At 72.6% G+C, this 43368-nt stretch carries 28 protein-coding genes and 1 pseudogene (1 of these 29 only partly in view); 12 read left to right on the forward strand and 17 right to left on the reverse strand.

The window, feature by feature from the left end; translation table 11 throughout:
* A protein-coding gene (locus RZ50_RS27400) for an MFS transporter (protein ID WP_217680910.1) crosses the window boundary here: on the reverse strand, positions 1 to 1058 show its 5' portion. It extends 175 nt beyond the left edge of the window; the window shows 1058 of its 1233 coding nt (coding positions 1–1058); its start codon is at positions 1056 to 1058; its stop codon lies beyond the left edge, outside the window.
* Between the two features lie 170 nt (positions 1059 to 1228).
* Between RZ50_RS27400 and RZ50_RS27405 the strand changes: the two genes are divergently transcribed.
* From RZ50_RS27405 to RZ50_RS27430, 6 genes are all read left to right on the forward strand, one after another.
* On the forward strand, positions 1229 to 1687 hold the full coding sequence (locus tag RZ50_RS27405) for a MarR family winged helix-turn-helix transcriptional regulator (RefSeq protein ID WP_217680911.1): 459 nt from the start codon (positions 1229 to 1231) through the stop codon (positions 1685 to 1687).
* A 170-nt stretch (positions 1688 to 1857) separates the two neighbouring features.
* Complete coding sequence (locus tag RZ50_RS27410) at positions 1858 to 2349, forward strand: hypothetical protein (RefSeq protein ID WP_217680912.1); 492 nt, start codon at positions 1858 to 1860, stop codon at positions 2347 to 2349.
* Between the two features lie 88 nt (positions 2350 to 2437).
* Entirely contained in the window at positions 2438 to 3280 is an 843-nt protein-coding gene (locus RZ50_RS30255; RefSeq protein ID WP_217680913.1) for a PaaX family transcriptional regulator C-terminal domain-containing protein, read from the forward strand.
* Positions 3281 to 3658: 378 nt separating this feature from the next.
* Complete coding sequence (locus RZ50_RS27420) at positions 3659 to 3895, forward strand: ferredoxin (RefSeq protein WP_217680914.1); 237 nt, start codon at positions 3659 to 3661, stop codon at positions 3893 to 3895.
* On the forward strand, positions 3885 to 5279 hold the full coding sequence (locus RZ50_RS27425; protein ID WP_217680915.1) for an FAD-dependent oxidoreductase: 1395 nt from the start codon (positions 3885 to 3887) through the stop codon (positions 5277 to 5279). Before RZ50_RS27420 ends, RZ50_RS27425 begins: the two co-directional genes overlap by 11 nt.
* Before the next feature lie 18 nt (positions 5280 to 5297).
* Positions 5298 to 6536 (forward strand): cytochrome P450, encoded by a 1239-nt coding sequence (locus RZ50_RS27430; RefSeq protein WP_217680916.1) that lies wholly within the window; start codon positions 5298 to 5300, stop codon positions 6534 to 6536.
* Between the two features lie 78 nt (positions 6537 to 6614).
* Here the strand turns inward: RZ50_RS27430 and RZ50_RS27435 are convergent, their stop codons facing one another.
* Positions 6615 to 8600 carry a glycoside hydrolase family 15 protein gene (locus RZ50_RS27435; RefSeq protein ID WP_374199990.1) on the reverse strand — a complete coding sequence of 662 codons (1986 nt, stop codon included), beginning with the start codon at positions 8598 to 8600 and terminating at the stop codon, positions 6615 to 6617.
* Between the two features lie 867 nt (positions 8601 to 9467).
* Here RZ50_RS27435 and RZ50_RS27440 point away from each other — a divergent pair.
* Complete coding sequence (locus RZ50_RS27440) at positions 9468 to 10064, forward strand: hypothetical protein (RefSeq protein ID WP_217680920.1); 597 nt, start codon at positions 9468 to 9470, stop codon at positions 10062 to 10064.
* Here RZ50_RS27440 and RZ50_RS27445 read toward each other — a convergent pair.
* The 3 genes from RZ50_RS27445 to RZ50_RS27455 are packed head-to-tail and all read right to left on the reverse strand — an operon-like array spanning position 10028 to position 13232.
* A complete protein-coding gene (locus RZ50_RS27445; RefSeq protein ID WP_217680922.1) occupies positions 10028 to 10591 on the reverse strand; it encodes a flavin reductase family protein in 564 nt (187 codons plus the stop codon). The genes RZ50_RS27440 and RZ50_RS27445 overlap by 37 nt on opposite strands.
* Positions 10592 to 10602: 11 nt before the next feature.
* Positions 10603 to 12090: an AMP-binding protein gene (locus tag RZ50_RS27450; protein WP_217680924.1), complete on the reverse strand. Its 1488-nt coding sequence runs from the start codon at positions 12088 to 12090 to the stop codon at positions 10603 to 10605.
* On the reverse strand, positions 12087 to 13232 hold the full coding sequence (locus RZ50_RS27455) for an acyl-CoA dehydrogenase family protein (protein ID WP_217680926.1): 1146 nt from the start codon (positions 13230 to 13232) through the stop codon (positions 12087 to 12089). Before RZ50_RS27455 ends, RZ50_RS27450 begins: the two co-directional genes overlap by 4 nt.
* Positions 13233 to 13558: 326 nt before the next feature.
* Here RZ50_RS27455 and RZ50_RS27460 point away from each other — a divergent pair, with 326 nt between their 5' ends.
* The gene (locus RZ50_RS27460) at positions 13559 to 14209 is read left to right on the forward strand and encodes a TetR family transcriptional regulator (protein WP_217680928.1); all 651 of its coding nucleotides are present in this window, start codon (positions 13559 to 13561) and stop codon (positions 14207 to 14209) included.
* A gap of 7 nt (positions 14210 to 14216) precedes the next feature.
* Here RZ50_RS27460 and RZ50_RS27465 read toward each other — a convergent pair whose 3' ends face one another.
* Complete coding sequence (locus RZ50_RS27465; protein WP_217680930.1) at positions 14217 to 20258, reverse strand: type I polyketide synthase; 6042 nt, start codon at positions 20256 to 20258, stop codon at positions 14217 to 14219.
* 227 nt (positions 20259 to 20485) lie between these two features.
* Between RZ50_RS27465 and RZ50_RS27470 the strand changes: the two genes are divergently transcribed.
* On the forward strand, positions 20486 to 21994 hold the full coding sequence (locus RZ50_RS27470; protein WP_217680932.1) for an alpha/beta fold hydrolase: 1509 nt from the start codon (positions 20486 to 20488) through the stop codon (positions 21992 to 21994).
* A 9-nt stretch (positions 21995 to 22003) separates the two neighbouring features.
* Here the strand turns inward: RZ50_RS27470 and RZ50_RS27475 are convergent, their stop codons facing one another.
* From RZ50_RS27475 to RZ50_RS27490, 4 genes are all read right to left on the reverse strand, one after another.
* Positions 22004 to 22618, reverse strand: a complete 615-nt coding sequence (locus tag RZ50_RS27475) for a TetR/AcrR family transcriptional regulator (RefSeq protein ID WP_217680933.1) — start codon at positions 22616 to 22618, stop codon at positions 22004 to 22006.
* Positions 22619 to 22760: 142 nt separating this feature from the next.
* The gene (locus tag RZ50_RS27480) at positions 22761 to 24104 is read right to left on the reverse strand and encodes an NAD(P)/FAD-dependent oxidoreductase (protein ID WP_217680934.1); all 1344 of its coding nucleotides are present in this window, start codon (positions 24102 to 24104) and stop codon (positions 22761 to 22763) included.
* A gap of 83 nt (positions 24105 to 24187) precedes the next feature.
* Positions 24188 to 24460: an acyl carrier protein gene (locus RZ50_RS27485; RefSeq protein ID WP_217680935.1), complete on the reverse strand. Its 273-nt coding sequence runs from the start codon at positions 24458 to 24460 to the stop codon at positions 24188 to 24190.
* A gap of 239 nt (positions 24461 to 24699) precedes the next feature.
* Positions 24700 to 25140, reverse strand: a complete 441-nt coding sequence (locus tag RZ50_RS27490; protein ID WP_217680936.1) for a MarR family winged helix-turn-helix transcriptional regulator — start codon at positions 25138 to 25140, stop codon at positions 24700 to 24702.
* 182 nt (positions 25141 to 25322) lie between these two features.
* On the opposite strand from RZ50_RS27490, the gene RZ50_RS27495 reads away from it, so the two are divergent.
* From RZ50_RS27495 to RZ50_RS27505, 3 genes are all read left to right on the forward strand, one after another.
* A complete protein-coding gene (locus RZ50_RS27495; protein ID WP_217680937.1) occupies positions 25323 to 26855 on the forward strand; it encodes an MFS transporter in 1533 nt (510 codons plus the stop codon).
* Positions 26856 to 27129: 274 nt separating this feature from the next.
* Positions 27130 to 28455 carry a cation:proton antiporter gene (locus RZ50_RS27500; protein ID WP_254803073.1) on the forward strand — a complete coding sequence of 442 codons (1326 nt, stop codon included), beginning with the start codon at positions 27130 to 27132 and terminating at the stop codon, positions 28453 to 28455.
* Between the two features lie 121 nt (positions 28456 to 28576).
* A complete protein-coding gene (locus RZ50_RS27505; protein ID WP_217680939.1) occupies positions 28577 to 29827 on the forward strand; it encodes a cytochrome P450 in 1251 nt (416 codons plus the stop codon).
* 72 nt (positions 29828 to 29899) lie between these two features.
* Here RZ50_RS27505 and RZ50_RS27510 read toward each other — a convergent pair whose 3' ends face one another.
* The 7 genes and pseudogenes from RZ50_RS27510 to kgd form a co-directional block, all read right to left on the reverse strand.
* Entirely contained in the window at positions 29900 to 31555 is a 1656-nt protein-coding gene (locus RZ50_RS27510; RefSeq protein ID WP_217680940.1) for an NAD(P)/FAD-dependent oxidoreductase, read from the reverse strand.
* Positions 31556 to 31601: 46 nt separating this feature from the next.
* Complete coding sequence (locus tag RZ50_RS27515; RefSeq protein WP_217680942.1) at positions 31602 to 33293, reverse strand: NAD(P)/FAD-dependent oxidoreductase; 1692 nt, start codon at positions 33291 to 33293, stop codon at positions 31602 to 31604.
* Between the two features lie 71 nt (positions 33294 to 33364).
* A complete protein-coding gene (locus RZ50_RS27520) occupies positions 33365 to 35074 on the reverse strand; it encodes an NAD(P)/FAD-dependent oxidoreductase (protein WP_217680944.1) in 1710 nt (569 codons plus the stop codon).
* Between the two features lie 5 nt (positions 35075 to 35079).
* Positions 35080 to 40545: a type I polyketide synthase gene (locus RZ50_RS27525; RefSeq protein WP_217680946.1), complete on the reverse strand. Its 5466-nt coding sequence runs from the start codon at positions 40543 to 40545 to the stop codon at positions 35080 to 35082.
* Positions 40546 to 40682: 137 nt separating this feature from the next.
* Positions 40683 to 41936, reverse strand: coding sequence for a cytochrome P450 (locus tag RZ50_RS27530; RefSeq protein ID WP_196949932.1), 1254 nt, complete (start codon positions 41934 to 41936; stop codon positions 40683 to 40685).
* 363 nt (positions 41937 to 42299) lie between these two features.
* Entirely contained in the window at positions 42300 to 42857 is a 558-nt protein-coding gene (locus RZ50_RS27535; protein ID WP_196949933.1) for a TIGR03086 family metal-binding protein, read from the reverse strand.
* 93 nt (positions 42858 to 42950) lie between these two features.
* Positions 42951 to 43368 (reverse strand): annotated as a pseudogene (kgd, locus tag RZ50_RS27540) (multifunctional oxoglutarate decarboxylase/oxoglutarate dehydrogenase thiamine pyrophosphate-binding subunit/dihydrolipoyllysine-residue succinyltransferase subunit); the annotation flags it as partial.

Below are 43368 nucleotides of genomic sequence, written 5' to 3' on the forward strand. Positions count from 1 at the left end.
GTCTCCCCGCCGAGCCACGCGCCCAGCCCGTTGCCCAGGTTGAACGCGGACACGTTGGCCGACAGCGCGAGGGCCGGCGCGGCGGCGGCCACCGCGAGGATGCGCGCCTGGAGCGCCGGAATGATCGAGAAGCCGGCGGCGCCGAACAGGAAGAGCGCGGCGACGGCGGGGGCCTGGTGCGGCGCGGCGAGCCAGAACAACAGGAGCGAGGCCAGCAGGGCGCTCTGGGCGCGCAGCACTCCGCGCATGACGTCGCGGTCCGCGGCCCTGCCGCCCAGGATGTTGCCCAGCACGGAGCCGATGCCGAAGACGATGAGCAGGACGCCCACCAGGGCGGGCGCGAAGCCGCCGACGTCGCGGAGCAGCGGCGCCAGGTAGGTCGAGGTGGTGAAGACCGCACCCTGGGCCAGCACCGTGATCAGCATGGAGAGTTGGAGGCCCCCCTGGCGGAACACCTTCAGCTGTTCGCGCAGCGGGGCGCCCTCCTCGACGGCCCCTTCGCGCCCGGTGGTCAGGCCGCCCGGAACGAAGCGGTGGATGAGCAGGGTGCACAGCACCGCGAAGGCCGTGATGTAGACGAAGGTGGAGCGCCAGCCGAAGTGCTGCCCGATGAGCGTGCCGATCGGGGAGCCGAGCACGTTGGCGAAGTTGAAGCCCAGCGCGATCTTGGCCATCGCAGTCGCCTGCCTGTCCGGCGGGGACATCAGCGCGGCGACGTGCCAGGCCACGGCGGCGAAGGTGCCGTGGCTGAGCGAGGTGAAGATCCGCGCGCCCATCAGCGTCCCGTAGTCGGGAGCCAGCACGGCGACGACGTTGCCGAGGACGAAGACGCCCATGAGGCCGAGCAGCAGCCCCTTGCGGGACCACTTGGCGGTCAGCAGGGTGATGACCGGGCCGCCGATGGTCACCCCCAGCGCGTAGCCGGTGACCAGCAGCCCGGCCGTCGGGATGGACACGTCCAGGTCGGTCGACATCTCGGGCAGGATCCCCGCGATGACGACCTCGGCGGTGCCCACGCAGAAGACCCCGAGCATCAGGGCCAGGAGAGGGAGTGGCATGGCAGGCCAAGCCTTTCGGAGGAAGCCAGGCGCATTGAAGATGCATTCGATTGCATATAGATGATGGACGAACACCGCGGGGTGGTCAACCGCCGCAAGAAGCTACCCTGGGCAGCGGTGACGGACGGGCAGGCGGAACGTCTCGAAGGACTCAGTGAGGGGCCGCGTCGATGGAGACATGGGGACCGGGCAGCGGTCGGGACGAGATCGCCGTCTGGCGGCAGCTCACCCGGCTGACGGAGCAGGTCAACGCGACCGCGGGCCGGCGGCTGGCCCGCAGCCACGGGGTCTCCCTGAACGAGCTGCTGCTCCTGCTCTCCCTGACCGGGCGGCGGGACGGCACGCTGCGGATGTCGGACCTGGTCAAGACGCTGGGCGCCAACCAACCGGCCGTCAGCCGAATGGTCGCCCGCCTTGAGGACGCCGAGTGGGTGACGCGCCGCAGCGCCCTGGACGACAAGCGGGGCGTGGACGTGCAGGTCACCGCGGCCGGCCGACAGTTGGCCGGGGCCGCGGAGCCGACCCTGCGCAAGGCCCTGGCCGAGGCGCTCGACGCGGCCGCGCTGGACGACTCCACCGCCTCACTGGTCGCCCGGCTGCGGTACGCGCCGGCCGTACCGATGGACTGAGCACCCGCACCGCCCCCACCGGCGGCGCACCCTCAGCTCCTCATGTAGATGAATTTGAATGCATCAAATACACCCTCAGCCGCATCACGGTGCATGCATGGCCCATGCCAGCCCCGGGCTCCCGCGCCACCCGATCGCCGATAACTATCGAACCTGCTACGGTCGTAGTCATGACGAAAGAATTCGGCGCTCAGTCCGCCGCGACCGAGCTCCGGATGAGCCTGAGCACCAGAGTGGTCGTCTGGGTCTTCTGCGGCGCGGCCGGCGCCGGTCTCGGCTTCGCCGTCCCGTGGCTCCTCCAGTTCGCCGCCAGGCACCCGATCCCGTACGCGGACACCGTGAAGTTCCTGGGCTCGTTCGACTCCCCGGCCATGGTGATCGGCCGGCCGGCCCTGCTCGCCGCCGTCGGCCTCGCGATCGGACTGTTCATCACCTACCACAGCGCCACGCTGCGCATCTCGGACGCGTCCATCACGATCACCGAGGGCGACGACACCCGGGTGATCGCCCGGGAGCAGGTCGGCGGCGTCTTCCGGCACGGCGGCAAGGTGCGGATCGAGTCGCCGGTCGGGCGCGTCCTCTTCGACGACGACGTCGAGGGCGGCAGGGCCGCCGTCTCCGCGGCCTTCCGCCGCCACGGCTACCCGTGGGAAGGCGCCTGAGCCGGCGGCCGGCACCACCCCCGCTCCCGTGTGGCACAGTGACCGGACGGCCCCCACCGGGGTCCGCCGCCGAGAACCGAGGTCTCCCGTGTCCGAGTACAGAGCCGCACCGCGGACGGTCGTCGAAGCCTGCTTCGACCCCCAGGGCACCGCCTCGCTCGACTACGTCTACGACGTCGCCGCGGCGGCCGGGCTGTCGGACCAGCCGGTCCGGCTGGCGATCCGCCGGCTGGCGGCGGCGGGCGTCCTGCGACAGGAGGGGCGGGGCCGGAAGGGCCGCCTCGTGCTGACCGACGCGGGCCGGCTCCGCGCCGACCAGGACGTCCGCCACGTCGAGCTCGCCTACGCGCAGGACGCCGGGCTCGCCGCCTGGGACGGACTCTGGCGGCTGTACACCTTCTCCGTCCCCGAGCAGCACCGGCCGGAACGCGACGCCCTGCGGACCGCGCTGACCCGACTCGGCGGCGCCCCGCTCGCACCCGGCGCGTACGTCAGCCCGCACGACCTCCTGGAGGAGCTCGCCGCCGAGACCTCGGAGGCGACCGTCGGCTCCTACCTGATCACGGCGGAGGCCACCCGCCTGATCGGCCCGGGGTTCACCGGCCCCGCCGCCATCGCGGAGCGCCTCTGGCCGGCGGCCGGGACCGTCGAGGCGTACCAGCCGCTCGCCGCGGCGCTCGACGAGGACTCCCGCCACGGCGAGCGCGGTTCCGTCGAGCTCGTGGTGGCCGCGCTACGGCTGGCCGAGGCGTTCGACCACGCCCTGGAACGGGATCCGCTCCTCCCCCTCGAACTGCGTCCCGCCCCCTGGCCGCCGACGCGGATCAGGCGGGACTTCCAGGAGGCCTGGACCGCGATCCGCGACCGGGCGCCGGACCTCTCGCTCTTTCGCGCCTTCGACACGCCCGGCCCCACGGAGCTGAACGGCTAAGACGCGCCCCGCAGCAGGGCGTCGATCCGTACGGCCACGGACAGCAGCTCCCGGTCGGCCGCCCGGCGTGTCCCCGGGCCGGAACCACCCGGGGCTCGGCCCACCCGCGGCGCAGCGGCCCCGGCGAAGCCGTACGGAACCCGTGGAGGCATCACCCGTACGGCCGTCTCCCCAGTCGGGGCGAGGCCCACCCACGGGTCGCGGCGGCCCGGGAGCACTCACCTCATTGGCCCGGTGGACATGCGCCGCCCCCGCCGGACCTCCCATGGTGGAGCGGGGGCGGCTCGTGTCCGAGGAGAGCCTCTCGGGTCCGGAGGGGGCCGGGGCAACCCGAACAGGCCCGACGACATCCGAAGAACCCGAGGAAGCGGAGACCTGATGAGGCTTGTCGTTGATCTCAACCGGTGCCAGGGGTACGCGCAGTGCGCCTTCCTGGCACCGGACGCGTTCACCATGCACGGTGACGAGGCGCTGATGTTCGATTCGCAGCCCGACGACCGGCAGTGGGAGGCCGTGCTGCGCGCGGCCGAGGCCTGCCCGGTCAAGGCCATCACCGTGGAGGGCCCGGGCGGCGTGCCGGCCGGGGAGAGGTCGGGTGCTTCCGGTGTCGCTTGACGGGTCCCTGGAGAGGCTCAGGCGTGAGGGCCGCATCGTCATCGTGGGCGCCTCCCTGGCCGGCCTGCGGGCCGCCGAGACGCTCCGCGAGGAGGGCTTCACCGGCACCCTGACGATGGTCGGCGACGAGCCCCACGAGCCGTACGACCGGCCGCCGCTGTCCAAGCAGGTCCTGCTCGACAGGGTGCCCGCCGACCACACGAAACTGCCCCGGCGCCGGCCCGTGGACGCCGAGTGGCGGCTCGGGGTGGCGGCCACCGGGCTGGACCTGGCGGCCAGGCGGGTGCGCCTGGCGGACGGCAGCGAGCTGGACTACGACCGGCTGCTGATCACCACCGGCGTCCGCGCCCGCCCCTGGCCGCAGGAGCTGGAAGCCGAACTGGACGGCGTCTTCGTGCTGCGCACCAGCGACGACGCGGCGCAGCTGCACCGCCGCCTGAGCGCCGGGCCCCGCCGGGTGCTGGTCATCGGGGCCGGGTTCGCCGGCTCCGAGATCGCCTCCGCCTGCCGCGAGCGGGGGCTGGACGTCACCGTCGCGGAGCGCGGGGCGGCGCCGCTGGTCGGTGCGCTCGGCGGGGTCGTCGGCGAGGTGGCCGCCGCCATGCAGCGGGAGGCCGGTGTGGACCTGCGCTGCGGCATCACCGTGACCGGCCTGGAGGGCGACGCCGCCGGGCGCCTGCGGTGCGCGCACCTGTCGGACGGCAGCAAGGTCGAGGTCGAGGTGGCGGTGGTCTGCCTGGGCGCGACCCGCAACACCGAGTGGCTCGCCGACTCCGGTCTCGGGGCCGGCCCGCGCGGGATCGCCTGTGACGCCGGGTGCCGGGCCTTCGACGTGCGGGGCATCGTCACCGACGACGTCTTCGTCGCCGGGGACGTCGCCCGCTCCCCGCACCCGCTCTTCGGCTACCAGTTCCTCTCCCTGGAGCACTGGGGCAACGCGGTCGCGGGCGCCGAGGTCGCCGCCCACAACATGATCAGCGCCAGTGCGGACCGCCGCCCGCACATCTGGACGCCGTCCTTCTGGTCGGCCCAGTTCGGGGTCAACATCAAGTCCGTCGGGGTGCCGCCGATGGGCGACGAGATCATCGTCACCCAGGGCTCCCTCTCCGAGCGCCGCTTCACCGCGGCCTACGGCCACCACGGCCGCGTCATCGCCGCCGTCACCTTCGACCAGGCGAAGTGGCTGGGCTTCTACCAGCACCTGATCGAGCGGGCCGCGCCGTTCCCGCCGGACTTCCCCACCGTCGACCGCCGGCCCGAGGGGAGGCACCCGGTACCGGCCGGGTTCCCCGACCCCTCGCTGCCCAGCCACGGCCCCACCGTCACGCTCAGCGGCCACTCGCCCAGCGACCGGCGCATCTCCTTCACCCCGCTCCGCGCCTGACCCGGAAGGACCCACACCATGACGTCGGTCGCGCTCCTGCGCCAGATCACCGACTACGCCAACCGCCACGACCCGTACCCGCTGTACGCCGAGCTCCGCAGGACCCCGGTGGTCCAGGACGAGACGGGGCCCTACCTGGTCAGCACGTACTGGGAGATCCACCACCTGCTCCACGACCCGCGGCTCAGCTCCGACCTGCGCAACCTGAACCCCGAGGTGGCCAGGTCCATCGGCCACGAGGAGGACCCGAACCTGCCGCCGGCCTTCATCAGGCTCGACCCGCCCGAGCACGACCGGCTGCGCCGGCTGGCGAACCGGCCCTTCGGACCGCCGCACTCCCCGCGCCGGGTGTACGAGATGCGCGGCGAGCTCGACGAGATCGTGGCCGGCCTGATCGACGGTTTCCGGGACCGGGGGCAGATCGACCTCGTCGACGACTTCTCCTACCCCTTCCCCGTCACGGTGATCTGCCGGCTGCTCGGGATCCCCCGTGAGGACGAGACCCGCTTCCACGCCTGGGCCGACACCATCGCCGCCAGCGTCGACCCCGTCCACGGCACGGACGAGGAGCGCGAGGCCCGGCTGCAGGGCGTCCGGCAGGCCCGGACCGACCTCGCCGCCTTCCTCTCCGACCTGATCGAGGAGCGCCGCCGCTCGCCCCGCGACGACATGCTCTCCGCGATGGCCACCAGCCACGGACCGGACGCCGAGATGTCGCTGGTGGAGATGGTCACCACCTCGATCCTGCTGCTGATCGCCGGCCACGAGACCACGGTCAACCTCATCACCAACGGGATGCTCACACTGCTGCGCAACCCGGACGTCCTGAAGCGGCTCCGGGACGACCACGACCTGGTCGTCCCGCTGGTGGAGGAGCTGCTGCGCTTCGAACCGCCGGTGCAACTGCTGCCCCAGAAGACCACGTTGACCGACATCGACATCGCGGGGACCACCATCCCCAAGGGTGCCCAGGTCTGGCTGGTGCTCGCCGCCGGCAACCGGGACCCGCAGCGCTTCCCGAACCCGGACCGGTTCATCCCCGACCGGGCCGACAACCAGCACCTGGGATTCAGCAGCGGCGTGCACAACTGCTTCGGCTCGCCCCTCGCCCGGCTGGAGGCGCAGATCGCCCTGACCGAGCTGGTCCGCCGGATCGACAACCCCCGGCTGGTCGAGGATCCGCCGCCGTACCGCCAGAACGCGGTCCTGCGCGGGCCGCGGCACCTGGGCATCGCCTTCGACGGGCTCAGGCAGTAGCCCCCGGCCCGTTCCCCTTCCCGGACGTGCCCCGGCCCGCCGCTCGTCCGCGGCGGGCCGGGGCACGTCCGGCAGCGGTCAGTCGTCCTGGTACCACGCACCGGCCTCGTCGAGCGCCCGGTCGAGGGTGGTGGCCGCCATGATCAGCGACAGGTGGGTGAACGCCTGTGGGAAATTGCCCAGTTGCTCGCCGCTGGGGCCGATCTCCTCGGCGAAGAGGCCGACGTGGTTGGCGTAGGTCTGCATCTTCTCGAAGGCGTAGCGCGCCGGGCGCAGCCGGCCGGCGCGGGCCAGGGCGTCCACGTAGAGGAAGGTGCAGAGGCTGAAGGTGCCCTCCGAGCCGCGCAGGCCGTCCGGCGAGGCCACCGGGTCGTAGCGGTAGACGAGGCTGTCGGACACCAGGGTGCAGTCGATCGCGTCGAGCGTCGACAGCCAGCTCTCGGTCCGGGGGGCCAGGAAGCCGAGCCTGGGGATCAGCAGCAGCGAAGCGTCGAGCACGTCGCTCCCGTAGGACTGGGCCAGGGCCCGCTCCCCGGCGTTCCAGGCGCGCTCCATCACCTGCTCCAGGATGGTGTCGCGGGCCGCCGTCCAGCGGGCGGTGTCGGCGGGGCGGCTGAAGTCGGCCGCCAGCCGCAGGCCGCGGTCGAAGGCCGTCCAGCACATCACCCGGCTGAAGGTGAAGTCGTCGCGCCCGCCGCGGGTCTCCCAGACGCCCTCGTCCGGGCGGTCCCAGGAGTCGGCGAGCCAGTCCAGTGTCCGGGCCAGGTTCTTCCAGCCGTGGTAGCCGGCCCGCATGCCGATCTCGCGGCCCTCGGCCAGGGCGTAGAGCGCCTCGCCGTAGATGTCCAGCTGCAGCTGGTCGGCGGCGGCGTTCCCGGCCCGCACGGGGTACGAGCCGCGGTAGCCCTCCAGGTGCGGGAGGACCTCCTCGGTCAGCTCGGGGTCGCCGTCGACCCGGTACATGATCTGCAGCGGTTCACCGGGGATCTCCTCCCGGCCCCGCAGCCGGTCGCCCAGCCGTTCTCCCAGCCAGCGGGTGAACTGCGCCGCCTCCTCGGTGAACCCGAGGTCGAGCAGCGCCCGTACCGACAGCGAGCCGTCCCGCACCCAGGTGTAGCGGTAGTCCCAGTTCCGTTCGCCGCCTATCTGTTCCGGCAGCCCCATGGTGGCCGCGGCCACCGGGGCGCCGGTGGGGGCGTAGGTGAGCAGCTTGAGCGTGATGGCGGAACGGTTCACGATGCCCGGCCACCGGCCCCGGTACCGGGAGCCGTGCACCCAGCGTTGCCAGAACTCCACCGTCCGCCACAGCATTTCGACGACGCCGTCCGGGGTCGGGGGCTCCGGCGGCTCCCCGTCCGGCCCGCAGACGGTGAACACGGCGGCCGCCACCTCCCCCGCGTTCAGGACGAACTCGCTCCGGACGTCCCGCAGGCCGTCGCCGCCGGTGCCCGTGGCCTCCGCCCGCAGCGGGAAGGTGCTCCGCAGGTACGCGGTGACACCCGGGGCCCGGAACACGGCCGCGCCGTCCCGCAGTTCCAGCTCGTGGCCGGCCCGGCCGTAGTCGAACCGCGGCCGGCACTCCAGCACGAAGCGCACCGTCCCGCGCACGGCCCTGACCCCGCGCACCAGCACGTGCCGGTCGGTGGGCGTCCCCGTCCGGTCCGGCGGCATGAAGTCGAAGATCTCGCCGACCCCGTCGGGTGACATGAACCGGGTGACCAGGACGGCGGTGTCCGGGTAGTACAGCTGCCGACAGGTGGCACCCCGGTCCTCGGGCGCCAACAGGAAGTAGCCGCCGCGGTCGTGGTCCAGCAGTGCGGCGAACACGCTGGGCGAGTCGAACCTGGGCGCCGCGAACCAGTCGACCACCCCCTGGGCCGAGACCATCGCGGCGGTCTGCAGGTCGCCCACCAGACCATGGTCGGCGATGGGCGGGTACCGATCCATGACCATCACGCCTCTCCGACAGCCGCCCGCCCCCTGCCTCCACTCTCCGCCCCACCCGCCACCGGCGCGAGAGGGAGCCGCGCCCGGCCGCTCGACGGCGCCGCCGGAATTCGCCAACTATCGTACGAACAGCCCTAGTTACCTCACCCCGCGCACCCCCTTCGCCCGGCGGCACGACCGGCTCCCCCTCCTCAACCGCCCCGCGGAGAAGCTCCTCCACGGCCGACGTTCGGGGTAGACTGCGAAGCAAGTGTCAGGGTCGGCACTCCCGCCGGGGTGCTGCCGCCGTCGCGGTGCCCCACGAGCCCGACCCGAACGACTCGGAACGATTTCCCAACCGCGCCACACTCCCGCCAGGGAAGTCGCACCATGCGGATCCCTACGAGGGGAAGTTTCCAGCCACGGCTTCGAGTGTCTGGTGTCGCAGGTGGGAATGACGGTTGAATGAGGTACGGCCTGCGGGTCGGACGACCGCCGCGAGGGCGGTGAAGGCCGACCGGCCCGGCAGGCGACGGGGAAACGACGGGGGGCAATACGACGTGAGCACTCACTGGAAACGCCTGGCGCCCGGAAATCCGACGACCGCCCCCACGGGCATCCCGACCGCCTTCGACGAGGCCGGACCCGGGTGTGCCGCGGAGCGGAGCGGCGGCGGCTCGCGCAGGATGCGGATGCGACCGACCCACGGAGCGGAACGGGTGTAACTCCCGCTCGGGCCAGGGCATTTCGTTCGCCGTTCACCCCACACCGCGAGCCGGTCGCGGGGCGCGGCCTTGTCCTGACTCCTTCGTGTTCGGCTGCGCGGCCGCCGCCGGTGGCCGCGCCGCACACCTCGGTCGCGACGGTCGGGCCCCTTGCGCCAGCAGCCCTTGAGACGCCCCGCAGGCGGGGCTTCCCGGCACAGCCCACTGCTGAGGACGCGGCTTCGCCCGTATTCCGGAACGACGTCTTCCATGACATCGCAGTGATCCACTTGGAGGTTTCGTGACCACCATCCGCCTTGGCTGCAGCCGCGCGGGAACGCTGTTCTACGAGCCGGACGGGCTGCTGCTGCGCAGTTGCCTGATCCCGCTCGGCAACAGCCACGACAGCCACCTGCTCACGTTCCAGCTCGGCTACCTGGGGCCCGGCGAGATCACCGTGCACGTGGCGCTGGACGAGGACTCGGCGACTCGCAGCAGTCCGAGCTTCACCACCGCGCTGCTGCGCGGCATCGACGCCGACGAGGAGGAGGAGATCGGCGCCCGCCACTCCAGACCCCCCGGCGTCTGGCTGACCTACGCGGTACTGCCGGACAGCCGGGTGAACTGCCGGTACACCGTGTGGGGGCAGCCGAGCGCGGTCGGCGACGACCTGCGGGGGGAACTGACCACCGAGGTGTCGGGAACGCTGCCGATGCTGACCGCCACCACCACGGCCGGCATCACCCGGCGACCGCTGCCCGACACGATCCGGTCCCTGCCCGTGATGGACTGGGACCAGGCCAACGGCAGTGGAGCCGGCACCGGTTGCACGGGCCGGCTCCCCGCCGTACTGGCCGGGTGTCACCAGCGGGCGGTGCGCCCCATCCGGAACATCTGAACGTAGCCGCCGCGCCAGTAGCCGAGCGGGAACCGGCTCTCCTCGACATCGCCACCGATCAGCCGGCCGAGCACGATCACGTGGTCCCCGGCGTCGACGAGCCGGTGGACCTCGCACTCGGCGTGGGCGAGGGTGCGCTCCAGCACCGGCATCCCGGTCGCCTTGCCAGGGTGCCAGTCGACCTGGTGGAACTTGTCCTGCCCCGGGCCCGCGAAGAGCTGGGAGACCTCGCGGGCCTGCGCGTCCAGGAAGTTGACCGCGAAGTGGCCGCCCGCGCGGATGGCGTCCAGCGTGCTGCTCGGCGTCCGGACGCAGGACAGCAGCAACGGCGGATCCGCGGAGACGCTGCAGACCGCCGAGCAGGTCAGTCCGTACGGCTCGCCATCCGCGGTGAGCGTCGTCACGACGCTGACGCCGCTCGCGAAGGACCCCATGATCTCGCGGAACGACTCGTAGGGCAGCCCTGGCACCGGGAGGGCCACCGGCTGCTGAACTCCCTTCTCCACGCTGTCGGTTGTGCTCTCCATCTGATCGGTCATCACAGTCCGCCTCGCTCGATCGCGGCCAGCAGCGCCGGCCTGTCGACTTTTCCGTTCGGGGTGAGGGGTAGGGCGTCGGTGAGGTGCAGCGCGTCCGGGATCATGTAGGTCGGCATCCGCTCGGCGCTGTACGCCTTGAGGTCGAGCAGTCGGGGCCGGCCGCCTTCCGCCGGGACGACGACGGCGTGCAGTTCGGCCTCCAGACCGGACCCGACCACCAGCACGGCCACGGCGGAGACCCCGGCGTGGGTGGCCAGCACGTTCTCGATCTCACCCAGTTCGACGCGTTGGCCGCGGACCTTCACCAGGTGGTCGATCCGGCCCACGTACTCCAGTTCGCCGTCGGCCCCCAGCCGGCCGAAGTCGCCCGTGCGGTACGGCCCGTGGTGTGCGGGGCCGCCCCAGTAGCCGAGCATCGTGGTGGGTCCGCTCACCACGATCTCCCCCTCGCCGGGCGGGTCGAGGGTGACGGTGTCACCGCTGGCGGCCGTGCCGATGGGCAGCGGCCCGGTCCGGGCCAGGTCGGCGTCGGTGACCTCGTAGGACGTGCAGACGTTGGTCTCGGTCGGGCCGTACCAGTTCAGCAGCCGCACCGTCGGCCAGTGCTTGCGCAGCGCCTGGACCCGGGCCAGGGCGAACGGCTCGCCGGCGAACACGCAGGCGCGCAGGTCGGGCGGCTGCGGACGGTCCAGCAGCCCTCCGTCACGCATCATCAGGACCAGCGCCGAGGGCACCGAGTACCAGACGGTGATGCGCGCGGCGACCAGGAACTCGGCCAGTTGCAGGGGCGTGTAGGCCAGCTCCGGCGGAACCAGCCGGACGGAGGCGCCGGCCAGGAACGCGCCGTACAGGTCGAAGACGGACAGGTCGAAGTTGAAGGGGGCGTGGTTCGACAGCCGGTCCTGCGGCCCCAGCTCCAGCAGCTCCGCGGCCCAGCGGACGAAGGCCAGGGCGTTGGCGTGGCTGATGGCGACGCCCTTGGGGGTGCCGGTGGAGCCCGAGGTGTAGAGGATGTAGGCCGGTTCGTCCGGCGACGCGGGGTACGGCGGCTGCCCGGCCCCTGCTCCGGCTTCGGCCTCGGCCTCGGCGAGCAGCTCCTCCAGGGTGACCAGCGGCGCGCCCGCCGACCGCGGTCCGCCCGCGACCTGCGGAAGGTACGCGGTCACGGACCCGTCCATGGCGATGAGCGCCGCCGCGCAGTCGCGGGCGATCGTGGCGACCCGGACGGCGGGATTGGTCGCGGCGACGGGTACGTAGATGGCTCCGGCGCGCAGCGCGCCCTGCATCAGGGCCACCGCGGCGGTGCTCTTGCCTCCCCAGATGAGCACCCGGTCGCCCGGCCGCACCCCGCGGGACCGCAGTGCGGCGGCGTACCGGTCGGCCTGGGCGTCGAGTTGTCCGTAGCTGAGCGCGTCCTCGCCGCTCACGACGGCGAGGGCGTCAGGGTCGCGGCGGGCGGCGTCGATGACGAGCTCGTGCAGGATCACAGTCCCAGCTCCTTCGCGATGAGCAGCCGCTGGATGTCGGAGGTGCCCGAGAAGATCGTGCCGGGCACGGTGTCGCGCAGGAACGCCTCGATGCCGTGCTCGCGCTGGTAGCCACGGCCGCCGAACACCTGGATCGCGTCCAGGGCGCTGGCCACCGCGCCCTCGGAGACGGCCAGTTTGGACAGCGCCACGCTCAGCACCGAGTCCGCGCCCTGGTCCATCTGCCAGCAGGCCCGGTGCAACAGCAGCCGGGCGCCGTCCAGGCGCAGTTTCATCTCGACGATGCGGTTGGCGACGGACTGGAACCCGCCGATGCCGCGCCCGAACTGACGGCGCGTCCTGGCGTGGTCGACGCAGCGCTCGATCAGCCGCTCCATCAGGCCGAGGTAGCCGGCGAACAGACAGGCCCGCTCCCAGCCCATGGAGTGCTGGAAGACCGCGCCGCCGGTGCCCTCGGCGCTCAACACCTGTTCGGCGGGCACCAGGCAGTTCTCGAAGGTGACCGTGCCCGCGGGGCAGGCCAGCAGGCCGAGCTTCTCGAAGGGCTCGCCGACGATCACACCGGGAGTGCCACGCTCGACCACGAATCCGGTGACGCCCAGGTGCCCGGCGGCCGGATCGGTGGTGGCGTAGGTGACGTACACGTCGGCGGCCGGCCCGTTGCTGACGAAGCTCTTCTCGCCGTTCAACAGGTAGCCGCCGGCCACCCGTTCCGCGGTGACGGCCAGCCGGGAGACGTCCGAGCCGGCCCCGGCCTCGGTCATGGCGTTGCCCGCGACCAGCTCACCCGAGCACAGGCCCGGCAGCAGCCGCTCCCTGACCTCGTCGGTGCCGAACTCCGCGATGGGCACCGCGCAGGCGAACAGATGGGCGCTCGCGGCGAAGACCAGGCCGGTGTCGGGGCAGCCCCGGCCGAACGCCTCGACCAGGCCGGCCGTCTCCAGCGCGCCGAGGCCCCGGCCGCCGTACCGGGTGGGCACGCAGAGGCCCAGCAGCCCCAGGTCGCCCAGAGTGCGCCAGTCCTTGCCGGTGAAGAATCCGGTCGGGCCCGGACCGGCGGATTCGCCGCCGAAGGCCGCTCGAACCGCCTCCAGCACGCTGTTCTGCGCGGTCCGCTGTTCAGGGCTCCACTCGAAGTCCACGCTTCCTCCTGTCCCGCGGACCCGGTCCGGTCCAGTCCGGTCCGGTCCGCCTTGGTTGTCGGCCGTACGGTCGTACGGCCAGGGGGCTGCGCCTGGCGAGTCGCATCCGGGCGGGGCCCGGGCGTTCACGCCGGGGCCGCCGACAGGTGTCATCGAGGCGGTCGGTGATGCACCATGTAGAGTTGGCGGGGCAGACGTGCGGCGGCGTCGTCGGATCCGGTGGACGCCCTTGCACGTTCCGGGCGATTGACCGTCATCAGTCGACGACGAGCGGCACCGAAGCGGAGTTCGTTCGTTCGCGCCCGAGTGGGCATAAGGCGGTCAACATGCAGACGGGTAAGGCTGCGGAACACAACGCCGAAGCGCAGACGGCGGCGGCGTCCAGCCGTCAGTGGCTCATCGAGGTGACCCAGCGGGAGATCGCCGAGCGCGGTTGCACCGGCGTGAGCATGCGCAGCATCGCCGCCCGCGCCCAGGTCGATCCCAGCCTCGTCAGACATTACTTCGGGTCGAAGCAGCAACTGCTGTCGCAGGCGATGAACGTCTCGCTGGACATCGACGAACTGGTGGCCGAGGCACTGCGCGGCACGCCGGCCGGAGTGGGCCGGCGCACCGTGAAGCTGCTGCTGGACCTGTGCGACTCCCCCGCCACCGCGGCCAGGACGCTGGTCGGCTTCGCCGCGCCGCTCAGCGCCGCCGAGCCCGCCGGCCCCACCGAGCCCGGCGAGCCCGGCGGCGGACACCTGCTCCCGCTCTTCCGCCGGATCAGCGAGCAGGTCAGCCCCGACCAGCACGAGTTGCGCGCCTCGCTGGTCTCCGCGCAGATGCTGGCCCTGGTCCTCGGCCGCTACCTGATCCACGACCCGGCACTGACCGGCAGCAGCCGGCAGGACCTGGCGCGGATCGTCGGCCGCACCGTCCAGGACTGCCTGACCGGGCCGCTGCCGTCCACCGAGTCCGGAGAGACCGCCGCCTAGGGCCACCTCACTCCCCTCCTCCCAACAGCTGTTCGGAGGCGACGAGACCCGCCATCAGCCGCGACATCAGCTCGTCGTCCGACAGTTCCTCCAGGTCGTCGTGCGGGTCCGCCCCGGGTCCGGCCGGTGCGGTCGGCCCGTCCGGGAGGGGGGCCTGGCCGACGTCGGCCGGGTCCGGGCCGCCCAGCCCGTCCAGTCCGTCCAGCAGGTGCCGGGCCAGCGCCCGGCTGGTCGGGAACTCGAACGTCAGGGTGGCGGGCAGCGTCACGCCCAGCACGGTATCCAGCCGGGCCTTGAGCGCGACCGCCATGACGGAGTCCATGCCGAGTTCGAAGAAGCCGCGGTCCGGGTCGACCTCACCGCCGCCGTCCTCGCCCAGCACCTCCGTCACCTGGACCAGCACCCGGTCCAGCAGCATGTCACCGCGCAACTGGGGGCTGAACGACAGGAGTTCGGCCACCAGCGGGGGCCGATCGGCCGCCTCCACCGGGGTCGGCACGACGGGCGGCGGCTCCACGGGCGCCGGCACCACGGGCGCGGGCACGACGGGCTTCGGCTCCACGGGTGCGGCAACGGCTCCGGTCGGCGCGTCGATCCAGTGGCGGCGGTGCTGCCAGGGGTAACCCGGCGCGGAGACGTGGCGGCCGCGTCCGGTCAGCAGCGCGGCCCAGTCCAGCCGGGCGCCGCCCACGTGCAGCGCGGCGGCGGTCCACACCGGCGCGGCCGCGTCGAGCCGGCCGCCCGGCGCCACCGCCGCCAGTTCCCCACTGTCGGCGGCCAGTTCACCGGCCGCACCGCCCAGAGCGACGTCCAGCACCAGCTCGATGCCCGCCTCCGCGAGCCGCCCGGCCAGTGTCGGCCCGTCCGCGACCGACGAGGCCAGGTGGAGCGGCACGGCCGGGACGCCACGGATCCCGCCGCGGTCGGCGCCGCCGGCCATCGCCATCGCGTCGTCCAGCCCGAGCACCCCGGCCACGTGCGCGGCCGCGATCTCGCCGGCACCGAAGCCCACCAGCGCGTCGGGCCGTACCCCGTGGTCGGCCCAGAGCGCGGCCAGCGCGATCTGCGCGGCGACCGTGGCCACCGGACCGCCGCGGCGCTCCCGCAGGGCGGTGCGCACGGAGGTGCCGAGGACGGTCGCGGCCGCCGCCTCCGCGGCGTCGAGCGCGGCGGCGAAGGCGGGCTCCCGGGCGTACCACTCCTCCCACGGCAGTACGGCCACCGTCGCGCCGAACACCGCGGCGAACCGGGCCCGTTCGCCGATCCGTGCGGTTCCGGTGGCCGTCGCCCCGGTGCGCAGCGCGGCGAGGATCCCGGCGCGGTCCGCGCCGACCGCGACCAGCCGGTGCTCCAGGTGGCTGCGGCGGACGCCGAGGGTGTGGCACAGGTCCGCCACCTCGTGGTCGTCCGCGGCCTCCAGCCGGGCCGCGATCCGCCGCACGGCCTGGGCCAGTGCGGCGGGGCTCGCCGCCGAGACCGCCAGCGCGAGGTCCCTGGTCGCGGCCGGCTGTTCGGGGCCGGCCGCGAGGAGCCCCGGGGCTTCGCCGAGCACCACGTGGGCGTTGGTGCCGGTGAACCCGAACGCGCTGACCCCCGCGAGCCGTGGGTGGCCGGTCGCGGGCCAGTCCGCCCCCTTGGCGGCCACCTCCAACCGCATCCGGTCCCAGGCCACCTGGGGGCTCGGGTCGTGGAAGTGCAGGTGCGGCGGGATCCGGCCGTGCCACAGCGAGAGCGCGGTCTTGATCAGGCCGGCCACCCCGGCGGCGGCCTCCAGGTGCGCGATGTTGGTCTTCACCGAGCCGACCAGCAGCGGGCGGCCGGTCGGCCGGTCCGCACCCAACACCCGGTCCAGCGCGGTCAGTTCGATCGGGTCGCCCAACGGGGTGCCGGTGCCGTGCGCCTCCACGTAGTCCACGGCGGCGGGCGCCACCCCGCCCTGGGCGAGCGCGGCGGTGATCACCTCGGCCTGGGCGTCGGCGCTCGGCACCGTCAGTCCGCCGGAGGAGCCGTTGTGGTTGACCGCGCTGCCGCGGATCACCGCGTACACCCGGTCCCCGTCGGCCTCGGCGCGCGACAGCGTCTTGAGCACCACCGCGCCCGCGCCCTCGCCGCGGCCGTAGCCGTCGGCGGCGGCGTCGAACGCCTTGCAGCGGCCGTCGGGCGAGAGCGCGCCACCCGCCGACATGGCCAGGTACACCGTCGGCGTGAGCAGCGCGTTGGCGCCCCCGACGACCGCCACCTCGCTCTCCCCGGAGCGCAGGCTCTGGCAGGCCAGGTGCACGGCGGTGAGCGAGGAGGCGCAGGCGGTGTCCACCGCGACGCTCGGCCCGCGAACGCCGAGGAAGTAGGACATCCGGCCGGCGCTGCCGGAGAAGGTGTTGCCGGTGCCGTAGTAGAGGTCGACCGGCTCCGGGCCGCGGGAGAGCAGCTGGCCGTAGTCGACGGTGTTCAGGCCCACGAAGAGTCCGGTCCGTCCGCCGCGGAGCCGCTCCGCGCTCAACCCGGCGTCCTCCAGGGCCTCCCATGCCACTTCCAGGAACATCCGCTGCTGCGGGTCCATGCTCCGGGCCTCGCGCGACGACACCCGGAAGAACGCGTTGTCGAACTGGTCCACACCGTCGACGAACGCGCCGCGCCCGGTCGAAACCGTCCCCGGCGGGGCCTGCGCCCCGCCCTCCGCCAGGAGCCCGGTCGCGTTCCACCGCCCCTGCGGCACCTCCCCGGTGGCGTCCACGCCGTCGACCAGCAGCGACCAGTACTCGTCGAGGCCGGTGGCCCCGGGAAGTCGGCAGCCCATCCCCACGATCGCGATCGGCTCGGCGACGGTCCTCACCGGCGCGGCCGTCGGAGCCTCCGGAGCTGTCGGAGCCTCCGGAGCCGTCAGGGCCACCGGAGCGGCCGGAGCGGGGGACGGCCGGGTGGCCGTCAGGGCGGCCAGGTGCTCGGCCAGCTCGTTGATGCTCGGGTGCTCCAGTCCCGCGCTCACCGGGAGGTCCACCCCGAACTCCTCGCCGAGCCGCGCCACCAGGTCTCCGATGGACAACGAGTCGAAGCCCAGCTCGTAGAAGCCGCGGACCCTGGACAGCCGCCGATCGGAGACACCGAGCACCTCGGCGGCGATCCGCCCGACGGTCCGCACGGTCCGCTCCCGCCCAGGCCCGTCCGACCCACCGGCCTCGGCGACGGCGGCCGGGGCGGCAGCGGCGGTCGGGGCCGGAGCGGCCTTGGCGGCCTCCTCGGCCGCGGCCACCGACCGGCCCTCGATGGTGGCCACCAACCGCTGCCCCGCGTCGAAGAGCCGCACCTCGGCCCGCAGGCCGGCCGCCGACCGGCCCGGTCCGCCCTGGTCGCCCCGCTCCAGGCCGGGCAGCCAGTAGCGGTCCCGCGCCAGTTCGACCGGCGGCAGTGCCACGTACCCGCCGTCGGCGGGGTGGACGGCCGACCAGTCCACCGCCGCCCCGATCGGGTGGAGCTCCGCCAGCGAGGCGGCCAGGGTCAGCGGCCCCGAGCTGCCGCGGGCCAGCGAGGGCACGACGATGCCGGATCGGTTGCGGTGGGCGAGCGCGGCCCGCAGCGGCCGGGTCAGCACCGGGTGCGGGCCGATCTCGATGAACAGCGCGTCCCGTTCCGCCAGCAGCCGATCGACGGCGGGCCAGAACTGGACGGCGTCGCGGACGTTGCGGCCCCAGTAGGCGGCGTCGGTCACCGGGGCCCCCGCGGTCGGGTCGACGCTGGACAGCAGCGGGATCCTCGCCGGCCGGGGCGTCAGGTCGGCCAGGCGGCGTTCGAGTTCGTCGCCGTACGGGTGGACGGCAGGGCTGTGGAAGGCGTAGTCCACCCCGAGCGGCAGGCAGGTGGCACCGATCCGCTTCAGGTGGCCCACGGCCCGCTCCATCGCGTCGGCCGGTCCGGCGACGACCACCGAGTGCGGCCCGTTGACCGCGGCCACGACCACGCTCCCGCCGAGCGGCCGCAGGGCCGCCCGCACCTCGTCGGGCGGCAGTTCGACCTGGGCCATCCGGCCGGAGCCGGTCGCCCCCTGCATCAGCCGGCCGCGCTCGACCACCAGCCGTACCGCGTCCCGCAGTCCGATGGTGCCGGCGGTGTGGGCGGCGGCGATCTCGCCGACGCTGTGTCCGACCACCGCGGCCGGCGGCAGACCCCAGGAGGTCCACAGCCGGCCGAGCCCGACCTGCACGGCGAAGACCGCCGGCTGGGCCGTCTCGGTGCGCGGCAGCCGGCTCCCGTCCCGGCGCCCGATCTCCTCCAGTACCGACCATCCGGCGAACTCCCGTACCAGCGCGTCGACTTCGTCCATCGCCTCGCGGACCACCGGCCAGCCGGCGTACAGGTCCATGGCCATGCCGGGCCACTGCGAGCCCTGGCCGGAGAACGCGTACACGGTCCGCGGCGCCCGTGCTCCGAGCACGTCGCCGGAGGCCGCGCCGCTCCCGCCGCGGAGATGGGCGTCGAGGGCGTCGGCGAGTTCGGCGCCGGTGGCTCCGGTCACCGCGAGCCGGAAGTCGTGGTGGGTGCGGCGCGCCGAGGCACTGTGCAGCAGTCCCGGCAGTCGGTCGGGGCCCGCCCCGGCGAAGACCTCCCGGTAGGCGGCGGCCTGCGCGGTCAACGCGGCCGGGCTCGGGCCCGACACGGTCAGCACCGGAACGGGCTCCCGCCGGGGCTCGTCCGCGACCGGTCGGCCGGGTCCGGCGACGGCGGGCGGGGACGCCACGACGACGTGGACGTTGGTGCCCGACAGTCCGAACGCGCTCACTCCGATGTGGTGGGGGCCGTCGCCCGGCAGCGGGGTGGTCTCGGTGGCCACCCGCACTGCGCCGTCGGTCAGCAGGTCGATGGGGGTGCGGACGTTGATCTGCCCGGGAACCACACCGTGACGGGCGATCAGGATGCCCTTGAGCAGGCCCAGCACACCGGCCGCGGAGTCGGTGTGGCCGAAGTTGGCCTTGTGCGAGCCCACCAGCAGCGGCCGCCGCGGGTCGCGCCCGGCGCCCAGCACCGACGTCAGGGCGCTGACCTCCAGCCGGTCGCCGAGCGGGGTGCCGGTGCAGTGCGTCTCGACGTAGTCGATGTCCGCGGCGGTCACGCCGGCGATGCCCAACGTCCGCTCCAGCAGCATCTCCTGGGCTTCGGCACTGGGCGCGATCAGCCCGGCGCTGCGTCCGTCGTGGACGGTGGCGCTGCCCTTGAGCACCGCGTGGATCCGGTCCCCGGCGGCAACCGCGTCGGCGTACCGCTTCAGCACGACCACTCCGCAGCCCTCGCCGCGGACGACGCCGTCGGCCGCCACGTCGAAGGGGCGGCTGGTCCCGGTCGGCGACAGCGCCTCGATGCGGCTCATGAAGATGCTCAGCTCCGGAGCGAGCATCAGGTTCACCCCGCCCGCCAGGGCCGCGTCGCACTCACCGGCCCGCAGGGCCTGCGAGGCCAGGTGTACGGCCAACAGGGAGGAGGAGCAGGCCGAGTTGAGCATCATGCACGGGCCGTGCAGGCCGAAGGTGTACGCGATGCGGCCGGCGCCGAAGCTGGCCTCCTTGCCGCTGGCGTAGTGGGGGCCGACGCCGGCCGGACCGGCGGTCCTGGCCTGGAGCAGTGTGTAGTCCATGCCGAGTATTCCGGTGTAGACGCCGGTCCGGCTGCCCTCCCAGCGCTCGCGGGGCGTGCCGCTGTCCTCCATCGCCGCCCACGCGGTCTGCAGCAGCAGCCGGTGCTGGGGGTCGATCTCGGCCGCCTCGCGGGGGGTGATGCCGAAGAAGCGGGCGTCGAAGGCGTCCACGTCCTCAAGGAATCCGCCCCGGCCGCAGTACATGGTCCCGTCGGCGCGGCCCTCGTCCACGAAGCGCGAGTCCCAACGATCTGCGGGGGTCTCGGAGATGACGTCCCGTCCGCCGATGAGCACGTCCCACAGGCTGTCCGGGTCGTGCACACCGCCCGCGTACCGACAGCCGATGCCGACGACGGCGATGTCGTTGCGGCCGGCGGCCTCGGCCTCGATGGATGCACGGTCCTCGCGGTTGTCCGGCACGGTCATGCCCTTCGCTCGACATGTCTGCGGGAACCTCGCCGATCGGCGGCCCGCATGGAGTCCTGAAAGACCGATGACTCACCATCTGATGATTTCATCAGATGGTGAGTCTAGGTATGCTGTCTCCGTCGGGTCAAGGTTGGTTTCTGTGTCAACGGGGAGATGCCGTGGTCCTGGCCGTGATATCCGTCTGGCTCGTGAACGTCGATGACGAGGCAGCTGTTCCCCAGGCGATGAGTTGTCTTCCGGCCTCCGAACAGGACCGGATCGGCGCCCGCGCCCAGCCCCATCGGCGGCGTGCGCTGTGCGCCCACGCCGCGCTGCGCATCCTGGCCTCGGCCGCGACCACCGGGACGCCGCCGTTGCCCGAACTCGCCCCGGACAGCCGGGGAAAGCCGACCCTGCGCGGCCGGGACGGCCGTCCGCGGCGGTTACGGGTGAGCCTGTCGCACGCCGGGGCCTACGCGGCCGTGTCCCTGTGCGCCGAGGGGCCGGTCGGGGTGGACATCGAGGCCGTCGACCGACTGCCCGACCGGGAGCGTTTCGCTCGCGGCATCATGTCGCGGGCCGAGCGGGACGCCTGGCAGGCCGTGCCCGAGCACGCCAGGGACACCGAGGTCATCCGGGCCTTCACCCGCAAGGAGGCGGTGCTCAAGGCCCTCGGCACCGGGCTGGCCGGCGACCTGCGCCAGGTGGCGACGGAGCCCGGCCCCACCTGGGGGGACCAGCCCGTCCGGCTGCGCCGTCTGCCGGCGGCGGCCGGCCCCCTCGACGACTGGACGGTCCTCGACCTGGCCGCCCCGCCCGGCCTGTGCGGCGCGGTCGCCGTCCACGCCCCGGCGGCCACCGTCCACCAACACCGCACCACGATCGCCGAGTTGCTGAGGGCGGCGCCGCCGACCCGCACCGGCCGGCCGCCGCGCCCGACAGCGCCGGAACCCGCACCCCGGGCAACCGTTCGAGACCGAGGAGATCGTCCCGTGCAGTCCATCGCCCCCACCCGCAGTGCCACCGCACTCGACGCCGAGCCCGCCACCGGGCCGCAGGTCTTCTGCCTGCCGCACGCGGGCGGCAGCAGCGCCCACTTCCACCGCTGGAACTGGCTCGCCCCCTACGCCCGAGTGGTCCCGGTGGACCTGCCCGGGCACGGCCGCCGACTGGGCGAGCCCCTGGTGACGGACTGGGACCGGCTCGCCGCCGACCTCACCGAGTCCATCGCGGCCCAGGTGGACGGCCCCTACGTGCTGTTCGGGCACAGCCTCGGCGCCCTGCTGGCCTTCGAGGTCGCCCATCGGATGCTGAACCGGGGCCCGGCGCCCGCGCTGCTGGTCGCGGCCGGCCGCAACGGGCCTTCGGCCGAACCCGGGTACCGCCCGATCCACGAGCTGCCGGACGCGCGGTTCCTGAGCGCGCTGCACGCTCTCGGCGGCATGCCGGAGGGCCTGCTGCGGCAAGCCGAGCTCCTCCGGATGTTCCTGCCGGTGCTCCGTGCCGATCTGCGGCTCGCCGAGCGCTACGAGCGCCCGGCCGTGCCCCCGCTACCGCTGCCGGTCATGGCGTTCGCCGGCCACGACGACCCGATGACCAACGACCTCGGACTGCTGGCCTGGAAGCGGGAGACCACCCGCAGCTGCGAGCTGGTCTTCCTCGACGGCACGCACTTCTTCCTCGACAGCCCGGAGTTCGCCGGCGCCCTGACCGAGCGCATCGCCCGACTGGTCCACCCCGTGACGGTCGGCTGAACGGCCCGGCTACAGCCGCTCGTACAGGTACGACTGGCAGGCCCCGGCGACGGTGCGCACCAGGTCCTGCGGAGCCATGGACGCGGTCGGCTCGATCCTGTTCACGTACCGCAGGGCCGCGATGCCCAGCAGGAACGAGCCGCACAGCGAGGCCCGCAGGTCGGCGCGCCCCCGCCCCGCCGCCGCCGCGACCGGCTGCAGCGTGTCCGCGAGGAACTCCCTGATGGTGTCGGTCGCCCCCTCGAAGGACGTCGCCGAGCGCAGCAGCGCGACCAGCCGCGGCCGGATCTCCGGGTCCTCCCAGTGCGACACGTAGGCCGCCGCCAGCCGGTCGCCCATGGTCTCCGGCCGCCCGTCCGTCACGACGGCCACCAGGTCGGGAACGGTGAGCACGTCCTGGATGGCCGCGGTGAACAGCCCGCCCTTGGAGAGGAAGAAGTGGTGGATGAGCGCCGCGTCCACCCCGGCGGACTGGGCGATCGCGCGCATCGTGGTCCCCTCGAAGCCGCTCGCGCAGAACTCCTCGCGGGCGGCCTCCAGGATCTGGCGCTGGCTGCTGACCGGGCCGGCCCTGCGGCCGCTGTGCTTCTTGTACGGGGCTCGCATCCCATCTTCGCTGACCACCGAATTGACACCCTTCAGATCACGCACCGGAACGTCGGCCCGCCTCATCGTAGGGCACCGTCGCGAACGGGCGAGGACGCCGTCGAGCGGGACGGACCACGCTGTCCGTCCCGCCCCGATGCGGCGTCCTGTCACCCGGTGGTCAGAAACCGGCCTTGGCGGTCGGCGCGCTCAACTCCCCCAGGAACGGCCGCCACAGGTGGGTCTCGTCGTTCTCCACCGCGGTGACCACCTCGCGCATCGCCGCCAGCGCCTTGGGCTCCTCGTCGTCGTAGACGTCGCCCTGCAGCATCTTCAGCACGTCCAGCCGGTAGCGCGGATCCTGCACGAAGGCGGTGAACAGGATGTTCAGCCGGTAGTAGACCGAGATGAACTCGTACCAGTTGTTCACCGCCCGGCGCAGCTTCCTCTCGTACGTCGCGAAGCGCGCCTTGCCGAAGTCGTCGGCCGCGTGCGCGGCGATGATGTCCGCCGCCGCGATCCGGGCGCTGTTGAGCGCCACGCTCACGCCGCTGGAGAAGATCGGGTCGACGAACCGGGCCGCGTCGCCGATCAGGACGAAGTTGTCGCCGGTGATCCGGGTCATTCCGTAGCTGTAGTCGCCCTCGGTCTTGAACGGCTTGACCTGGTCGGCCCGCTTGAGCGCGTCCAGCAGTTCCGGGCGGCTGGCGACGGTGTCCCAGAAGAAGTCCTCCCGGTTGCCGGCGACCTCCTGGAACCGCTTCTTCTGCGTCACCACGCCGACCGAGGTGATCGTGTCGGTGATCGGGATCTGCCACACCCAGGTGTCGGTGATCGGCAGGAAGTGGATGAAGATGAAGTCGCCCTGGCCCTTTTCGGGGTTCAGCGCCTGGCGGTCGAAGTTCTCGAACCAGGTGTGGATCGCGTACTGGTTGAAGACCGGGTCGTTCACCTTGACCTTCAGCTGGTTGCCGAGCACGGTTCGCCGGCCCGAGGCGTCCACCACCATCTTCGCGGTGACCTCGGTCCGCCCGCCGCCGATCCTGGCGTGCAGCACCGGGTACTCGCCGTCGAAGTCCACCTTGCCGACGCGGACGCCCTGGAAGACGGCGGCACCGAGGCTCTCGGCGTGCTTGAGCAGGATCAGGTCGAACTTGCCGCGGTCCACGTGGTACGTGAAGTCGCGGTCGACGCCGGGCTGGTCCCGCTCCTGGAAGCGGATCTCGGCGGTGCCGAAGTTGCGCGGCCCGAGGTTGTAGCCCATCGGGTTGATGTCACGGGTCTCGCCGGACGTCCACGCGGCTCCGTACTTCTTGGGGAAGCCGGCCGCCTCGATCGCCGGCATCGCGCCGATCTCCAGCAGCACCGGCGTCGTCGCCGTGACCAGGGACTCCCCCACGTGCTCGCGGGGGAAGTTCTCGGCTTCGAAGACCGCCACCGAAAGGCCGGCCTTCGCCAGGTAGGAAGCCACGGTCGAGCCGGCGGGGCCGCCGCCGATGACCGCAACGTCGAAGTCTGGTGTCATGACGTTCTCCTGCTCCGTGGGTGCGGTGGTGTGGGCCCCGGTCGCGCTCGGCCCCCGGTGGTGGACGGTGGACCGGCGGACGTTCACTCGGCCAGCAGCTGGACGACCAGGGCGGTGACGCTGCCCAGGTCGGCGAAGTGCTTGCCGGTGATCCGGGTCGGCGGCACCGGGACCCCGAACTCCTCGTCGATGTAGGCGAGCAACCGGCCGGTGTTCCGGGAGTTCAGGATCCCCAACTGCAACAGTGGCGTGCTCTCGGTCAACTGCGAGCTGCCGTCGGCCTCCTCCAGGAGGTTCCGGCCGACGTACTCGGTCAGCTTGAGGAGGATCTCCCCCTCGGTCACGGCGATCGTCACGATTCTCTCCTCGAATCGGCCCGTAACCCCGTGAGCCCGGGCCGGTGGGAGCCGCGGGCTGATCTCCCCGGCACATGGCGTTCAACTGTCGATGAATTCTACAGATGATGAGTAGCGGGTCAACCCCCAAGCGGGAAGCCCCAGTTCAAGCGGGAAGCCCCGGTCCGGGCGCAGCGAAAAGCCCCAGCCACACGAGGTGCGGCCGGGGCTCGGCGGAACGAGGGCGGGGGCGGCGCCGATCAGCAGTCGATCACCGGGTCGGCGAGCTGAGCCCTGGCGTTGTCGGCGACCCGGCCCAGGACGGCCATCAGGGCCTTGGCCTCGCTCTCGTCCAGACCGGCCGTCAGCTGCGCCTCGATGCTCTTCATCTCGTTCTCGATCGGACCGCGCAGGGCGCGTCCGGCGTCGGTGAGGTAGAGCCGGACCAGCCGGTTGTCACGGTCGTCCCGCCGGCGGACGACCAGGCCCGCCGCGCTCATCCGGTTGGCCATCTTCACGATCGTCGGGGTGGTGACCTCGGCCGTGGCGGCGATCGCACCGGGGGTCTGGCCGTCGGCCTCCCACAGCGCCGCGAGCACCAGGTTCTGCCCCAGGTGCAGGCCGTGCCTGCGCATCGCGGCGTCGGTGACCCCGCGGACCAGCTTCGAGGCGCGGGTGTAGACGTCCATGAACTCACTCACGGTCGACCTCCAGGCGATCAGGCGGCAGCAACCGCACCCTTGCTCCATCGTAACCAGCACGCCCGGCAACAGAGGTCGCTAGCCGGGAAATGACTTGACGGCTATCGATCGGGGCTCCTACAGTTCGGATGACACTAGCCGGCAATCGATGCTCCACCGCTATCCAGCCAGGAGGCAACACGATGAGCTCTCCCAGCGCCCCACCGGGCAGCCCGGCGGCGGGCGAACTCAATCCCAAGCGTTGGACCATGCTGATCGTGGCCCTTGTGGCCATGTTCATGGCGATCTTCGACTTCTACGTCATCAACATCGCCACCCCCTCGCTGCAGTCGCAGCTGCACATCGGCGACGCCACGCTTGAGCTCATCATCGGCGGCTACACCTTCACCTACGCCAGCCTGCTGGTGGCCGCCGGCCGCTGGGGCGACGTCTTCAGCTACAAGCGGCTGTTCATGCTCGGCATGGGCCTGTTCACGATCGCCTCGCTGTTCTGCGGCATCGCACAGGACGGCCCCCAGCTGGTCGGCGTCCGACTGGTCCAGGGTGTCGGCGCGGCACTGATGGTGCCCCAGGTGGTCGCCTTCATCACGGTGACGTTCCCGCCGCAGGAGCGCCCCAAGGCGCTGTCCTGGTTCGGCTCCACCATCGGCCTGGCCGTGGTCGCCGCCCAGATCCTCGGCGGGGCGCTGCTGTCCGCCAACATCGCCAGCCTGGGGTGGCGGGTCATCTTCCTGATCAACATCCCGATCGGCGTGGTCACCCTGCTGTTCGCCGCCAGGCTGCTGCCGAACACCAAGGCCGCCCGCAAGCCCAAGCAGGACGTCGTCGGCAACATCGGCATCGCGGCCTCCCTGGGCCTGGCGATCCTGCCGATCGTCGTCGGCCGCTCCGAGGGCTGGCCCGTCTGGGGCTGGATCATGCTGGGCCTGTCGGTGCCGATCGCCGTCGCCACCGTGCTGTACGAGAAGGGGCTGCCCGCACGCGGCGGTGAGCCGATGCTGGACCTGTCGCTGTTCAGGACCCGGTCCTACAGCGTCGGCATCCTGACCATCGTCGGCGTCATGACCTTCTACGCCGGCTTCATCTTCGGCCTGACGATGTTCCTCCAGTTCGGCCTCGGGCTGTCCCCGCTGATGGCCGGCCTGACCTTCGGCCCGATGGGGATCGCCTTCGCGGGCGCGTCGCTGATGGCCCGCCCGATGCTGATGAAGTACGGCGTCCGGGTGATCAACGTCGGCCAGGCGCTGCTGGTGCTGAGCACGGTGGTGCTGCTGATCGAGCTGAACACCGCGGGCAACGACACCAACGCCTGGGAGATGGCCGTCCCGATGATCCTGGGCGGCCTGGGCACCGGTGTCACGCTGCCGGCGCTCACCGGCGTGGTCATCTCCAAGGTGCCGCCGCAGCAGGCCGGTGTCGCCTCGGGCCTGCTGACCACCGCCCAGCAGTTCGCCAACACGATCGGTGTCGCCGTCTTCGGCGCGATCTTCTTCAGCGCCCTGGGCAGCCAGCCGTCGCGGAGCCACTACGTGCACGCCCTGGAGGTCGTGGGCGCGTCCGGGATCGCACTGAGCCTGATCACCCTGGCGGCCACCTTCCTGCTGCCGCGCGGTCCGATGGGCCCGCCCCGGCCGCCGGCCGGCGCCGGTGCGCCGCCCGCCGCGGGCCAGGTGCCGGCCGCGACCGCCACCGCGAAGGCCGACGGCCCGCAGTAGCGCCGCGGCCGCCGCGCAGCCGGCGCCCCACCCAAGACCCCTCGCCGCCCGTGCGCCCCCGTCCGGGCGGCGAGGCCGTTCTCCGAGGCCTTCCGGCCTCCGCACCACTGGTTCCCCTTCGGGCGATGAGCCACAGATCGCTCCACTCCAGCCTCAACTCCCTTGGAGATTTCGGAAGAAGGCCCTTGCCATCCCTTCGGTCAAATGAGAGTCTCCCGAAGGAGACTCATCACTTGATGATTTCTATGGGGGATGAACCGCAATGACATCAGACATGCTTCAAGCCACGGTCCTCCTGGACATCGGCGTGGTGGTCGTGACCGGCGTGCTGCTCGTACCGCTCTGCCGAAGAACCCGCCAGCCCCTGGTCATCGGCGAGATCCTCGCCGGCATCGCGCTCGGACCGAGCCTGCTGGGCCTCCTGCCCGGCAATCTGACGGCCCACCTGTTTCCCGACCAGGCCCGGCCCTTCCTGTCGGCCATCGCGCAACTGGGCCTGTCGCTCTTCATGTTCGTCCTCGGCTGGGAACTCGATCCCCGGGTCCTGGGCAAGGCCAGACGCTCGGTCGCCGCGGTGACCCTGGGCAGCATGGCCCTGCCCTTCGCCCTCGGCATCGGCGCGGCCGCCGTCGTCTACCGCCGGCACGACACCGTCGCCGGGCACCATGTGAGCTTCGGGGTCTTCTCGGTGTACATCGGCATCGCCATGGCCGTGACCGCCTTCCCGGTGCTGGCCAGGATCCTGGCCGACCACGGCATCGGCTCCACCCGCATCGGCACCCTGGCACTGTCCAGCGCCGCCGCCGGCGACGTCCTCGCCTGGTGCCTGCTGGCCGTCATCGTCGGCGTCAGCACCTCGAACGGGCTGGGCCGGTTCGGCACCACGGCCATCGGCACGCTGGTCTTCGTCGCGGTCCTGGTCCTCGTGGTGCGGCCGCTGCTGCGGGTCGCGGTCGCCGCGGTGTTCCGCCGGCGCGGCGGCTCCGCGGGCCCCGGCCTGTACCTCGCCGGACTGGTGGCCGCCGGCATCCTCCTCTCCTCGTACGCCACCACGCAGATCGGCATCCACGCCGTCTTCGGCGCGTTCGCCTTCGGCCTGGTCATGCCCCGCGAACCCCGCGCCGAGCTCCAGGAGCACGTGCTCGGCCCGCTGGAGGGCACCGGCCGGCTGCTGATGCCGGTGTACTTCGTGGTCACCGGCCTGTCCGTCAACATCAACGGCCTCCGGGGCGGCGACTGGGTCGACCTCGCGCTGCTGTTCACCTTCGCCTGCGTCGGCAAGATCGCCGGCGTCGGGCTGCCCGCGCTCCAACTCGGCCTGCCGAAGCGCGAAGCACTGGGCCTCGGCATGCTGATGAACGCCCGCGGACTGACCGAGCTGATCATCCTCAACATCGGCCTCAGCCTGCACGTGCTGGACGTCCGGCTGTTCACGGTGCTGGTCCTGGTGGCGCTGCTCACCACGGCACTCGCCGGTCCCCTGCTGCCCGTGCTGCTGCCCGCCCCGGTGCCCGTACGGCCCGGAGCCGGCCGGTCGTCCCGGGACGGCGCCGGGGCCGAGGCCGCCGTCGGCGCCGGGAGCGGTTCCAGGAGCCGGTAGAACGACCCCGCCACGCCCCGGGGTGCCGCCCGCCCCGGGGCCCGGAAGCCGCCTGAAGGACACCCCCGTCCTTCAGGCCGACCTGTTCACAGAGACAAACGGATCAGGAGAACAGAGAACGATGAGCGAATCCGCACCGATCGTCATTGATCCGCTCGGCCAGGACCTCCACGCGGAGACCGCGCGAATCCGCGCCCGGGGCCCGGTCACCCGCGTCGAACTGCCCGGCGGAGTGCCGGCCTGGTCCGTCACCGGCTACGCCGAGGGCCGGCAGCTGCTGTCCGACCCGCGGGTGTCGCGGGACGCGTACCGGCACTGGCCCGCCTTCATCAACGGGGAGATACCCGCCGACTGGCCGCTGATCACCTGGGTGGCCTCCCGGAGCATCACCAACGCGTACGGCGACGAGCACGCCCGGATGCGGACGCTGCTGGCGGCCGGATTCACCGGCCGCCGGGTGGAGTTGATGCGCCCCTCCGTGGAGAGGGTCACCGCCGACCTGCTCGACCACCTCGCCGAGGTGCCGCCCGGCAAGGTGGTCGACCTGCGGGCCGGGTTCGCCCACCCGCTGCCGTCCCGGGTGGTCTGCGATCTGCTCGGGGTCCCCGAGGAGCTGCGCGGCGGCATCGACGACATCATCCGCATGATCGCCTACGCCGCCTCGGGCCCGCGGGACGGCGAGGTGGCGGCGCCGCCCAAGGCGAGCGCGCAGGACTTCCGCCGCACCGCCACCGAACTGATCGCCCACAAGCGGAACTCGCCCGGGGACGACCTGCTCACCGCGCTCATCTCGGTGCGCGCCGACGGCGACGACCGGCTCTCGGAGGACGAGCTGGAGAGCACCGTGCTCACCCTGCTGCGCGCCGGCCACGTGACCGTGCTGGAGCTGATCTGCAACGCCGTCATCGCCCTGCTCACCCACCCCGACCAGCTGAAGCTGGTGGTCTCCGGGCAGGTCGGCTGGGACGAGGTGATCGAGGAGACGCTGCGCGCGGAGAGCCCCGTCGAGCACCTGCCGCTGCACTACGCCGTCAGTGACATCGACATCGCCGGGGTGTCCATCGCCCAGGGCGACCCGATCCTCATCGCCTTCGGTGCCGGCGGCCGCGACCCGCGGCTGCACGGCCCGACGGCCGAGGAGTTCGACATCACCCGGGCGGGCAAGCAGCACCTCGCCTTCGGCTTCGGCGTCCACCACTGCATCGGCGCCCCGCTGGGCCGGATGCAGGCCCGTACCGCGCTGCCCGCGCTGTTCGCCCGGTTCCCGCACCTCGAACTGGCCGTACCCGTGGAGGAGCTCGAACCGACCACCACGTTCATGCTCAACGGCCACCGGGCCCTCCCGGTACGGCTGACCCCCGCGGCGCTCTGACCCATCGCACGGCTGCGGAAGGGCCCGGGCCCCGAGCGGAAACCATCGCTCGGGGCCCGGGCCCTTTCCAGGTCAGTGCACCGCCGGCGGCGGCACGTTGGTCAGGTTCTCCCTGGTCAGCATGGTCCGGAACTCCGCCGGCGCGACGGTCTTGGTCCATGCCAGCGTCCGCAGCCGCCTGGCCAGGGTGAAGTGGTAGAAGCGGTCCTCCGGGTCGGCGAAGCCGTACAGCGGCGGGGTGAACGGCGCGTCGTCCAGGGCCCGCCAGACGCGGCCGGCCGCCGCGGCCGGGGTGAGCCGGCCTTCGCGGACCTCCTCGGTCCAGGCGAAGGTCTGTTCCAGCAGCTCCGGCAGGCCGTACGGCAGCGCGAACCAGTGCGCACCCTCCGCCAGCCGGTGGGTGGGCGTCCAGTCGCCGCTGCGCAACGCCTGGTTGCGGGCGCTCTTCAGCGACAGCGCGGCCAGCATCGACCACAGCAGCCACACCCGGCTGAACGCGTTCCACAGCTCGAAGTCGCGGGTGGCGATCCGGGCGGCGGCGATGATGCGGTCGTTGAAGCCGATCAGCTCGGCCTGGAAGCCCGCCACCGCCGCGAACCGCTCGGGCGACCAGTCATCGGTACGGGCCGCCTCGATCAGCACCGGCGCGAGCGCGTAGACCAGTTCGGCGGCCATCGTCACGTCCCTGGACAGGAACAGGTCGTTGCGGCTGGCGGAGCGCTCGAACAGGAAGTGCCGGTTACCCACCGTACGGTCGACCGTGCGCTGCCACACGTCGTCGGCGGTCCACGGCCTCACCGCGACCGCGGCGGAGAACGTGTCGCGCAGCTGCGGGAACCGGTCGATCAGCCCCCGGAACGCCGACTCGGGGTCCTTCGGCAGGTCGCCGAAGACGTCCGGGTCGACACTCAGCACCACCGAGGTGCGCGCCGTCCCGGCGTCCGCGTGGTTGTCGAAGTGCGCGACCTGGAGCCACCCGCCGGCGAACAGGTGACTGATGGTGCCGGCCGACCACGGCGAGGCCCTGGGGTAGCCGCTCAGCGGGACGCGGTCCTCGAAGCGCTGCACCCCGGCCAGGTGCGTGGTCAGCACCCGCGAGCGGCTGCGCAGGTTCGCCACCGGGTCGGGGCCGCCGAGCCGGGCGATGATCGGGGAGTCCATGCCGATCGAGTCCACCAGGTAGCGGGCGCGGTACCGCAGCCCGTCGGCGGTGGTCACGCTGACGCCGTCACCTCCGGGCAGCGGGGAGACGTCCGTCAGCCTGCGCCGGTGCCGGACGACCCGGGCACCGTAGGTGCGGGCCACCTGGAGCGCGTACTCGTCGACGTCGGGCCGGAACATGTGCCACTCGGAGTGCTCGCCGGGCACGTTGAACTGCACGGTCTGCCTCGGGTCCTGGGCCTTCCCCGGCCGGTGGTACAGGAAGCTCAGGCTGCGCTTGGCACCGCTGGTGCGGCGCACCCGGTCCGGCAGGTCGCAGGTCAGGCCGAAGGCCGCGATCTCGGGGATGTCGAATCGCCTGGCCAGGGTGAAGAACACCTCGGCCGTGTACGGCACCGTGGTCTCCCCCGCCGGGGCGGTGGCGTCGGACTCGGTGTCCACCACCAGGACCCGCAGTCCCTGCCGGGCCAGGACGGCGGCCAGCAGGTTCGACGCGAGGTGCGCGCCGACCACGGCGACGTCGTACTTCTCTTCGGGATCGGCGTAGTGCCGGCCGTCGTCCATCATGCTCCTCCAGGGGATCGTTAACTGACGCTCGTGAACTGACGCCAAGTCAGAAGAGCCTTCCGCCGCGCACCTTGGCCTTGACCGCCTCCAGGGCGTTGCCGGTGAGCAGCCGGGCCACCTCGGGGTCGCCCTCCTTGGCCGACCAACGGACCATCCGGTACAGCTTCTTGGGGTTGGGGTTGATGAAGCGGACCTCGCGCTCGGCGAATCCGAGGTGCTTGGGCACGTAGTTGGCCCGCTCGATCTCCTCGTAGAGCACGTCGGCGGCCTCGGGGCCGGTGGTGGTGCCGGCCTCGACCGCGTCGGTCTGCTTGACCATCAGGTCGTGCAGCCCGGCGAAGCCGTCGTGGCCGGGCCAGTACAGCCCCAGGTGCGCCACGTCCTCCAGGTCCGTGAAGTGCTGCTCCCGGCCGTCCCGGCGGAACTTGGTGAGCGCCTCCTGGAGCCGGTAGACGCCGGCGTTCGCGCCCCATCCCCAGATGCGGAAGATCGCGCTCCACAGGCCGTAGTCGGCGAAGGAGATGAAGGCGGCGTTGACCAGCTCGTCGTTGGCGTCCAGCTGCGACTGCTGGAGCCGGTCGACGTAGGAGAAGCGCTCCGCCGAGAAGTCACCGTCCTTGATCGCGCGCAGCAGCCGGTAGGCCAGCACGTTGATCGCCTCGGTGGTGTTGGACAGGCCGCGGGAGAACAGCGGGTCGATGAAGCCCGCCGCGTGCGACAGCAGCAGCCAGCGGTCGCCGACGGTGGTCCTGGAGGAGTACTGGAGCCGGTCGGTGGAGGTCCACTCGCGGGCCGGGATGGAGCCCTCGAACTGGCGGACGATGTCCGGGAAGGGCGCGCAGAGCCGGGCGAAGTCCTCCTCCGGGCTCATCCCGGGCACCTTGGGGTAGGTCCGCGGGTCCACGGTCATCCCGACGCTGCACAGCGGGTTGGTCGACCACTTGTTGTTGTCGAAGGCGATCACCCAGGCCCAGCCGCGCTCGAACATGTGGTGGACCGTGCCCTCGTACCACGGCACCGGGGGCCTCAACTCCTCGGCCAGGTGGTCGAAGAGGCGGTCGGTGGGGGTGACGTTGAGGCTGTGGTTCCACAGCGACCGCGAGTGGTGCTTGAAGCGGACCGGGTCCTCGCGCAGCTGGAACTTCTCCGCGACCGGCGAGCGGAAGCCGGAGGCGTCCACGATGTAGCGGGCCCTGTACTCCCCGCGCGGGCCGGCCAGCGTCACCCCGGAGTCGTCGAAGTCGATGTCCTTGACCAGGAAGTTCTGCCTGACCTTGGCGCCGTACTTGGCGGCCACCTGGAACAGGTAGGCGTCCACGTCCTGGCGGAAGTAGTGCGCGGCCTCGTGCAGCAGTTGCGGCGGGGTGTTGAACTCGTTCACCTCGCGCGGGTTCTGCGGGGTGTTCTCGTGGTGCATCAGGAACCCGAAGTGGCGCTTGACGCCGAACCGGGGGCCGAGCGCCTTGGTGGTCTCGGTGAACGACGCGAGCGCCGAGATCTCCGGCACGTCGTAGCGTTCGGCGAGGGTCCGCAGGGTGACCAGGGTGTACGGGATCGTCGACTCGCCGATGGCGAACCTGGGGTGCGAACCGCCGTCCAGCAGCAACACCTTGGCGCCGTGCCGGGCCAGGACGGCGGCCAGGATCGATCCGGCCAGACCCGAGCCCAGGATGGCCACGTCGTAGGTGACGGCTTCCGAGGCCCCCGTGTCGGTACCGCTCGCAGTGGTTCTGTTCACGTCGCTCTCTCCTCGTCCTTCGTCAGGTGGTGCCGGGTTGTGGTCGGCCGGGCGGTGCGGCGCGGCGGCCGTCACCTGCGGCGGACCAGATTGCGCAGACGTTCCTTGACCAGGCCGCTCATGGCGCCGTGGATCAGCTCGCCGACCTCCCTGGGGGCCTCGCTGCCCGCCCAGCGCGCGGCCTGGACCATCTTGGGCGGGGTGATGAAGACGTAGTGCTCCTTCGGCACGCCGATCCTGAAGGCGGCCGGCACGTAGTCGGCCTGCTGGAGCAGCTCGAACAGGTCGGCCGCCGCCGCCTTCGGGTCGAGCGTCCCGGCGTCGACCTGCCGGCACAGCTCCAGGGTCGTGAAGCGCATCTCGTTGTAGGCCGCGCTCACCGGGAACGGTGAGCCCGGGTAACGGGTCTGCTCCAGGTCGCGGAAGACCTGGTCCTGCCCGTTCGCGGCGAAGGCGAAGTAGGCGTTCTCCAGGGTCAGCGCCGCCAGTACGGTGCTCAGCGCCCAGGTGCGGAACACCGCGTTCCACAGGTCGTAGTCCCGGAACGCCACGAACGAGGTGTAGACCAGGTCGTCGTGCACGTCGAACAGGCCCTGCTGGAGGTCCTCGACGTACTGGAACCGCTCCATCGACCAGTCGCCGTCCCGGGAGGCCTCGATCAGCCGCCCGGCCAGGGCGTTGACCACTTCGAAGGAGTTGGTCAGGCCCCTGGAGTACAGCGGGTCGATGAAGCCGGCGGCGTGCGAGGTCAGGCAGAAGCGGTCGCCGACGACCTGCTTGGAGGAGTACTGGAGCCGGCCGGTGGCGGTCCACGGCCGGGCGGCCCTGGCGTTGGCGAACTGCTTCGCCACGTCCGGGAAGCGGCGCAGGAAGGCGTCGAACTCCTCCTGCGGCGAGGCGTCGCCGGCCGGGTGGACCCGCGGGTCCAGGGTGAGCCCCACGCTGCACAGCGGGTTCAGCGAGTCGTCGTTGTTGTCGAACGGGATCACCCACAGCCAGCCGCCGTCGAAGACGTGGTGCAGCGTCCCGTCGTGCCAGCGGCTGGGCTGTCCGTGCAGACCGCCGGAGGGGGTGTCGTCGTACGGGACGACCCCGACCATGTGGGTGAAGATCGAGCGGGAGTGGGTCCGGGCCCGGGTGGGCTCCTCCCGCAGGTTGAGCCGCTCGGCCAGCGGCGAACGGTATCCGGAGGCGTCCACCAGGTACTCGGCGCGGAACTCCTCGCCGCCGTCGGAGCGCAGCACCACCCCGGTGCCGCCGTCGATGTCCAGGTCGGTGATCCGCACGCCGGTCCGGCCGTCCGCACCGTACCGGAGCGCGACGTGGTACATGTACGCGTCCACGTCCTGCCGGTACAGGTGGGTCTCGGTCTGCAACGCCACCGGCAGGACCAGCTGGTTGGCCTCGGAGGGGTTCTGCGCGCGCCCGGGCCGGTGGTAGACGAACCCGAAGTTCTTCTTCCAGCCGCAGTTGCGGGAGATGTTGTCGCGGATGTCCTTGTAGGTGGCCAGCGCCGCGATCTCGGGCACGTCGTAGCGCGCCGAGATCAGTCGCACCAGCGCCGAGGTGTACGGAATGGTGGACTCGCCGACCGCGAACCGCGGGTGCAGTCCGGCGTCCGTGATCAGGACCCGGACGCCGTTGCGGGCCAGCACCGCGGCGAGCATGGACCCGGCGATACCGGCTCCGAGGATCGCCACGTCGTACCGCTCGGCGGCGACGGGTGCGCCGGCGGCTTTGCCGGCGGGTGTGTCAGCGGGTGTGTCAGCGGGGTTCTCCATGTGCCTCACCAGCCCTGTTCGGCCGCGGGGTGGTCCGCGGAGTCGGCGGATTCCGCGCCGAGGAACCGCTCCTCGACGCGGGACAGCAGGAATGCGGCCCAGAAGTTGGCGTCGGTCGCGAAGAACTCCGGGCTCCTGATCTCCACGCCCAGGTCCTTGCGGCAGCGGGTGATCAGTTCCATCACCATCAGCGAGTCCAGGCCCATGTCGAGCAGGTGGAACTCGCCGGCCAGGTCGGCCACCGGCAGCCGCAGCAGCTGGGCGAGCTGCTCGCGCACGTAGGTGTCCAGCAGACCCGGCCGCTGCTCGGGGGCCGCGGCCAGCAGATCGGCCCGGATCGCGGCGGTCCCACCGCCCTGCTCCGGCTCGCCGGTCTCGATCCGCCGCAGGACCGGGCGTTCCGCCCGGGCCTCCAGGATCGACTTGTACGTCGGCCAGTGAGCCGAGCAGACGATGCGGTACGGCTCGCCGCCGTCCAGCAGCGCGCCCAGCAGCCGCAGCGACTGCGGCGCCGACAGCGGCCGCAGACCGGTGGCGGCGAGGAAGGCGGCGATCTCCCCGTCGAACAGCGCCGACTCCAGCTCCCAGGAGCTCCAGGCGATGGTCAGCGCCGCGAGACCGCGGGAGCGCCGGTGGTACGCCAGCCCGTCGAGGAAGGCGTTGGCGGCCGCGTAGCTGGTGAGGTGCTGCGAGCCCCAGGTGGCGGCGATCGAGGACAGGCCCAGGAAGAAGTCCAGCGGAACCCGCTCGGTCGCCCGGTGCAGGGCCCACCCGCCCAGCACCTTCGGGCGCCACACCCTGTCGTACTCGGGGCGGCTGACCTCCCGGACGAACTGCGGTCCGGAGACGCCGGCGGCGTGCACCACCCCGGCCAGCGGAGTGCCCGGGTCCGCGGCCAGTTCGGCCACCAGCGCGCTGATCGCGGCCTGGTCGGCCACGTCGGCGGCGACCACCCGGACGTCCGCGCCGATGCCCTCCAACTCCCGCACCAGCCTGATCCGTTGGGCCACCCCCTCGCCCAGCGCCGGGTCGTCCCAGCGCCCGCGATCCGGCAGTTCGGTGCGGCCCAGCAGCACCAGCCGGCCGGCGCCGCGCAGCGCCAGCCAGCGTGCGACCTCCTGGCCGATGCCGCCGAACGCGCCGGTGATCAGGTAGCCGCCGTCGGGCCGGACCGCGACCTCCCGGCGCAGCTCGGCCCGGGCGGGCCGGTCCGCCACGATCCGGGCGACCAGCCGGGCACCGCCGCGCAACGCCTGCTGGTCCTCGTCGGCGCTCCGGGCCAGGGCGTCCACCAGTGCGGCCGGATCGACGTCCGCCGCGTCGGGGTCCAGATCGATGGCACCGCCCCAGTGCCGCGGGTGCTCCAGTGCGATGACCCGGCCGAGGCCCCACAGGGTGGTGGCCGCCGGGGCGTGGGTGCGCTGGTCGTCCCCGGCGGCGACGCCGCCGCGGGTGACCAGGGTGAGCCGCACCTCCTGGTCGCCCGGTTCGGCCTGCAGCGCCTGCACCACCCCGACCGCGAGGAGTTCGGCCCGGTCGCGGTGGTCGACCAGGGCCGCGGCGTCGGTCGCGTCGGGCTCGGGGGCGTCCAGGCCGGTCAGGACGATCACCCGGCCGGCGCGGCCCGCCCGCCGGGTGCGCCAGGCGCCCAGCGTTTCGGCCAGCCAGTCGGCGTGGAGGGTGCCTCCGGGTTCGTCGCCCGGCTCCCCGGCCGGCGGCCGGGTGACCGTGCAGACCGCTCCCGCCCCGGTGAGCGCGGCCGCGAACCGGTCGGCCAGGCCGCCGGCGTCGGCGATCAGCAGGACGTCGCCCTCCCGCGGCTGCTGCGGGCCGGCGGCGCCCTCCTCGGCGGGCTGCCACTCCAACCGGTACAGCAACTCGTCCGGATCGCGCCATGGTTCGGGGGCCGGGCGGGTGTCGGCGGCCGGGATCTCCACCCCGTCCACCGCGCCGAGCCACTCCTGCCCGGCCCCGTAGAGGTCGGCGCGGCCACGGACGGAACCGTCCGCGGCGGCCTCGGCGACGGCCTGCACCCAGCGCACGGCGGCGGGGTCGACGGCGGCCGCGAAGCCGATCGCGGCCGGGCGGCCCGCCGTCCGGTCGGCGGCCCAGGCGACCGCGGTCACCGCGGCGTCCAGGACGGCGGCCCGGCCCTGGGCGGCGCCGCCCGCGAGCTGGAGCTGAACGCCGTCGTCGCCGCGTTCGGCGCGCAGCAGCACCTCGGCCGCCGCGGCGGGCAGGCCTGCCCGCTTCCAGTCCAGTTCGGTGCCGGACCGGCCTCCCCCGGCGAACGGCGGCCCGGCGGGGCCGGGGCGACGCCGCAGCACGCCGGACAGGTGCAGCCGCCAGGGTGCGGCTGACGCCTCCTCGGCCGCCGAGGTGCTGCGCACCTCGAAGGTCGCGGTGGTTCCCGCGTCCTCAAGGGTGAGGTGCACGGTGCGGGTGTCGTCCAGGGCCAGCGGCTCGGCGGCCACCAGCTCGCCGGACCCGGCCCAGGCGCCGCCGAGTCCGTCCGCGGCCGCGGCCAGCGCCGCGGTCAGCAGCGAGCCGTCCGAGATCCGGGGCAGTCCTTCGCCCTGGTCCCAGGCCTGCCGCGGCCAGTGCGAGTCGGTGAGGTCGAGCTGGTAGGCGGGCCGCGCGGACCGCAGCCGCTGCCCGATGCCCGGTGCGGGCACCCCGGCGGTGGCGGCGGCTTCGGTCCCGGCCTCCGGGAACCAGTAGGAGTCGCCCTCCCAGGCGTAGGTGGGCAGCGGCACCCGGCGCGCGCCGTCGCCCTCGTGGTAGGCCGCCCAGTCGACGGCGACCCCGCGCAGGTGCAGCGCGCCGAGCCCGGTCATCACCGACTGCCGGTCGTCCACGCCCCGGCGCAGCGTGGGGATGAACAGGCAGCCGGCGTCGTCCAGGCCGCGCGCGCCGAGGCCGGAGAGCACGGGCTGGGGGCCGATCTCCAGGAAGGTGCGGAACGAGTCGTCGTACAGGGTGCGCAGGCCGTCGGCGAAGCGGACGGTGCCGGCCGCGTGCCGCACCCAGTAGTCGGCGTCGATCTCGCCCGGCCGGACGAGCGCGCCGGTCACGTTGGACACCAGCGGGATCCGCGGCGCCCGGTAGCCGATGGTCCGCGCGACCTCGCGCAGCTCGTCCAGTGCGGGGTTCATCAGCGGCGAGTGGAAGGCGTGCGAGACCGTCAGCAGTCGGCTCTTGATCCCCTCCTTCGCCAGCTCCGCGGTGATGGCGGCGATGTCGGCCGCGGGCCCGGACAGCACGGTGTCGGCCGGGCTGTTGACCGCTGCGACGGCCACCGTGTCGCGGTGGCCGGCGATCGCGGCGAGCGCCCTGGCCTCGTCGCAGACGACGGTGGCCATCACGCCGCCGCTCGGCAGCGCCTGCATCAGCCGGCCGCGGGCGGCGACGAGCCGGCACGCGTCGGCCAGGTCCATGACGTCCGCGACCGTGGCCGCGACGATCTCGCCGACGCTGTGGCCCGTCAGCGCGGCGGGCTGGACGCCCCACGACTGCCAGAGCCGGGCCATCGCGTACTCGACCGCGAACAGGGCGGGCTGGGCGAAGCCGGTCCGGTGCAGCGGCGAGGCGGGGTCGGCCGGGTCCGCGGGGTCGGTGGCGGCCTCGGCGAGCAGGTCCGCCAGCGGCCGGTCCAGCAGGGGGTCCAGGTGGGCCGCGACCTCCTCGATCGCGGCCGCGTACGCGGGTTCGGTGCGCAGCAGTTCGCCCATCCGCGGGTACTGGGAGCCCTGACCGGTGAACAGCCAGGCCACCTTCCGCTGCCGGGGCAGGGCCAGGCTCCCGGTGATCGTCCGGTCCTCGCGCCGCCCGGCCGCGAACGCCTCCAGGCCGTCGGCGAGTTCGAGGGTGCCGGTGCCGGCGGTCGCGACCCCGAGCGGCAGCCGTGACCGGCCCACGTGGGTGGTCAGCGCGATGTCCGCGGGCGACAGGCCGGGCTCCGCGCGCAGGGCGGCCGCGTAGTCGCGGGCCAGCGCGCGCAGCGCGGTCTCGCTGCGCGCCGAGAGGGTCACCACGTTCGTCGTGCGGGCCGGGCCCACGGCGGTGCCCGGCACCGGGGCGGGCGGTTCGGTGACGATCGCGTGCGCGTTGGTGCCCGAGGCGCCGAAGCTGCTGATCGCTCCGGCCTTGACGGGGAGGTCGGCGGGCCAGGGCCGGCGGGCGGTGACGACCTCGATGTCGAGGGCGTTCCAGTCCACGTTCGGGTTCGGCTCCCGCAGGTGCAGGTGCGGCGGGATCTCCTGGTGCTGGAGCGACAGCACCAGTTTCAGCAGGCCCGCCGCGCCCGCCGCCGACTCCAGGTGGCCGATGTTGGTCTTCACCGATCCGACCAGCAGCGGTGTGCCGCCGGCGTGGTGACGGCCGATCACCTGTTGCAGGGCCCGCAGTTCGATCGGGTCGCCCAGCGAGGTTCCGGTGCCGTGCGCCTCCACGTAGCCGATCTCGGCGGGCTCCATCCGCGCCTGGGCCAGCGCGGAGCGGATCACCGCCTGCTGGGCGGCCGGGTTGGGCACCGAGATGCCGCTGGACCTGCCGTCGTGGTTGACCGCCGTGCCGCGGACCACGGCGAGGATGTTGTCCCTGGCCGCCAGCGCGTCGGAGAGCCGCTTGAGCACCACCACGCCGACGCCCTCGCCGCGGGCGTAGCCGTCGGCGGCGGCATCGAAGGTCTTGCACCGGCCGTCCGGCGAGAGCGCGCGGAACTTGCTCAGCAGCACGAAGCTGTACGGGGTCAGCATCAGGTTCACCCCGCCGGCCAGCGCCAGGTCGCACTCGCCGAGCCGCAGCGCCTGGCAGGCGTCGTGCAGGGCCACCAGCGAGGAGGAGCAGGTGGTGTCCACCACCTTGCTCGGGCCCATCAGACCGAAGGTGTACGACACCCGGCCGGCGACGAAGGACGGTTCGCCGATCAGCTGGTAGCCGTCCACGTCGCGGATGTCGCCGACCTCCTGCCGGGCGCGGACGTAGTCGGTGGTGGAGACGCCGAGGAACACGCCGGTCTGGCTGCCTTCGAGCCCGTCCGGCGCGTATCCGGCCCGCTCCAGCGCCTCCCAGACGACCTGGAGGACCAGGCGCTGCTGGGGGTCCATGCCGACCGCCTCGCGCGGGGAGATCCCGAACACGCCCGGCTCGAACCGGTCCACCTCGTCGAGGAAGCCGCCCCGGGTCACGTACGCCTTGCCGGGCGCCTCCGGGTCCGGGTCGAACAGTCGGGACGCGTCGGCCCGGGCGGCGGGGAACTCGCCGGTGGCGTCCACTCCGTCCCGCAGCAGCCGCCAGAAGCCCTCGGGGTCGCTGACTCCGCCGGGCATCCGGCAGCCCAGGCCGATGACGGCCACCGGCTCCGCCGTCCGGCTCCCGGCACCCGCGGCGGTCAGTTGCTCGATCCGGCGCACCGCCTCGACCAGGAGCCGTCGTTCGGTGGAAGCGGGGGGAACAGTGTCGTGGGCCATGGGCTCTGGACCTCCAGCCAATCAGAAATCACTTGTTGAAATCAACACTTGATGAACGACGGGGCGGGTGGGGCCCGCCATGAGCACCCGCGAAAGGCGCGGGGCACCGGAGAGGGCGCCGGGTCGACGGCTCCGGGTCAGCGCAGGAGGACCGGCAGCGCGTCCAGACCCCGGAACGGGGTGCGCAGCTCCCACCTCAGCTCGTGCTCGGGCACGGCGAGCCGCATCGCGGGGAAGGCCCGCAGCAGGGAGATCGTCGCGAGGCCGACGATCTGCAGGGCCAGCCGGGAGCCGACGCAGTAGTGGATGCCGCCGCCGAAGGCCACGTGGTCCCTGGCGTTGTCCCGGTCGAAGTCCAGCCGATCCGGGTCGGCGAACTTCCGCGGATCCCGGTTGGCCGCCGACACCGACAGCACCACCAGCGCGCCCTTCGGGATCACCCCGCCCCCGACCTCGACGTCCTCGGTCGCGTACCGCATGGAGCCCGGCTGCTGCGGGCCGTCGTAACGGAAGATCTCGTCCATCGCCGCCCCCGTCCTGGCGGGGTCGGCCAGCAGTTCGGCCTTCTTCTCCGGGTACCTCAGCAGCCAGTACACGCAGTTGCCGATCATGCTCTGCACGCCGAAGTAGCCGGCCAGCATCACCTGGAGGGCCGCCGCGAGGAGCTCGATCTCCTCGATCCGGCCCTCCTCCTCGGCCACTTCGAGCAGGGTCGTCAGCAGGTCCTCGGCCGGGTGCAGGCGCTTGTCGGCGATCTGCTCGGCCAGCAGCTCCTTGAGCCGGTCCAGCCCCCGCTGCGCCGCCTCGACGTCCTTGCCGCCGGTCAGCTCGTCCATGCCGGAGGTGAAGGCCTGCCGCTTGTCCGGCGACACGCCCAGCAGGTGGGACTGCACCATCACCGGCAACGGCTTGGCGTACTCCTCCACCAGGTCCACCCGGTCCCGGTCCGCCAGGGCGGCGTGCAACTCCGCCGCGGTGCGCAGGATGTGCGGCTCCATCGCGTTGACCCGCTTCGCCGAGAAGGACGGCACGACCAGCTTGCGCAGGCGGGTGTGGTTCGGCTGGTCCTGATTGATCATCATGTGCCCGGAGACCTCGTCACGCCGCAGCACCAGGCCGCCGACCGGCGGGGCGGCCAGGGAGCCGGCACCCCTGGGCCTGGGGGCCTCGTCCAGGCTGCTGCTCAGCCGCAGGTCCGCGTAACAGGCCCGGACATCGTCGTAGCGGCTGACCAGGAACGCCTCGGAACCGTCCCGCAGGATCACCGGACGGACCGGGCCGGCCTCCTGCATCTCCCTGTAGACGGGGTACGGCAGGTTGCCGAACTCGTCGCCCAGGTGGACCGGGCACCCCGCCGCGGCCGCGGCCACCGAGAGGTCATCAGCAGACATCGGATCCCCCAACAATCAGTCGAGCGCCACGGCTCTCCCGCGGCATGCGAAGACGCAACAGGGACGTCCCGCGACACGCGGCCACGGCTCCCGCGGCCGGAGCAGGACGGATGGAGCTCAGGTCCGATCACCGACGGGAAGTCCATTCCCCATCTGATGATTTCACCTTCTGATGAAGAATACGCGCCCCCTCCCCGCTGTCAACGACCAGACGCCACCGCCCTCGCACCCACACCGCCCACCACGCACCCGGACATGCCGAAGCAGGGGTCGTGCAAATGCACGACCCCTGCTGTCACCACCCCGACGCCCTTCGTCCGCCGCTGTCCCGCAGACGACCGGACGCCCTTACCTACTCGGCACTCACTCGACCACGCGGCCCGCGAACGCCGCCAGCCGGTCGGCCGCCGACGCACCCTCGGGCGCCTCGCGCTCCACCCCGAAGGGCAGACCGGACCGATCGTCAGGAAGCATCATCCGCAACTGCGCCAGAGCGGCCGTCATCACCGGCTCCGGCAGATCGATCGCCTGCCCCGTCGAACGGGCCAAGTCCCATCCGTGCAGGCCCAGTTCGACCACCCGCACCGCCACCAGCCGGGACGCCGGACGCTCGCCCATCGGGGTCTGGAACACCCGCTCCAGCACGCCCTCACCGGAGAACGCCCGCCACAGACCGTCCTGCGACTCGCGGAACGCCCGTACCGGGTCGTCGCCCAGCACGTCCTCGCCGGGCGCGACGTCGGCGCCGGTCACCAGCCTGACGAACATCAGATTGCCCGACACGACGTGCGCCACCAACTCCCGCACCGACCAGCCGTCACACGTCGACGGCTCGGTCAGTTGAGGTTGCTTCACCTCCTTCAGCACAGCCTCGAAAGCAGCTCCAGCGACATTCAGCAGCTCAAGGTCGTTTGCCGTCACATGATTTAACCTAACAGCCGTTCAGTGCCCGCAACAAGCGTTCCGGGCAGCTCGATTGCCGGCAATCGAGCTGCCCGGAATCCGGGCCGCGGGTCAGACGGTGAACACCTCGTCGATCACGGCCTGCTGCTCGACCGCGTGCCGCTTGGCCGAACCGACCGCCGGCGCCGAGGACGCGGGACGGGCCACCCGGAGCAGGCGCCCCACGTTGGCCCCGCGGCCGATCACCACGTCCAGGTGGTCGACCAGGTTCATCGCGATGAACGGCCAGGCGCCCTGGTTGGCCGGCTCCTCCTGGGCCCAGACGAACTGGACGTTGTCGCCGTAGCGGGCCAGCTCGTCCCGGAGTTCGGCCACGGGCAGCGGGTAGAGCCGCTCGACCCGGACGATCGCGGTGTCGGTGACGCCGCGCTCGGTGCGGGCGGCCTCCAGGTCGTAGTAGAACTTGCCGGCGGTGATGACCACCTTGCGGACCTGGGCCGGGTCGACGGTGCTGTCGCCGATGACCGGG

The organism is Kitasatospora sp. SUK 42, assembly GCF_015776785.2.
In the GTDB taxonomy this organism is placed as follows: Bacteria; Actinomycetota; Actinomycetes; order Streptomycetales; family Streptomycetaceae; genus Kitasatospora.

Coding starts and splice junctions, on each gene's coding strand:
- RZ50_RS27420 (WP_217680914.1), top strand. CDS start 3,659: ATGAGGCTTGTCGTTGATCTCAACCGGTGCCAGGGGTACGCGCAGTGC.
- RZ50_RS27505 (WP_217680939.1), top strand. CDS start 28,577: ATGAGCGAATCCGCACCGATCGTCATTGATCCGCTCGGCCAGGACCTC.
- RZ50_RS27480 (WP_217680934.1), bottom strand. CDS start 24,104: ATGACACCAGACTTCGACGTTGCGGTCATCGGCGGCGGCCCCGCCGGC.
- RZ50_RS27500 (WP_254803073.1), top strand. CDS start 27,130: ATGCTTCAAGCCACGGTCCTCCTGGACATCGGCGTGGTGGTCGTGACC.
- RZ50_RS27410 (WP_217680912.1), top strand. CDS start 1,858: ATGACGAAAGAATTCGGCGCTCAGTCCGCCGCGACCGAGCTCCGGATG.
- RZ50_RS27525 (WP_217680946.1), bottom strand. CDS start 40,545: ATGGCCCACGACACTGTTCCCCCCGCTTCCACCGAACGACGGCTCCTG.
- RZ50_RS27430 (WP_217680916.1), top strand. CDS start 5,298: ATGACGTCGGTCGCGCTCCTGCGCCAGATCACCGACTACGCCAACCGC.
- RZ50_RS27465 (WP_217680930.1), bottom strand. CDS start 20,258: ATGACCGTGCCGGACAACCGCGAGGACCGTGCATCCATCGAGGCCGAG.
- RZ50_RS27405 (WP_217680911.1), top strand. CDS start 1,229: ATGGAGACATGGGGACCGGGCAGCGGTCGGGACGAGATCGCCGTCTGG.
- RZ50_RS27495 (WP_217680937.1), top strand. CDS start 25,323: ATGAGCTCTCCCAGCGCCCCACCGGGCAGCCCGGCGGCGGGCGAACTC.
- RZ50_RS27520 (WP_217680944.1), bottom strand. CDS start 35,074: ATGGAGAACCCCGCTGACACACCCGCTGACACACCCGCCGGCAAAGCC.
- RZ50_RS27530 (WP_196949932.1), bottom strand. CDS start 41,936: ATGTCTGCTGATGACCTCTCGGTGGCCGCGGCCGCGGCGGGGTGCCCG.
- RZ50_RS27470 (WP_217680932.1), top strand. CDS start 20,486: ATGAGTTGTCTTCCGGCCTCCGAACAGGACCGGATCGGCGCCCGCGCC.
- RZ50_RS27445 (WP_217680922.1), bottom strand. CDS start 10,591: ATGGAGAGCACAACCGACAGCGTGGAGAAGGGAGTTCAGCAGCCGGTG.
- RZ50_RS27510 (WP_217680940.1), bottom strand. CDS start 31,555: ATGATGGACGACGGCCGGCACTACGCCGATCCCGAAGAGAAGTACGAC.
- RZ50_RS27460 (WP_217680928.1), top strand. CDS start 13,559: ATGCAGACGGGTAAGGCTGCGGAACACAACGCCGAAGCGCAGACGGCG.